The organism is Legionella bononiensis (assembly GCF_016786215.1).
Classification (GTDB): Bacteria; Pseudomonadota; Gammaproteobacteria; order Legionellales; family Legionellaceae; genus Legionella; species Legionella bononiensis.
Genome location: NZ_JADOBG010000003.1, coordinates 115,343 through 156,033, shown reverse-complemented (window position 1 = coordinate 156,033; position 40,691 = coordinate 115,343). Strand labels below are relative to the sequence as shown.

The following is a 40,691-nucleotide window of genomic DNA, read 5'->3' as shown; positions in this document are numbered from 1 at the left end:
GAGCACCTTAGTGTGGTACGGTGCCAGCATTAGGAGATCCTTCACTGCGTTCAGGATGACGTCATAACCCAGTGAAACGTCATCCCGAATGTAATGAGGAAGCTCCTTAGTGTGGTATGGTGCCAGCATTAGGAGATCCTTCACTGCGTTCAGGATGACGTCATAACCCAGTGAAACGTTATCCCGAATGTAATGAGGGAGCTCTTTAGTGTGGTACGGTGCCAGCATTAGGAGATCCTTCACTGCGTTCAGGATGACGTCATAACCCAGTGAAACGTCATCCCGAATGTAATGAGGAAGCTTCTTAGTGTGGTACGGTGCCAGCATTAGGAGATCCTTCACTGCGTTCAGGATGACAACATAACCCAGTGAAACGTCATCCCGAATGTAATGAGGGATCTCCTGAGCGTGGTACGGTGCCAGCATTTGGAGCGCTTTCAGCGCGTTCAGGATGACGAGCGTTCCAAAGGAAACGTCATCCCGAATGCAATGAGGGATCTCCTGAAGGTGGTACAGTACCCCAGATTGTCTTCAGGATGTTGTAATTCTCAGTAGTGTTGAGTAGTTGTACTGATAAGAGGGAATTGGTAAAAGGATTATTTAAGATCAGATGTTGTCTGGGAGGAGAATGGCATGAGAATACTAAAGGAATTTAAAGAATTTGCCATGCGTGGCAATGTAGTTGATTTAGCAGTTGCGGTTGTTATTGGTGCTGCTTTTGGCAAAATTATAACATCCCTGGTTGATGGAATTATCATGCCATTGATTGGCTTGATCATTGGTGGTGTCAATATTGCGGGCAAATCCCTGACTGTTGGGGACGCTGTAGTTAAATGGGGTGCGTTTCTACAAACCATCATAGATTTTACCCTCATCGCATTGTCTATTTTCGTTGTTATTAAATTTATTAATTTATTAAGGAAAAAAGAAGAAGAACAAGAGCCAAAGTTGACCCCGGTTGAGGTATTGCTGACTGAAATCAGGGATTTAATGAGCGAAAGAAAATTGGATGAGTGAACTGATCAGGTTATTGGATTGACCTCCTGAATTCGCAATTGATCAAAATTTAATCGGCCTCATTTTTTTGTGCTATAATTTTGTTAGTTATTTAAATAATAAGGATATTTATGAACGATCTCATGAATTTAATCGCACTCATTATTGTTTTTGGTGTCGGTCTCTGGCTAATTAATGCGTTTATTCCAATGCCAGGAGCTATAAAAAGTCTTCTGAACGTCCTGGTTTTAATTATTCTGATCATTTATATTCTTCAGTTTTTTGGAATAATAAAAACAATATTACCGATGATTAGAATATTAAAATAGCTGCGTTTTAATGGCTGTTTAGGTGACGTGTTGAACTTTCCTGCGAACAGATAACTTCTAGATAGCGTGCAAGTATGTTATGCCGAATTTAATGAGGGATCTCCTGAGTGCAGTATCTGCATTTGGGGATCCTTCATTGCATTTGCGATAATAAAATACCTGTAATTATATCGATTCATTTAATTACTCAATTTCTAGCCAACAATGGATGAACATTTTTTCTCTTGACTTGGGCGGCTTGATTTGATGTGCTTGGATTAGCTCTCTGTGTTGTATTGGATCTTTTTTGAGAGTGATTTAAATAGGATGTTATTTATACCAATGTATTAATATAAAGGGAGTTGTATTATGCCAAAGGTACAAAATGTTGATAAAAATGCATTTGAGGTAGTGTGTAAAAAATTGGAAGGCATCAAGGATGAACTGAAACATTCACACAGTCTTGATATATTGAAATCCATTATTACCCGCTATGATGAAGTTAATTTAAAATCAGAGTCCATAATTCGTCATACCCAAGCGGATCAAAAGGCTAATAAAAAGTTTAACAGACTTACCTGCCGTATTGATGAATTAATTTTTAATTCCATGTGTAAAGCACTGGAAGGTATGAAACATGAACTGAAACACTGTAACAGTTCGGATAATTTAAATACCTTGATTCAGCACCGTTCCCAAATTAATACCAATACCGATGCAGTATTAAGACACATTACAAAGAATCCAGCCGCACAAGATAAAATTATCAAATTAGAGATAGGGATTGCCGAACATCTGAAAAGAAAAAAACAGGAAATTACTTTATCAGAACAAAAAAATAATGAGAAGACAGATGAGAACAGCATCACTGAACGCGTCAATTATTCGGAGAAGAGTGGATTACACACGGAGCATCAATTGGAGTTATCGACCACAGATAAAACTCAATCTGATAAAAAGGCCTCAGAAACCAATGACTCCGCCATGAAGCACATTGTATCCAAAATATTAACCAGGAATAAACAAAGTAAAACTCCAAAAGTAACGTTTAATACGGAATCTATCATAATCAATGAAAGCGACTCATCGGATCACATGAACAGTACAGAGCATAGAGATCAAACACATTCTGAGGATAACTCAGTTAATGAACCGGGTTTAAATTTCCAACAAATGAAGGCTAGGGAATTGCAATTGTCTCAGTTTGATAAATTGGTAAAACAATTAATGATCAAGCGAGATGAGTTTCATAAACGATATCCTCTGGAACTTGATGATGATGTGAAAAAGCCATATGGAGCAGCGTGTCAGTTAGTTCATAAGCTAACGAGTTATTCTCAATCGTATAAAGATGGAATGATCGATCTTAAGGGATTTAAAGATCAGGCAACCAAAGAACTTCGTGAGCAACGTAAAGGCGTTTTAAGTGAACACAGGGGGTGTAAAGAGTTAATGGCTAATATATTATTAGCTCTAGGTACGCTTGGAGTAGGTTATGTTTTAGCTGCTTTATTTACACAAAGTTTCACGCCGATCAAGCTAAATACCAGTACGGTAAATCAATTGGATGAGACCCTAAAAGCAGTTGAACAATCCGAGCGAACTTTTGAAGCCAGGATCCGCTGATAATGTACTTGTACAGATGCACTCAAACGCCTACGTACCGCGGCCTGTCCGCGGTATCCAACGTTTTTATGGATGAAGCAAACAAACTCTGATAACGAAACACTACAAAACCACCAGTCAGTTGGAGCTTTAATGCAGGAATTAACACTTAGAAATTATAAATTTGATAATGCGAAGTTTGTTCTGATATTCTTTGTGGTGTTACTGCATTTTATCTCACCTCATCGAAGTGGCATATTGACGCAACGATTTGTTTTTACTTCTAATGTGTATGTTTGTCTGCAGTTGTTGGCTATGCCTTGTTTTACAGTTATTTCGGGAGTGTTCAGCCAAGGTAAGTTAACAGACAGTTCCATGGCTAAAATTCTCAGTAAATTAATTGCGCCCTATATTATCTTTGAATTGATTTATTCCTATGTTGCTCGTGATTACAATACCAAGTTATTGATAATAGAACCATTTTATATACTCTGGTATTTATTATCCCTGGCAATTTGGAGAACAGTACTTCCTTTTTTCCTACAGATAAAATTCCCGTTAACTACTGCAATTATTGTAGCATTGCTCATTGGCTTTTGTGGCAAAATGGGTGATGTATTTGCTTTGGGAACCACTTTTTTATATTTCCCATTTTTTATTTTGGGATTTAAGTTAAATCAATATAGAGAGCGAGACTGGAATATAATCTACAAAGGAAGTGCTTTTATTGTGCTCTGTTTTATTGTGTACCTGGTATTCCAGATATCACCTAATAATGTAAAACAGTTTGAACCTATTTATCCTTATTATTTTATTTATCATTCCGCCTGGAGCAAAGCGCTATTTTTACGTTGTTTTTGGATGATGATTTCGGTATTTTTTAGTTTGGGTTTTCTTATCCTGATGCCATCGCAGCGCACGTTTTGGTCAGATTGGGGACGCCGAAGTATTTATCCCTATTTGTTGCATGTGTTTGTATTACTGGGCCTAATTGATTCAGGTTTGTATCAGCAAGAGAGTTGGTATTATGTGTGGTTTTTAATTGCTATTGCATTGCTGACCACTATAGCGTGTTCCATGAAATGGGTTACCCAATTAACTCATTTATTGATAGAGCCTGATTTAAAATGGCTTTTAAAGTTAAAAAGAGAATAAAAATCCAGCGTTAAACAGAACCCATTCGTTTATAAATAAAAAACGGTATACGAGTAATGACTGCCATGATTGCGCGCCAGAAATTGGGGAAATAAATCAATCGTTTATTTTTGTTTACCGCAATCCAACATGCTTTGGCACAATCCTTGGGTTGAGCTGCATGGAAAATGCCTGGTAGACCGAAGGTTTGTCTGGTATCAATAAAACCCAGACGCGCAATAGAAATGTGTTGGCTTTTTGTTGCAGATTGCTGTAAACCTTGAAGATATACTTCGATTGCAGCTTTGCTGCCGCCATATAAACTGTTTTTAGCTCGACCTCTACAAGCCGCGACAGAACTTAAAAAGAGTAGGTGATGCATTGATTGACACCTATCTAAATAGGCTTGAATGAGTAAGGTTGTTGCCAGAATATTGACCTGTACCAGTTGTGTAATGGATTCAACTGTGAGGTGATTATTTCCAGTAAAATCACTGTGCGCTATAAATAAATCCAATTCCTGCTTGTCTGGTTTTAAAACAGTCAATAAAGTACTGGCCGGTTGTGTCATATCCATTATCGCAATATCACAAGGTACTTGATATCTGAGCTCTATATCTCTGGCGATAAGATTCAGTTGTTCCTGATCACGCCCAACCAAGCGTAGTGCGTTCCCTTCCTTGGCGGCGCAATGAGCGAACTCTTCGGCGATAATTGATGTTGCACCTATGATAACCCAGGTTCGTACAGTCATTCAGTTATCCTTAGTCTTTTGGCAAGATCCGAACGCATAGGAGATTGATACTGTTTGAGAATCTCCGATAGTTGAGCATGATGTTCATACTGGCTGCGAAACTGCTCTGGTGTAAGTAATAAATCCTTGGCCAGGTAAATACGGCCGTTCAGTTCAGTAATGAGTTGATTCATTGCCATGATGGCTTTTTGAGCTTGCGGATTATTAATAAAATCAATGGCGAGTGTAAAACCAGGTTTGCAGAATGATAGCAACCCTTCACCTGGTTGAATAAATAATTTCAGTACAGCAAGGGTAGGAATAGCCTTATGGCTTCTAATAATCTGAATTAACTGTTCTATAGTGTGGTGTGCGTTTTCCTGATTGAATACTGCCTGAAACTGAATGAGTCCTTTAGGTCCATAAAGTCTGTTCCAGTGCTTTATTTTATCCAGCGGATTATTAAATTCCAGCAGCGATAATTGTTCTACAGGTTTTTTACTGTTGAAATAGAATTTATTGAATAATTTCATATTCCATTGTTTGATTAAACCAAAGGGGAATTTACTGACGCTGTGCGATTTCTCCTCTTTGTAAGGAATGGGTTCACAGTGATTTGCCACCGAAAGAAGCGAGCGTGGCTCTGAGTTTAATAGATCCAGCCATGCTACTTGATACTGGTACTTAAGACCGTAAGTCGACATGGTTTCAGTGAGTGATTTTATCGATTCTATTTGCTTATGCTCTACTTGCACACAACGAGTGGCTTTTTTTAGTTTGATTCCAATACGGGTGATAACGCCTGTTAAACCTGCGCCACCAATGGTCGCTATAAATAAATCTTTATGTTCTTCGCGGCTGCAGTGATATTTTTTATTTCTTAAAATTAAATCAAACCAGAGTATGTGGTGTCCGAAGCTGCCTTCGTAAGGGTTATTTTTGCCATGAACATCATGGGCAATTCCCCCTGCAAGTGTAGCGTGTACTGTTCCAGGTATTACGTAGGGAATGTATTCTGGATGGAGTAAAAATAAATCTTTAATAGACACGCCACTTTGGCACACCGCATTACCGGTATTGGCATCAAAACTGATTAGATGGTTCAGTCTTGAACTGTCAATTATAAAGCCATTCTGGTTGAAGCAACTGTCGCTATAACTTAATCCAGCACCTCTGACCAGCATGGGGAGAGCCTGTTCATTGGAACAATATTCTTCAAGTTGTTTCTCATTATCTGGCCGTAAAGAGAGCGACTCGCTGTATTTTGCCCGGCTAAAGTTAGTCAATATCGTTTTTTTGCTGCGCATTGAGAGTTCATCAGATAATCATTTTGATTCCTGAGTTTCTCATGATTTATTTATTAATGAAACCCGATCAATGGATAATTTTTTGGCTATAATTTATTTAGAAACCTACAGTTAAGGATAAATTATGAATGATTTAAGCTCCTGGTTGATTGCAGTATTTCTTGTTCTTTTTTCATTAATGGTGAGTGCTGCAGATATCCCATCTGAAGTGGAAGGAACTCAGGATCTGGATCAACTGAGCTGTGTTGATGAGGCCACCCAAAATTGCATTGATAATGCGTGCTTAACTTCTGACGATATCAATTGTGAAGATAATTGTGGAAAATTGGCACAACAGAAATGTCAGGACGCAAACAATGAGTAAATATAACGACTTGGCTCAAAAAACGTCTTTGCAAAATATCAGTAAATTATCCTGAAATATTCTATCATTTGCTACGTTCTTTGGTAGTATTGGATGCATATTATTCTTTTATAATCAAGAACCGGTCTTACGAACAACGCTGAATATTCGTTAAAAATTCCTTTCGTGAGTTTTGTAATGTCTAAAAATATTAAATTGTTTAAGTAAAATAAAAAGAGGTGATTTCGATGTCAACAGATAAACCAGTTTTTAATAAATCCAATTTAAATAAAAAGAAAATTTTTCCCTCTGAACAGAATGAACCCAGAAAAAGAAAATCAATGGATCTTGATGCTGAAGGTACCTCCAATGATAAAAATAACGAAGATCCTATGATGGTTCTTATGGGCAAATTGCAGCAAAGTGTTGAGCGTATTGACCATTCAATCGAACAGCTTAGTGGTATCAATGCAGTCAAAAAGATGAGCGAGCGTCTTGCTGAACAGGCTGTTTCCGCTCTTGGATCCATCGTCTTCGATAAGCAAAATGATCCCGGTTTAACCTCGGAGCCAGTGAAACAAAACCTTAAAGAATCAAGACCTTTTAATTTATCACCCATGGCAGATTCTTTTAATGAGGACTCCTTTTTAAAGAGCCTGGATATAAATCATCAGGTTAAATCTTCCGGTACTGCTGATAGTGCATCACCTGAACTGGAATCCTCAATAGAACTCACTTTGAAGTGACGTGTTTTGAACAGCTTCAGGATGCTGTGAGTGGGGCTGATATTATCTGCACTGCTACGTCAAGTACTGAGCCATTACTCACATGGTCTCATTTAAAGAAACAGGTTCATATTAATGCCGTTGGTTCACATACACCTGCAATACGTGAAATTGTCAATGATGTGCTCGCTAATTCCATCGTAATTGTCGATCAACTGGACGCAGCGCTTAAAGAGGCTGGCGAAGTGGTTTCTGCATTACAGGAAGAATGGATACAACGGAACGATATAGTGGAACTGGGATCTTTAGTGAGCAGCAAAGAACATCAAGTGAATTCTCGTACAACGGTATTTAAATCTGTAGGACTTGCGATACAGGATGTCAGTATCGCGCACGCCGTTTATGTTAACGCATTGGCGAAGGGATTAGGAACTCACGTTAATTTAATGTAATTGTTTTTATATGCTGGGGATGGTGCGGTGGTCTCCATTGGAATTCAGCGTTATTGCAATTGAATTGAGCAATGATTTGACGATTATCAGGCTCCGTATCCCCAGACCACACTCTAATCCATTTTAAATTTACGTCAATTCATTGACAGAGTAGATTTTGTTATGCCAAATTAGATGTTCATTACGTAACTCCTTAATAATACTAGAAAATGTCATCCTGAGTGAATCGAGGCATTTCCTGACAGTGGCGCGGTACCAGCAGTTGGGGAACGTTCACTGCGTTCAGGATGATGACATTTCGGGGTTATTGTCAAAGTACTTCTTAATTATGTAGGATATTGATTTTAAATCATAATTTAGGATGGCATGTACTTTGCATAGATAAAGTTTGAACTACTTAAATCGTACTTGAGTTAAAAGTACTGATACTACTGTCGAATTCGAATGGATTGATTATGGCTGAGAAAGATGTTTTATCACAGGAAGAGATAGATGCTCTGCTTGAGTCAGTTGATGACAGCGCTGAAGAAGCATCTCAGGAGCCTGAAGCTGAAAATTCGGCGGTAAAACCCTCATCCAAAAAAACATCTGGTAATACCGATGAACACTCTGTTCAATCAGAAGAGCTTAAAGAAACTCCAAATGACGAAGGAGTGAAAACATTAAATTTTACTGGACAGGAGCGTATAGCTAAGGGCCAATTACCTGTATTGGATAAAATTTATGACAGAGCGGTACGTATGTTTGCTACAGATATATATCAACTGACCGCTAAGGATTTTGAAATAAAACAGGAGCCACTCTTAATCGTAAAACATCGGGAATTCATGGGAGGATTACCCAATCCCAGTTTAATGAGCATCTATAAATTTAAACCCTTGCGCGGTAAGGGGATTATCTTGTTTGACAGTACCTTTGTGTACGATTTGGTGGATTATTATTTTGGTGGCAGCTCCCAATTCTACGCACAAAAAGACAAAACCGATTTTACTGCTACGGAATTGCGGGTTATGGAAGTGGTTACTAAAAAGTTGATTTCAAATTTGGTTCATGCCTGGGAACCCATAATTCAACTGGATATTATGAAGTTTAATGATGAAACCAACCCACAGTTGGTTAATATAGCCGAACCTGATGAAATGCTGCTGGTTGCGCGGTTTATTTTAAATTTCGGTAAGGAAACCGGTACATTCTATTTTATTTTACCTTATTCAATGGTTGAGCCTATTAAACAGCAATTGGAGTTGGGGGCTTCTCGGCCTGATGATGAAATCGATCCTGATTGGATTAAATCGTTAAGAGAAGAATTGATGGATGTTGAGTTAACAGTCAGTGCTGCAATGGCTGAGACCGTTAGTACTCTGGGTAAGGTTATGTCATGGCAAGTCGGTGATTTTGTCCCTTTGGAGATGAACGAAATTGTTACTCTGGACATAGAAGGTACACCAAGTTTCACTGCGACATTAGGAAGCACTAATGACAAACGCGCATTAAAAATAATAAAAAATATTAGTTATTAGGGGATACGAATGACTCAAGCTAAAGTAACAGCAAATGATCAAGCACAACAAGCTACTAATGTGTCTCAGGATGCAGATAATGAAAAAATGGAGTTGATACTGGATATACCGGTATCGGTGACTGTTGAAATTGGTCGGACTAAAATGACTATTCGTAATTTACTCCAGTTAAACCAGGGGGGTATTGTTGCTCTCGATCGACTGGCAGGTGATCCACTGGATGTATTAGTGAATGGAACTTTAGTCGCTCATGGTGAAGTGGTCGTAGTCAATGATAAGTTTGGGGTTAGATTAACTGACATAGTCAGCAAGGCAGAACGGATTAAACGTCTCAAATGATAAAAAAAGCATACTCTCTTTTAATTGTAACGTTCTGTCTGATTTCTTCTATGGCTTATGCAGTTCCGACAGAGACTTCCAATATGATTTCGCAAAGCGAATTGACGCGAGTGATATCAGGATTATTGCTGGTATTATTAGTGATAGTCCTGCTTTCCTGGATGGTAAGGCGTTTGCAAGGAGCGAATTTCTCTTCTTCAAAAGGTTTTCAATCTGTGGCGAGTCTGACTCTTGGGCCAAAAGAGCGAGTGATATTACTTAAGGTTGGAGTACGGTATCTATTAATGGGGGTGGGCTCCAGCTCGGTAACTCTGTTATATGATTTTGGGGAGCAGTTACCTTCAGGATTTGATCCGGATAATAAAACAACATTTGCCGATCTTCTTAAATCAGCTGTCGGAAAATCAAAATGAAAAAACACTACTCTATTTTTATTGCCTTGTTTTTTTGTCTGGTTCCGATGGTCGTCTGCGCTGATCCTCTTTCATTACCTGCTGTAACAGTAAATTCGGGGGTGAATGGGGCGCAATCGTACAGTGTGAATCTGCAAATTCTTATTTTTATGACGGTACTGAGTGTCTTGCCAGGACTCTTAATGGCAATGACCGCTTTTACACGAATTATCATTGTTTTGTCTATTTTAAGGCAAGCTATCGGTATGGCGCAGACGCCAACCAATCAAATATTGATAGGCATTGCTTTATTTATGACGTATTTTGTTATGTCTCCAGTATTTAATACAATTAATGAACAGGCAATACAGCCTTATATGGCTGAAAAAATGTCATTTCCTGACGCTTTGGCTAATGGTCAAAAACCTCTTCGCGAATTCATGCTCAATCAAACAAGAAAAAATGATTTGTCATTATTCGAAAAATTTGCGGGTAACAATCCTGCTACCCTTGAGGAAATACCGATGAGCGTTGTCATTCCCGCCTTTATCACCAGTGAGCTGAAAACTGCTTTTCAAATCGGTTTTATCTTGTTTTTACCTTTTTTAATCATCGATTTGGTTGTTTCGAGTTTATTAATGGCTATGGGTATGATGATGCTATCCCCTTTAATCATTTCATTACCGTTTAAAATCATGTTGTTTGTGATGGTGGATGGCTGGACTTTGGTATTGGGCTCACTTGCTTCAAGTTTTGCCATGACCTAGGAGATGGTATGACACCGGAAACTGTTGTTTCGCTTATGAGCGATAGCGTTTATGTCATTTTGTTATTGTTAAGTGTTCTGGTATTGCCCGGGTTAGCTGTTGGATTGGTGGTGGCTATGTTTCAGGCGGCAACCCAAATCAATGAATCCAGTTTAAGTTTTATTCCGAAATTATTTGTTACGTTCCTGGTATTGGTGTTTGCTGGACCCTGGTTATTAAAGACATTAGTGAATTATACAGATTCTTTAATTACAAATATTCCTTTTTTAATTGGATAAAACTGTTCTGCGCAAATGCAGGGTTAGGTATGCGGCGCAGACGATTACACTATAGAGTTTAAGGGATTAGAAATGAATCTGGATTATCAATCAATGATTCGCCTGTTTAGCCAGGTCATTTGGCCAATGGGGCGTATTGGCGGTTTGATGCTTACTGTTCCCGTATTTTCCTCAGGATTATTGCCTCCGAGAATTAAAATATTTTTACTTTGTGCATTGTGTTGGACTTGTACTGCCTTCGTTCCCGAACAATTATCCTTTCTTCATTTTAATGGCCTTTATTTGGTTTATATCCTGCAAGAGTTATTTTTAGGAATGTTAATGGGATTTGTTCTTCAGCTCGTTTTTCAGGTGTTTGTGCTGGGAGGTCAAATTATTTCGATGCAGGCTGGATTGGGGTTCGCAATAATGGTCGATCCAGCGAGTAAAGCGAGCGTACCATTAATCAGTCAATTTTATCTCATGATGATGACCTTGATATTTTTGTCTTTAAATGGTCATCTGGCGTTACTCGATGCACTGTTGGAAAGTTTCAGAATGATTCCAATAGGGCAGGTTCCCCAGGATAACGCTATGGTATGGAATGTTATCTTGTTTTCTGGTTGGATGTTTAAAGAAGCTGTATTAATTTCGATTCCCGCTATTTTGTCTTTATTAATAGTCAGTTTGTCCTTCGGGATAATGACTCGGGTTGCGCCACAGCTTAATATTTTTTCATTAGGATTTCCCATAACGCTGTTAATGGGCTTTGTGGTGATTAAGATTGGATTATCCACGGTTGGTACGCAAATGAGTGAGAGCATTCAACATGGAATGCACTTTATAACAGGGATGCTGCGCTGATGGCAGAAGAAGAACAGGCTCAGGAAAAAACAGAACAGCCCTCGGCAAAACGCCTGAAAGAATCGAGGGAAAAAGGGCAGGTAGCCCGTTCCAAGGATTTTAATGCAACGGTAATTCTCTTATGTACCGGAGTAGGTTTTCTTATTTTTGGAAAACAATTGTCGTATCAACTGATTGATATGATGCGACAAGCCTTTGAATTTGATGTTCAGATCCTTCTTACTCCGGCAAGTGCATTTGAACGACTCTATGTATTGGCAAAATCCGGACTTTGGTCATTAGTTCCTATTTTAGTTGTTATTTTTCTATTGTCCTTAGGAGCTCCCTTACTAATGGGGGGATGGGTTTTTAGTGCTCAAGCCTTACAACCTAAATTTTCTCGATTAAATGGATTAAAAGGTCTTAAGCGAATGGTTTCACTTAAGGGCTTTGTTGAGATGCTTAAGTCCTTGTTTAAGTTTATTTTAGTAGCCTCATTTGCAATACTGGTGTTAAAAACCCAGATTCCTGCACTTCTGGCCTTAGGCAATGCATCCATTGAGACGGCAATTGGAACCGGGGCTTATATTATTATAAAGTCATTTGTACTGATCTCGGCAAGTTTAATTTTAATTGCTGTTGTAGATGTGCCTTTTCAATTGTATGAACACAGTAAAGCAATGAAAATGACTAAGCAGGAATTAAAGGATGAATATAAGGAAACCGAAGGTAAACCGGAAATAAAGAGCGCAATTAGAAGGGCACAACAGGAAATAGCCAGACGCAGAATGATGAATGAAGTTCCCAAGGCTGATGTGATTTTAACGAACCCAACACATTACGCTGTGGCAATATCGTATAAAAAAAAGGGAAACAAAGCACCCGTTGTTGTTGCTAAAGGAAAGGATTTGATTGCCTTTCAGATTAGCAAGGTAGCTAAGACTCATCGAGTTCCAATAATCGCAGTCCCATCATTGGCAAGAGCCATTTATTTTTCGACCAAATTAAATTCAGAAATTCCACGCGGATTATATGTTGCTGTAGCACAGGTTCTTGCTTATGTGTTTCAGTTAAAAGACAGACAACATTATGATTATAAACCTGAAATCTTGCAAAACGTGCCAATCCCACCTGAGTTGGTGCGTGAAGCAGAGGAGGATATTTAATGAATAAAGCGCTTCATTTCCTGCATTACTGGATGCGTCAAGGACTAGGTACGCCCTTAATGCTCATCATTATGCTCAGCATGATGATGTTACCCTTGCCACCCTTTATATTGGATATCTTTTTTACTTTCAATATTGCTTTATCGCTCGTTGTTTTGTTAGCCGTAATTTACAGCGAACGTCCACTTGATTTCGCGGTTTTTCCTACGGTCATTTTACTGGCTACATTATTAAGGTTGGCATTGAATGTGGCTTCAACGCGGGTGGTATTGCTTAATGGTCATAATGGTACCGATGCTGCAGGTCAGGTGATTCAATCGTTTGGAGAAGTCGTTATAGGGGGAAATTATACAGTTGGTCTGGTGGTTTTCATTATATTGGTCGTAATTAATTTTGTTGTTGTAACGAAAGGCGCGGGAAGAGTGTCTGAAGTCAGCGCTCGTTTTACTTTGGATTCTTTGCCAGGAAAACAGATGGCAATAGATGCGGATCTTAATGCCGGATTAATTAATCAGGAACAGGCTATCAAGCGTAGAACTGATGTTGCTCAGGAAGCCGATTTTTATGGTTCAATGGATGGTGCCAGTAAATTCGTACGCGGTGATGCGGTAGCAGGGATATTGGTTCTGGTTATTAATATAGTGGGTGGTTTGATTATTGGAATAGTTCAACATGGGATGAGTTTTACTGACGCTTTACATAATTATATTTTATTGACTATTGGTGATGGATTGGTCGCTCAGGTCCCTTCTTTGGTTTTATCTACAGCTGCCGCAATCATTGTTACACGAGTATCCAGCGCTCAGAATATGGGACAAGCCGTCCTTTCTCAAGTTTTTGCTAATCCACGCTCGCTTATAATTGCTTCTTCGATTATTGGTTTGATTGGAATTATTCCCGGCATGCCCCATATTGCATTTCTCATTTTAGCGGCAGGATTGGCTGGTATTGCTTATTTATTTATAAATCAGGCCAAAGAACAGAGCAAAGCTCAGGCAGACAGTCAGGTTGATCTGAATCAGGTTAAAGAGGTCGGTATGAACGAGTTATCATGGGATGATGTAAATCCGGTTGATGTCATCAGTCTTGAAGTGGGTTATCGGTTAATTCCTTTGGTAGATAGTGCTCAAGGAGGCGTGTTGCTTTCTCGAATCAAAGGAGTTCGTAAGAAGATTTCGCAAGAGCTAGGCTTCTTAATACCCTCTGTTCATATTCGCGATAATCTTGATTTGAAACCGAATCATTATCGCCTTAGTCTGGCCGGTGTTGTGATGGGAGAGGCTGCCATTCATCCCGATCGATGGATGGCTATAAATCCTGGTCAGGTTTTTGGTGAACTAGAAGGAATACAAGGGCGGGATCCCGCCTTTGGCATGGAAGCAGTATGGATTAATGAAAGTCAAAAAGAGCATGCTCATACCCTGGGTTATACCGTTGTCGATGCTTCTACTGTCGTAGCAACACATTTGAGCCATATCCTGGATTTGAACAGCCAGCAATTACTTGGTTATGAAGAAACCCAGCAACTTTTGGATAAACTGGCAGTAAGTTCCCCTAAACTGGTTAAAGAATTGGTACCTGACGGTCTTTCTTTAGGAATGGTCAGCAAAGTACTTCAAGGTCTCTTATTGGAGCATATTCCATTAACTGATATTCGAACTATAGTCGAAACTTTGGCGGAAAATGCGCCAAAATCAAAAGATACCGAATATTTAATCAGTCAGGTTCGAATAGCGCTTTCCAGATTAATCACTCAGAAAATCAGTGGGTTAAACGAAGAACTGCCGATTATTACCTTAAAACCAGAGTTGGAACAATTATTGCAGAATACAATACAAAATAGTGGAGCTGGTGGAGTGAGTTTTGAGCCTGGAATGGCGGACAGAATACAACAATCCTTGTCTCAGTTTGCGTTACAACAACAAGCGAAACAAGAAAGTTCAGTATTAGTGGTTCAGCCCGGCATCAGGAGTGTGTTGGCACGATTTGTGCGTAACATATCCAATGACTTCCATGTATTATCCTATCAGGAAATTCCTGATAACAAACAAATAAGAATTATAGGTACAGTAGGTTAGACATAGTTAATGTAAGTAGGTTTCAAAAGCAGGAGGCTTTATGAAATTAAAACGCTTTGTCGCAGCGGACACGCGCACTGCGATGCAACAAATCAAGGCAACTTTTGGTCCTGATGCTGTTATTTTGTCCAGTCATCATGTTGAAGGTGGTGTCGAGGTCGTTGCAGCCATGGATTATGATGAATCCATATTAACTCCTAATGCAGCAGTTGCTGCCGCTGAACCTGCGAGTCAAATTGATCGATATGGAGTACACACCCCTCTTGATGACATGAAACAGGAAATTCAAACCTTGAGAGGCATGCTTGAAGCGCAACTGAGAGGTAATGTGGGAGGAGGGGAACCCCTTCACACTGTACTGCTGCAGAAGCTCTTGTATCTGGGGGTGAGTCATACGACTGCGGCTTTGTGGGCGCGATCTGTACGATCTGACCTTAATGAACAACGTGCCTGGCAATCTATATTGGCCCAGGTTACGGAACAAATTCCGATACGTGATACGAACAGAATAGAAGAAGGCGGCGTTTATGCATTTGTTGGACCAACTGGTGTCGGTAAAACAACGACCCTTGCCAAAATTGCGGCACGGTTTAGTTTGCGATTTGGCGCTGATAAACTGGGTCTGGTTACTATGGATACTTATAGAATTGCCGCTCAGGAACAACTGGTCCTTTATGGAAAGATTCTTGGCGTTAAAGTATGCGTCGCACAGGATGAAGTGTCTTTAACCCGAGTATTGCGTCAATTAAGTGATAAAAAATTGATTTTGATCGATACGGCAGGAATGAATCCCGCTGATGAACGAGTTGCACGGCAAATGCATGTCTTGAGTACCTATCTTCAATCCATTTCTAAAGTTCTGGTGCTTCCTGCTACAAGCCATTATCAGGTACTGATAGATGCTATAAAACGTTATCAGGCAAATAAGGTCGATCAATGTATTCTAACAAAATTAGATGAGTCTCTTGCTGTAGGTGGTGCGTTAAGTGCCGTCATAGAGTCGAGGTTAGGTGTAAGCTATTTGACACATGGACAACGCGTTCCAGAAGACATAAAAATGGCTACACGACATCAACTTGTTGAGTTATTTGCTCAACAGGAAATTCAACTGTTCCAGAGCGATAAAGGTTTTAGAGAGGAACGGTCGCGTGTTGGGAGAGAGCATTATGACGAAGCATAGCAAAAGCATCAAGGATCAAGCTTCTGGTCTGAGAAATTTATCTCGAACCAAGCCTGTAACTGTAATTGCGGTCAGTGCTGGAAAAGGTGGTGTCGGTAAAAGTAATGTTTCGGTTAATTTGGCAGTAGCTTTGGCTCAATTGAACAAAAATGTAATGCTGCTTGATGCCGATCTTGGATTGGCCAATGTTGATATCATGCTGGGTTTACATACAAAATATAATTTATCACATGTCATTCAAGGCGTATGTCACCTCAGTGATATTATTCTGCAAGGTCCCAATGGAATCAGTGTCATTCCTTCCGCATCAGGAACCGAATTTATGACACAGCTTACCCAGGCAGAACATGCTGGAATAATCGATTCATTTAATGAATTAACAGATGATCTGGATTATATGATTATTGATACTGCTGCGGGAATATCCGACACAGTATTAAGTTTTACCCGGTCGTCACAAGAACTAATCGTTGTCGTTTGTGATGAACCTACATCCTTAACGGATGCTTATGCTTTAATTAAAGTGATGAGCAAACGTTATGAGTGGACGCATTTTCATATTTTGGCAAATATGGTGAGAAATATGAAAGATGGTCGTGAATTATTTAATAAATTATTTAGAGTTTCCGAGCAATTCCTTGATGTTCATCTAGACTATTTAGGAGCGATACCTTTTGATGAACATATACACAAGGCTGTAAAAATGCAAAAACCGGTTCTCACTGCTTATCCTGATTCAGAAGCTTCTGAAGCATTAAGAGAGTTAGCTGATGCGGTAAGCAATTGGCCGATTAAGCCTGCATTGGGAGGAAATACGAGTTTCTTTTTAGAACGATTGGTAGCAGGTGATTTTTAAATTATTCACTATACTTAAGTTAGTGTTAGTGGTTTTGTTTTAGATTGTCATCGTTTCAATTACCTTGTGCTGTTATTGTAAGGAGAGTGTCGTGGATGCTTTAGCTGCATACAGCAAAGTAAATCAACAAACCCAGGAAACACTGGTAAAAAGTCATGCGATATTGGTGAAACGAATAGCTCATCATTTGCTTGGACGATTACCACATAGTGTGCAACTAGATGATTTAATCCAGGCCGGGATGCTTGGCTTACTTGAGGCTGCAAGACATTATGATTCAACTAAAGGCGCTTCATTCGAAACCTATGCCGGAATTCGAATCAGAGGGCATATGCTTGATGAAGTACGAAGAAATGACTGGGTACCTCGTTCTGTATACCGTAATTCAAGAATGATATCCGAAGCAGTACGAAATCTTGAACACCGGCATGGGCGTGAGGCCAAGGATTCAGAGATAGCAGAAGAATTGGGATTACCCATGAATGAATACCATGACATGTTGCAGGATTCTGCGAGTAGTCATTTATATGGATTTGATGATTTAGGTGTGACGGATGACATTTTGCATAGTGAAGGCGCTGGGGAGTCTACTGAGCCGCATATTAATGTTATGCATAAAGATTTAATGAGTCGTCTGACTCAAGTGATCGATGGACTCCCGCATAAAGAACGGATGGTACTGTCATTGTATTATGAACAGGATCTGAATTTGAAAGAAATTGGAGAAGTTTTAGATGTCAGTGAGTCTCGAGTTTCACAAATTCTAAGTCAGGCAACCCTGCGCATCAAATCGCGGATAACGGAATAAAGAATAACAATGGATGCATTAACTTTAATAGGTTTACTTACTGGTTTTCTGGCGATTATCATCGGGCAAATTCATGAAGGCGGAGACATTCACTCCTTACTTAATTTGTCCGCTTTGTTAATTGTCTTGGGAGGGACTCTTGGTGCTGTCATGGTGCAGACTCCAATGGTTACGTTTAAGAGGGCATTCAGGGTCTTTCCCTGGATATTCAAGCCCCCTAAACTTGATTTTGAAGAATGCAGAGCCTTATTGATTGATATGGCAAGGAAAGCGCGTCAGCTTGGATTGTTATCTCTGGAGGATCATCTTGACGTTGAAACAAATCCCTTGATCAGTAAAGGTCTTGAATTATTGGTTATAGGTGTTGATAAGCAAACGATAAGACAGGTTTTGGAAACTGAGATTGATCGCAACGAACATCAGGATTTACGTGCTGCACATGTATTTGAAAGTATGGGTGGTTATAGTCCTACCATCGGAATACTTGGGGCAGTAATTGGTTTGATCCAGGTCATGAGGAATCTGGCAGATCCTAGTGAGCTCGGTATGGGAATCGCTGTTGCTTTCGTTGCTACAATTTACGGAGTCGGGCTTGCCAATCTTATATTTCTTCCCGTGGCTAATAAATTAAAAAGTTGTATTTCTCATAAAGTGCATTTTGATGAGATGATTTTGGAAGGTTTGGTGGCAATAGCGAGTGGGGAAAGTCCTAATATGTTGGAGTTGAAACTAAACAATTTCGGGCGGCACAAGCAACATGAAATCAAGACGAAATAAAACAGAAGAGCATGTAGATAACCACAGATGGGTGGTTTCTTATGCTGATTTTATTACTTTATTGTTTGCCTTTTTTGTGGTGATGTACGCCATTTCTTCAGTGAATATTTCAAAATATAAATCTTTGTCTGATGGGATGAAATCCGCATTTGATAAAAAAGATAAGAATAAGGCTACTCAATCGACAGATACAATAAATGATGGACCTGAAGAAAAAAAAACAAAAGGCACATATAATGATGGACTTGATGAGCTAAGTAAGTCATTGTCTTTGTTGGAAGACGGAAATTATAAAATTAACAGGCAGGATGGATGGATAGAACTACAGATTAAAGCCGGTTCTTTATTTGACTCCGGTGAAGCAGACTTAAAACCGGAAGCATTAATTAAATTGATGCAATTAGCTGAAAAAATTAAGACTTATCCATATCCTGTTGTGATTGAAGGGTATACTGATAACGTACCGATCGAAACGCCGCAATATCCTTCCAATTGGGAGCTTTCTGCGACCAGAGCAGCTACAGTAGGAAGAATTTTAAATGGTTATGGGATTGATACAGGACGAATCCTGGTTACTGGATATGGAGATCAATACCCTGTAAGTGATAATTTAACTGAAGTGGGTAGGAGTTTAAATCGAAGAGTTAATATAATAATCGCTGCAAATCGAAAAATCGACAGGTTGATAAATCCTGAAATGGGACAAACGCATAATGTCAGTTTTGGAACTCCAATACTGACTGCGCCACTGAAGCAGCAAGATACGGATAAAAAGGAATTGAAATGATCACAGCTATTTTATGTATAAATGTTCTGCTTCTGCTGTTTATTGGGCATTATTTATTGAACCAACGAAAACAACTCGTATCTCTTAAGGAAAAAATTGGAATTTTGGAAAAAACTTCAGAACAGATATCACGAGATCATCCCGTATTGATTAATGCTGATTTATTGTTCTCAAAACAATTAAAAGAGATTAATGAACAGCTGATTAGTATGGATAATCAATTGCAAAATCTGGAAAACATCAGGGATAATGATGGAGGTTATCAGCATGCTTTACGTATATTGGAAATGGGTGGGAACCAGGAAGAAATTGTGAACAGCTGTCATTTATCCAATGCAGAGGCTGAGTTATTAATGAATTTACAGGCTTATCGTGCTGCTATAAGGGCAACCTGATGTTCAATAGTTCCGCGATTCATTTACTTATACATCATTCTTTAAGATAACTTTAAGCTGTTTTGATCATTTATCAAATTATCCCCAATGTGTAGAGACTAAGTCCTGATGGGCAACCCACTTTTTAAAAATGCGTATTGATTCACCTTAATTTGCACTTTCTAAAAGGTTGTCATCCCCGCTTTCGCGAGGATGACGTATCCAATTTTACAAGTCGCGCGACATTGAACTGGAGTTGTCAATAAATCCCACATTTATTCGTTAAATGTATGGTTGTTTCATTATATTTTCGTGCTTGTTTGTACTTGTTTCTATCGCGTAGAGAATCTTATTTTTTTGATTGCTAAAACTGGCTTTAATCCATTATAAACCGTGCTTTTCATGTTGTAATATTTTAAACATTATGTTATTTTGCGATCTCTATGATTAAATAAAACCCAATTGGCACTCGGAATTATCAATGAAAGAAAAAGCAAAAAAATTAGCTAAAGAAGCAGAAAAATTAATAAATATAAAACGTTATAACCAAGCTGACGCTAAACTTAAAGAAGCATTTATACTTTTTCCTGATAGCGATATTGCCTGGTATACCAAGGGTCTTCTTCATTTGGCTAAAAAAGAATATGCGGAAGCAGTGTGTATTTTTGAGAAGGTAGCTGACCAATTTCCTTTATACAAAGCCAGGGCAATGATGAAAATTAGCTCGATTCGCAAAGAAGCACGGAACTTTAGTCCCGAGGAGCTGGAGGCTTTAAAAACGCCTTCTGTTCAAGTGCTCAGGGATGTATATTGTACAGCAGAATATCAAAATGATTTCAATGAGTTACAGAGAACTCATAAAAAAATGAAAGACTTTGATTACAATCAAAAAATTGAATGGATTCTTTCGTTAATGAAATTCAGCTTCAAATATTATACTGTGGATAAAAAACCATTTCCATTTGCAAACGCGACGCTACTTGGAACAACACCTGAGGCAATACAAAAGCGATTAAAATATGTAGGGAACAATGCTGCAAAATTTGTGATAAATACATTCAATCCTCAAAATATATCAGCAGAGATTGCCGATTATGCGTTGGTAGTATTGGACAATCTTGAAGATGATGTGTTTTTGGATGAATCACAAATTATATTTCGTATGATTTTTGAAACCATTCATCAACTACCCAGAGAGAAACGGGGAGCCCTATTGGATTTCTTACCTTGGGGTACTAATTCATGGTATTTCCTGGAGTTTTGCAGTACTTTTTTTCGCGATAGCGAACACGACAGTCCAATACCTTTTATGTATCCGTATCTGAAAGGGGAGAGCGAAGCTTCAATAAAGTTATACAATGAGTTTCAAAAATCACTTCTGATTGATAATTGTCTGGTTAAGGTTGTTATTCCTGATTTGCTTAAAGAAGATTTGCCTCGTCTTTATCGCTTTTTTAGTACTGTTCAAAAGAACTTGATTGACCCACAAAACAGTATCAAACCTTTGGAAGATTTACCTAATTTGAGACCGATACTCTGGTACTTTAAACATACGTATCAATTTGCTCGTTTAACTGCATTACTTCCATCCCCAATGGATCAAAAAACTTATGTACATCATCTCCAGGGTGAGCATCCTTGTGAGATATCCCCATTAGTGCATTTGCTATTGCTCACACCTACAGAAGACAGTTTGGTTGGTAATTTAAAAAGTAAACTGGCCTTGATTCGCCGGATACAAATGATTGGTGAGGTCTTTACTCGAAGAGGTTGGGGGAATCAGTTAGATACTATAGATTTTGTTGATACTGAATTGCTTAATGAAATCAGAAATGGATTATCTCATCTTGAAGATCTGCATTCATTTGATCATATATATGAACTGGAACATAATAACGCGACAATTATTTCTCTTTATAAGGAATTGAACCATTTAAGAGATATAATTTATCAGGTGATAAAGAACAGACAAATGCAGTTTAATACCTTACCTGATGTGACGACTCCATTTAAAGTATGGAAAGACCCCATGACAACATACTGGAATAGAGTAAAACATTATTATAAGCAACCGGTACCTTATAATCCCCAAACCTTCGTTCCGTCTGTTCCATTGCTCGAAGAACAACCTCTTACCAAATTTTTGGACTCGATTAATAAGAACTCGCAATATTATAAAAAAGTATGCAGTATGCTCCGAGGAGAAATACCAATGGAGCAATTGTCATTTGATGAAACAAAAGATCTTTCTACTCCTGCTTTAAGACAGTCAGGAATTAAAAAGGTATTGAAAACGGCCTCTAAAAAATACAACGAACTTAAAAATAAGTTCATAAAACAAAAGTCCGACGAAAGAAAAAAAGAAGAACAGACATTACTTAATACCAAAAAAGCGGTGATGCAAAATGATTATCCCCATCTCCGAGCTTTGGGGTTTACATCCTATGATCAATTACATAAACCGGAAAAGATGTCCGTACGATCGTTGTTGAATAGCCTTCAGTCGAGGTTTGAATTGCTGAGAAAAATTTTGACCGATTCGGGCGCGAATTTTGATGACACTTCTTCTGTCGAGGTGGTTAAGTCACTCATAACATCGGATGTCGAAGTATTATTAAGTTGCTCCTATTTAATTACTCAGATAGTCAGTATCATGAATAAACTTGATGGTCTTGAAGCATTGGAAGTGATTCATCCTCAATTACCAGTACGTTTACCGTGTTTTATCGCTTTAAGAAATGCGCTAGAGCATAATGATCCAGTAATTGATAGCAAAGACAACAGTTTTATACAGATGCAAAGCAATGCTAATATTCTGATGGCTCAAATTGCTTATGAATTAATTGATCAATTTTTTGTGTCAATTATGAAAGCAGATCCGATATTAATGGCTGATCATCCAGATGACTTCATTACCGAACAGGAAACTCCAAGAAGTAAACAGGCTGCAGCGATTGACTGTACGGCATTAGAATATCCTGAGTTACCTGTCAGGATAATACCTGCTTATGGTGTTAGAGCAAGAGACTTGTTTTTTAATCGAGTTACATTTAACTCGGATTCGCCTCTTCCTGAGGTACAAAAAAATACAGTAGATATTTGAATATAGAAATAATATAGTGTGTACAATATGGGCTAAATTGTTCCAAAGCCAGATGAAATGAGTCAGAACTTTTTTCTATTAAAACGTGAACTTGTTGCTTATTTTTTAATTTGATATAGTGCTTCTGTCTCAATTAAATGGATTTGATAATGAAATTAATTCACAGTTTATTGCTATTGATTGCAGTAATGCCGGTGTTTGCCCAGAGCGCCAGTCCAGCCTTGGATGAGCAAGTTGCTGTTGTGCAGGGAAAAAATGGAATAACCAGGCATTACACCAGTTCAGAACAGTTATTATCTGGTGACAGAATAATAAACTACCCTACCCAAATAGTACGGATTGCTGGCACTATTAATACTCTAAATACTACTTGTGACGAAGTATTCAGAGCAATCGATCAACTGTATCTTGATTACCTGTCACATTCCGGGATGTATTATATAAACAGTTACAGCTACTGTGGTTATGATCCTAAAACTGAAATGGCCAATCAATTAATTATTTCCAGTTATTTTGATCCGGTTAGCGATAAAGCCGTCAGTGAGTTAACGGAATGGTTGGAGAGCATGAAAGGCGCTGAAATTTATGGACTCCCATTTACGGTTGAAAGCGCAAAGGAATTGATAGTTTCGTTAAAAATTTCTTCAGGATATAAAGAAGGTCGTGATGATCCTAATTTACTGGTTTACAGAACCGATACAACCAATCTCCTTTTTGCCAGTAATTATCAGATGAAAAAAGAATTGGTAGATGATATCAGACAGCGATTTTACAGTTACGAACCCAAAGTGATTTTACCCTTCCTGGAACAGTGGTTTTTCCCAGGATCGGCCGGCGTGTATCAGCAGGTTTTAGCTTCGTCAAATTATGTTCTGTTGGAGCCTCATCGTATGTTCATTATGGATAATGAACCGCAACTGTTCACCCCCATGTTAAATGTTGATTTTGCACATCAATGTTTTGAATCAAAAACCAAATTCTGTTTATAGTCTGTTTTTTCCTGATTATTGTTTCAGAACAGGGAAAGTCATGATGTTGCATTGTGCAACATCATGATGTTTATATCAGGTTCTGATTTACATCATTTTTAATGAACCCGATTCATCAATATCAATTCTTTATTATACTTACACGTCACTTCCTATAGCGAGAAACTGACTTTCACGGTAAAATCACCTCTTTATTTTTGAGAGACACTTATGTTGGAAGTGAATCAAATCAGCCTTAGTTTGACCGATCTCGATAAGCGTATTGAATCGCTTAGGGGGTACCTTTGACTTTGAAGCTAAAAACGAACGTTTGGAAGAGGTAATACGGGAATTAGAATCTCCAACTGTTTGGAATAATCCGGAACAAGCGCAAGCATTAGGGCGAGAAAAAACACAATTGGAAGCCGTTGTACTTTCATTATCTGAATTGGGTCAATCTGTTATTGATTTAACCGAGTTATTTGAACTTGCCAAAGCAGAGAACGACGAACAAACCATTAATGAAATTGGTGAGGAAGTTAAAGGGATAGAGCAACAGGTTGCCGGTTTAGAGTTCAGAAGAATGTTTTCCGGAAAAATGGATAATTCCAATGCCTATCTTGATATTCAATCCGGTTCTGGAGGAACAGAAGCTCAGGATTGGGCTGAAATGTTATTGAGAATGTTTTTGCGCTGGGGAGAACAACACGGTTTTGTTACCGAGCTGATCGAATGTTCTCCTGGTGAAGTTGCCGGGATAAAAAGTGCTACAATCTATTTTAAGGGTGATTATGCTTTTGGTTGGTTAAGAACGGAAACCGGCGTACACAGACTAGTTCGTAAATCTCCTTTTGATTCTGGAAACAGACGACACACTTCTTTTGCCGCGGTATTTGTTTCTCCAGAAGTTGATGACGATATTGAGATTGAAATCAACCCAGCTGATTTACGTATCGATACTTATCGTGCGTCCGGGGCTGGTGGACAGCACGTCAACCGTACCGATTCCGCGGTTCGTATTACCCATATGCCCTCAGGAATTGTAGTACAATGTCAGAATGACAGAAGTCAGCATAAGAACAAAGATCAAGCATTCAAGCAGTTGCGCGCCAAATTGTATGAGCTGGAAATGCAGAAGAAAAATGCGGAGCAACAGGCTTTGGAAGCGACGAAATCGGATATTGGATGGGGCTCCCAGATTCGCTCCTATGTATTGGATCAATCGCGGGTAAAAGATTTACGTACTGGTGTTGAAACAAGTAATACGCAGGCCGTATTAGATGGCGCACTGGATCAATTTATTGAAGCAAGTTTAAAAGCAGGAGTAGGGTAGCATGACTGATGAGCATTTAGATGAGAGTGAAGTTTATCATATTCGTAAACAAAAATTAGCTGAGTTAAGAACAAGTGGTTTTAATTTTCCAAATCAATTTCGCAGAGAGAATCTCGCCGAGGAATTGAATAGGGAATTTAGTGAGTACGATAAAGAAACTTTGGCTCAAAAACAAATTAAAGCAGTCGTTGCCGGACGAATTGTACTTAGACGTATTATGGGGAAAGCAAGCTTCTTTCATATTCAGGATGTATCTGGTCGTATTCAGATTTACCTCCGAGCTAATGATCTTCCTGAAGTCTATGAGCAATTTAAACATTGGGATCTTGGAGACATAGTTGGTGTCAAGGGCGAGTTATTTATAACCAATACTGGTGAACTCACTTTGAATGCAGAACATGTGGAACTGCTAACTAAATCGTTACGCCCTTTACCTGATAAATTCCATGGTTTAGCGGATCAGGAAGTTAAATATCGTAAACGTTATGTCGATTTAATTGCTAATGAAGACAGTAGAAAGACCTTTTTAATTCGTTCACGATTAATTCAGGCGTTCAGACAATTTATGGATAATAATCAGTATCTGGAAGTTGAAACGCCTATGATGCATCCAATCCCTGGGGGTGCTGTGGCTCGTCCTTTCGTTACACACCATAACAGTCTGGATATGACCATGTATTTGAGAATCGCTCCTGAGTTGTACTTAAAGCGATTGGTTGTTGGTGGTTTCGAACGAGTATATGAGATAAATCGCAATTTTCGTAATGAAGGAATATCAACCCGCCATAATCCTGAATTTACTATGATTGAATTTTATCAGGCTTATGCTGATTATCAGGATCTGATGAATTTTACTGAAGAGTTATTGCATTATTTATGTGATAAGGTATTAGGTACACGTCAGGTTGAGTATCAAGGTCATGTTATTGATTTTAACCAGCCATTTGCTCGTATGTCAGTAAAAGAAGCCATCCTTAAACATCATCCTGATATTAAAGCCGAGCAATTGGAGAGTATTGAGGGGTGCAGAGCAATTCTGGATCGTCTGAGCTTGCCTTATAAGGATGCTGATGGCTTGGGTAAATTGCAAATGATCGTGTTTGAAGAAACCATAGAGCATCAGTTATTTCAGCCTACATTCATTACCGCTTATCCAACTGAAATTTCTCCATTGGCCAGACGTAGTAACGATGATCCTGAAGTCACCGATCGATTTGAATTTTTTATTGCTGGTCGAGAAATTGCCAATGGCTTCTCCGAGTTAAATGATGCAGAAGATCAGGCAGAGCGGTTTAGAAAACAGGTTGAAGAAAAAGATGCCGGCGATCTGGAAGCAATGCATTTTGATAGCGATTATATTGAGGCATTGGAATACGGTTTGCCGCCTACAGCAGGAGAGGGTATAGGGATAGATCGTTTGGTTATGTTGTTTACCAACTCTCAATCCATTCGGGATGTTATTTTATTCCCGCATTTAAGACAGTAATTTTTGGTTGATTTATGATTTTAGGTATCATTCAGAAAGCAATAGCCTACACAAAAGAAGTACAAGAAGTAGGCTTGTTTGGTGTTATGGCTGATTCACGCTTGTTCGCGGCATTTAGTGGGTCTCCTTTTTATTATGTAATGCTTCCATTTATAGGTATTTTGTTGACTCTATCCGCTGCAATTAGCGGATATCAATTAGCAATCGCCGAGAATAAAAATTTCGATAAATGGTTTGGATTCATTGTATCTGGACTTTGTGCGGTTCTTGCCAGTGTTTCTCTTTATGGGGCTGTGATCGCCTCAGCCATGAAGGTTACTTTTGCCGCAGGGCCCTGGTTCTTTTTGAGCAGTGTAGTTTTAGCCGGATTGCATCAGGCAATTATGCTGGGTATTAATGCATACCGGGCATATGAGTCTTTATCTGGATCTGCCCAACGCATGCATTTCATTCAGGCTGCTTTGAATAATGCATTTATTCTGGGATTATTAACTGCAATTTCAGGGGCGATTACTTTTGTCATGCTGACTCCTGTTGCTCCGTTTCTGGGTACTGCCTGTGCTCTAACTGCAGTTCTTCTAACCGGGGTAAATTTAGTTTGGCGAATGATTCCCTATAATTGGAAGCTGTCCATAAAAGAGCTGTTTCATTTAAATAAACCCATTGTAATCAATATTGATCAGCTGGATCTGTCTGCACTTAAAATAGATATTCCTGATCTCAGTGCTACCATCAGCATTTCAAGCCAGCGTTTATTTAGTCAAATTGAGTACAGTAGTGTATTGAAAACAATGGAGTTATCACAAGCTCATGTGTATATAAAGGATATTATTAACAGGAAAATTGAATTACTTAATTCCAGTTCGACACCTAAAAATGACAAGAATATTCAAAAATTAAATTTATTAACACAACTTTCGACTCAACTGAATGACAAACAATTAATATCCAAAGCTGATTTATTAAGCACTTATCCTTTGGCGTTTCAGAGTTTCTGGTCAGAAAAAGGCGACGTTGAACAGATATTCGATGCCGTATTGAGCTTGCAGGATAAGCATGAACCTGGATTGAACGATAAAGAGGAACATCAAACTGAGTTTTTGCAGCCTTGTATTTAATTCATTCGATAGAATAAATATTGTTTTCATAAATCACATGTTAAAGAGCACTTATCTGAGCCTACAGTCGTGTAGCCCGTATTAGCGAAGCGTAATACGGGGAAATAATGGAATGTGTTGCCATTATTTCCCCGTATTACGCTTCGCTAATACGGGCTACAACGACATAACTTAATGGCATTGTTTCTTCTTTTAGAATATGACGTGGAAATCGGAATTATTGATAATTCCAATACTTTTGTTCGAACGAAATTTGTGAAGAGTATCGACTCGGCGTAACGATCTTATTAATTCATTGTTCCGATTTTTTGAATCGTATGCTGTTCTGATTGTTTTATGGGAATAAAACAAGGTTCAAAAAACTTAGTATCCTTGATGTTCTTGTAAAGAACCGGGTAAATGTTGCTCTTTTACCCGGTTCTAAAATAGTTGGATAGTACAGAGTATTAACGATGTCCGTGTACATGTCCGCCAGTAGGACCGTGTCCACCATCATGTCCATGATGATTAGATCCTGAATGATTGCCATGATGTACTGGTCCACCACTGAATATCCCGCCACCATCAAATACGCTGCCACCACCAAATCCACCACCGTGTCTATGATGGTGATGATGGTGCCCATTATCTGTAATAATTAATGGAGGTGTAAAAATTGAACTACCAAAGAATCCACTATTTCTATACCCAGGAGAACCTCCTACAACATAGGTACTTCTGCTTGAAAATAGGAAAGGTAAAACACAAATCGAAGCAATAATCAGGACTGCTATTCCAACAATAGGAATAATTGGTGCAACACTAAAGGCAGTCGCTGTTGCGCCAACTGCCATACCCGCAGCAGCAGTCTTGGCAGATGCAGACAGTGCGATAGCAGTGATAACTCCTGCAGCAATTAACGCTGCGCCTACTCCAGCCATACACTTTAGAAGAAAGCTGTAATTGTTGTCATCGTCAGTTTTATTTTTTATTTTCGGTATAGTATTCATTTTTACCTCAAGTTTTGTATCAAGTTAGTAAAGTCATTGAATGCATGTATTTTTCTATTTTTTTTTCATGTTATTAATGTGCCGAGGGGATTGTACCGGATCAGCGCTAAAAGTCATCACTATTTTATCAAATTTGTGATTTATAGTTTTAATATTGTTCATATTGATGGTCATTAAAATAGAGACTTTATAAGGTTTGTCGAAGACCAATTTGTTTCTACGATAGGCTAATGTTAGAAAAGTGTAAATTTCTGTTAAAAGAACCTGCTATAATAGAGATGTATGGTATCTTCAAAAATATATAAAATATTCAGATTGAACAATTTATTGAGTCAAATAAACAGATATAGGTGCGAATATGTCAAGCAATGAAGATAAGATTAAGAAAAATCTACAGGCTGAGCGACTTAAGCAAGAAGCTTTAGGTCGAGAAATAGAACAAATTCGTCTTGAAGAAGAAAAGCGAAAAAATGCAGCATTGTTAGATGAAGAGTCTTCAAAATCGCAACCTGTTGAAGAAATGACTCGATTCAACCTTCAACCTACAGGAGTAGAAGCTGATGATTGGAAGAAAATCGTTGAAGATTTTAAGAAAAAATATCCGAACGTCCCAATTGAAAATAATGTATTAGTTTTTCCGACTAAAGATGATGCTATTGCATTTTTTACAACTCAAGCTACCCAGGAACCACCTCGTAAATTTCTTGCTTCTGAATTGGATAGTAATGGGAAGCCTACTGGTTTTTATGCCTTTTCATGTGGTAATGGTACACTTTATCAAGGCACTTTGAATGAAATTGAAGAACAATTAAAGTCGGAACAAGAAAACAATCCTGATGACCCCAATTTAAAACAAGGTCTGGCGACTATTTCTCGGCTGTTAAATCCTGCTAAAGGTTATCGAGAAACGTTGATACAGGCTAAAGATCCCGAAAGTACCACGTTAAACGATGGGCATCATGAAGGCAGCACCCCTATATCACCACAAAGATCGAAATCGTGATTTAATGTTAGGGAACAGTGAGTAGTACATTCTATGTTCAGATAGATGAAGAAGTTGAAGATTGATCATCTGTATCCAAGTAAACAATGGTCTATCAAAGCTAAGAGCGCATTAAATTCAAAATCGCTGTACATCGTACAAACTGTGTTTGATTAATCAGAGCATAATATCCTATATGTTTCTCCATTTTATCCCATAATAATGTAACCATAATGATAGAACTACCCTAGAATGTCGTTTTATGGAATTTTTGACATCGTAAAAGAGTATTAATCGTAACAATAACAACCAACCAATAATGTTAATTTGAAGCACGTTGACTATTGTGCTACCATTTGGGGCCTTAATTTACCACGTTCGGTAATTTTGTTTACGAATACAGGAGAATCAACCTCATCATGTCCAAATCGTTACTGACTAAAGCTAAAAAAATCGTCGATATTCTTGAGCGGGAAAGAAACCATTCTTTTGATCCTGAGAAACGCATCAAATTCGATGAAATACCCACGTATCATTACTTTATGGGAAAAAATAAAAAGGATAAGGATGTTTATATCCCTGATGAGGATGAATTAAGAAGTGAACATGAGTTACAAGAACTTTTGGGGTCAGTGCTTTTTGCAGATGAGGATCGTATTGTACAAGGAGATACTTTTGTTTCCAGTGATTATTTTAAAGAAAAACTAACTCAAGCCCATCATTATGTTTCAACAAAATATGCCTCTCAAACTCAAGAATTTCGTAAGCATAAATTGGACGCCATTGAATTTTTGTTGTGCCAAATCATTAGCCTACGAGTATTAAAGGAAATTCGTTACCAAAATCTGCCTTTTCCATATGAGCCCATTACTGAAGAAATGGCTGATAAAGAGTTTAAAGACCTGATTGATAAAGTAGCAAACCACCCATCAACTATGGCATTTACTACGAATATTCCCAAGACTTATCTTGGCTGGTCAGTGTCTGATCGTGTAATGCAATATCAGCGTTATGAAGTAACCAATAGTACTTTTAAAAATAAAGACGGAAGCTATCGTACCCCTGTTTCATCATGGTATGCCGACACGTTGTCATCGGTTATCAATGGCTTTCTGCGCCAAATAGCAATGACCAACCGAAATAGGGAGTATGATTATCATTTTGAGAATAGAAATATGGCCTTAACCGGACATGTCGTGCGAACAAAATTAACACGAAAATTTGGTGCCCAACAACACAAACCTTTTCATATACCCTGTTTGATCAATTTTTTACAGACCAGCTATAAAGACAGTTTCGCCATTGAAAGTTATCTTGATCTCTGTGCAGGTTGGGGAGATCGCTTGGTTGGTGCATTAGCCTCTTCCTCTTTAGGATTAAAGCGCTATGTGGCTACTGACCCCAATACAACCATTCATGCGGGCTATCAAGAAATAACTACCCGTTATAAACCTGCTGGATTTGAAGTCATCATTCATCAGAAACCGATGGAGGAATGCGATAGTACAGAATTATGCCCGGATGGAAAACCCAATCAACTCATGTATACCTCACCACCTTATTTTGGTCTGGAAAAATACCAGGGAGCCAATCAATCCTATCTGCGTTATAATACTTATAATGTCTGGAAAGAACAATTTCTCTATGTATTAGTGCAACAAGCAATCAAAGGACTTATTCCTGGCGGCTATCTGGCAATCGAAATGGGGCGAGATAAGGACATTAATATTCCGGAAGATTTATACTCATATCTTTGTAAATGTAAATTTATAACGGTCTTACATAAATTTCATCCAAAAAATCATGATAATTCCTGTACTTATTTGGCTCGATTTACTGGCGATAACTCATTAGAGAAAACAGTTCTTAGCGTGGATGGACCAAAAGCAGACGATAATGTGAATTCTGCTGTTAATCAAAATAGTGAACCGGTAGAGCAGAATAAGGTTGTTGTTGCCAGTAACTCATATCTGCCATTTAAAAAACGAAAAGGAAATTTATTATTTTTTAACCAAGAGGCGAAACAACACGTCTCTCCATCAGTGAAAAAACCTGTATTAGAAAATAGTTCTGGCGCTGATGCAAACCATTCCTTTTTTGCAATGCAATAGAGAAAATTATCGGCAGAACAAGATTGGCGAATCCATAGTAATGGGTTATAGGATTTATTCTCAAAAATTCGACCCAGTGTTCCTTTCTTATTTTTGAGTTCGGGACATTGAGTGCCATCACCTTTGCTCCCCACCATCTACGTGCCTCAGCTTGACCGCGTCAGCTCTAACATCTCAGATACCGCGGACAAGCCGCGGTACTTGGATGTTTAGGGGGAAATTGACAAGTGGAATATTAATAGAGCCTGGAATCGAATTGGATCTTAATCATCTTCCCAGCTTAAAGTACCTCCAGCTTGATATTCGATGACACGAGTTTCAAAGAAATTTTTCTCTTTTTTCAAGTCCATCATTTCACTCATCCATGGGAAAGGATTTTCAGCCCCAGGGTATTGATCTGCCAAACCAATCTGGTTTAAGCGGCGGTTTGCTATGAAATGCAGGTATTCTTCAAACATCTCGGCATTCATTCCCAGTATGCCATGAGGCATTGTATCTTTAGCATACTGATACTCCATCTCTACGGCTTCTCTGACGAGCTTGATAATTTCATCTTTAAATTCAGGCGTCCATAAATGAGGATTTTCAATTTTAATTTGGTTAATCACATCAATACCAAAATTCATGTGCATGGATTCATCACGTAAAATATATTGGAATTGTTCTGACGTACCCACCATTTTATTACGACGACCCATCGATAAAATCTGAGTAAAACCAACGTAGAAGAATATACCCTCAAAGATAACGTAAAAAGCAATCAGGTCACGTAATAGACGTTGATCATTTTCAAGAGTCCCTGTATGGAAGGACTCATCGCCTAAACTTTGAGTGAAAGGTAAGGCCCAGGCTGCTTTTGTAGCAACTGATGGTATTTCCCGATACATATTAAATACTTCAGCTTCGTCAAGTCCCAGACTTTCAATTACATATTGATAAGCATGTGTATGTAGTGCCTCTTCAAACGCCTGACGTAATAAATATTGACGGCATTCTGGATTGGTAATGTGTTTATAAACAGCAAGAACCAGGTTATTCGCAACTAAAGAATCTGCTGTTGAGAAAAATCCTAAATTACGTTTGATTATTAAACGTTCATCTTCAGTAAGACCATTAGGATCCTTCCAAAGCGCCACATCGGCGCTCATACTGATTTCATTAGGCATCCAATGATTGGCACAGGCAGTAAGGTATTTATCCCAGGCCCATCGGTATTTAAAAGGTACCAATTGATTGAGATCAGCACGGCAATTGATTATTTGTTTATCATCAACATGAATACGTGCGGCGCCCATTTCTAAAGCTTCAAGTCCTGTCGCACCCAGAATCTGAGTTGCGACGCGCTCCTGATTATTATTATATTGCATTAAATTTCTCCTGATTATTGGCACGCTTCACAGTCTGGATCAAGAATAGAACACACTTTCGGTTCTTCATCGATCAGCTTCACTGCGTTAAGCGCACCATCGGTAACTGTTGATTTTTCAGCGTTACTTGCACCTAAACTGCGTAAGTAATAAGTGGTTTTTAAGCCACGTATCCATGCGTGCATATAGAGTTGATCCAGTTTCTTGCCAGATGGCTGAGCCATATAGATATTAAGAGATTGAGCCTGATCTATCCATTTTTGGCGACGGGACGCAGCTTCAACCAACCACATTGGATCAATTTCAAAAGAAGTAGCGTAACGTTTTTTCAATTCTTCAGGGATCCGGCTAATGGGCTGGACGCTGCCATTAAAATACTTCAGATCATTAACCATCACTTCATCCCAAAGATTCAGCGCTTTTAAATCAGCAACCAGATAGGGATTCACTACAGTAAACTCACCTGAAAGATTGGATTTAACATACAGGTTCTGGTATGTAGGTTCAATCGATTGTGATACGCCACAGATGTTGGAAATAGTTGCTGTGGGGGCAATCGCCATCACATTGGAGTTACGCATTCCTTGAGTACGGACTTTAACTCTTAGTGTCTCCCAATCCAATCTTTGTGAGCGATCCTGCTCCAGATACTTGTTGCGTGCCTGTTGTAACAGATTAATTGAATCTATTGGTAAGATCCCTTTGCTCCACAACGATCCCTCATAAGTAGAATAATTGCCGCGTTCCTTGGCCAGATCACATGATGCTTCAATGGCATAGTAACTGATTAATTCCATAGACGAGTCAGCAAACTCGATTGCTTCTTTGGAGGTATAATCAATTTTCAGTTCATATAATGCATCCTGGAAGCCCATGATACCTAGACCAATTGGTCTATGCTTCAAATTGGAATTACGTGCCTGCGGTACTGAATAATAGTTAATATCAATGACGTTATCCAACATACGGATCGCGGTAGTGATGGTTTTTTTCAATTTCTCTTTATTCAGCTTTCCATTTTTAATGTGCGCAGGAATATTAACGCTGCCCAGATTACAAACCGCTATTTCTTCTTCAGAAGTATTTAATGTAATCTCTGTACACAAGTTGGAACTATGAATCACTCCGGCATGTTGTTGTGGCGAGCGAAGATTACATGGGTCTTTGAATGTCATCCATGGATGGCCTGTTTCAAACAGCATGGAAAGCATTTTTCTCCATAATTTCACAGCCGATAGCGTTTTAGCATTTCTAATGATGCCCTGACGCGCTTTTTCTTCACTTTCAATATACAGAGTTTCAAAGGCTTTGCCGTATTGATCGTGTAAATCAGGTACTTCATCTGGAGAAAACAAAGTCCAGTCGCCTTCTTCACGAACTCGTTTCATAAACAGATCAGGAATCCATAAGGCAGTATTCATATCGTGAGTACGGCGTCGGTCATCACCTGTATTTTTTCTTAATTCAAGAAACTCTTCAACGTCTCTATGCCAGCATTCCAGATAAGCACAAACAGCGCCTTTACGTTTACCACCCTGATTTACAGCAACAGCTGTAGCATCAGCAACGTTCAGAAAAGGAACTACGCCTTGTGATTTACCATTGGTTCCTTTGATGTGTGAGCCCATAGCGCGAACTGGCGTCCAGTCATTGCCCAGTCCACCAGCAAATTTTGAAAGCAGGGCATTATCTTTTATTGCACTATAAATACCATCCAGGTGATCGGGAACAGTTGTTAAATAGCAACTGGATAATTGAGGTCTGACTGTACCTGAATTAAATAGAGTAGGGGTAGATGACATGTAGTCAAATGAAGAAAGCAATTGATAGAATTCAATGGCTTTGGCTTCCTTATCTTTTTCACGCATAGCAAGACCCATGGCTACTCTCATGAAAAATGCCTGAGGTAATTCATAACGAACACCACGATCATGGATAAAATAGCGATCATACAGGGTTTGCAGACTTAAGTAGGTAAACTGCATGTCACGTTCAGGCAGTAAGGCTTTACTGAGTTTATCCAAATCATAATCTGCCATTTTGGCATCAAGCATACCTTGGGCAATACCGTGCGCTATATAAGCTTTGAAGTACTCGGGATAGAGCTTGCTCATCTCATCAAACGTTGCGTCAGATTTGATGTTTAATTTGGTCAACGCTTCCATACGCAAACTATCCAACAACAGACGAGCACTGACGAAGGTATAGTTAGGTTCTTTTTCAACAAGAGTGCGCGCAGACATAATCAGAGATTTATGAACATCTTCAAATTTTGCCTGATTGTATAGGTTACGCAGCGCGTCTTTAATTACAGGCTCAGCTGTTACATGTTCCAGATCGCGAATTGATTCATTAACAATAGTATTTACCCTGTTCATATCCAATGGCTTTAGCTCTCCATTGGGCATGGTGATCATTAATTGTTTGCTATCACTGGGTTGTTGTTTTATTTCGCTTTGACGTGCCTTGCGATGTTCTTCACGGTAAAGAACATAAGAGCGAGCCACTTTATAATGACCGCTACGCATGAGAGCCAGTTCAACCTGATCCTGAATGTCTTCAATATGAATTGCGCCACCACTAGGAAGACGACGTTTGAATACTTGAGATATTTGCCGGGTCAGCTCTTCAATCTGTTGATGAATTCTATCAGATGTAGGCGCGCTTCCGCCCTCGTCTGCAATAAATGCCTTGGTAATGGCAATTTTAATTTTAGTGTCATCATAGTTCACTACTTTGCCATTACGTTTAATTGTTTTAAGTAAACCTGGGGCATTAGCAGTCAATTCCAGTTGACTCGTTTGCGGCACATCTTTTACCGGATCAATAATTTCGGACATTTTTCCTCCACGAAACATGTATTTGTCAACAGTTGATAAGGCTTAATTTACTGTTAGTTTAATTATAGCAGAAAACCCAACATATAGGGGGTTTTTGGGGTACTGATAACAAGATAGTGTGTTTTTATCTGATGGTCAAGAGAATAATTTGGGTATATTTTGTGGATAACTTGTGGGTTAATTTTTATAAACTGAGGGAATAAGCGAATATGCGTTTATTTTCATGAAGTTTTCATTTTATAGATTTTTATATTTTTTTTACAATAATTGCATCACTTACATTAGAAAATCCATGGACATTTAGTTGGAATGAGTCAATATGCGCATACAATTGACTTGAGCTCCCTCCGTCAAGATTGATGGCATCAATACAGGAAAGGGGCGGAGCTTTTAATAACTGCGCCAGCTCAAATGTAGACATGGCTGCATTTGTTGAAACCAGAATGATTACCTTGCCATCCGTTGTGATTCCCAATGCGGATCGGTCTGCAACACCGGGTTTGAGGCTCGGGATTTTGCCTTTAATTAATAGCCTCGGACCACTTTGAATCGCGAAATCAATATGTTCATCATGATTGAAGTTACTGATATTGGTTATATGAGGTTTGTTGTTTTTCACATAAAAAATGCCCCACCAACTAATTCGTTTTAGAGGGTTTTCCAATTTTTTATTATTTATTCTAAGACCAAGAGGTTTAAATTCATGATCAAAAAATCCACCATTAATACTTAACAGAGCTTTACTGTGCTCGGCAAATTGATCGGTAGAGGCATTTTTGAGGGAAAGCGATTTGGCATTGACTAGCGCCAATTGATTTTTATTTAAATCGATGCGAAAAACATGAACATGCGACCATGGAGTTAATAGTCCGCCCTCAAGATCCTGGTATTCTATTCCCGGTGATAATTCCTGCCATCGATCCGCTGAACAGGAATTGAATGGAAGTGTTAAACAAATAAACAAAAAAAGAATACGTAATAAATAAGTTATGTTTGCAGGATAAACATTGGTTTGCGAAGACATGTTATTGTATCCTTATGTACATCATTCAACACCACGGAATCTCATATGCAAATTAAAACGCAACATAACAATAGTGAAGTATATAAGTCAACTATTGAATTAACTCAATTGATGAATCAAGTATTGGAAATCGCCAAACAAAAGGGTGCTACTGATGCGGCTGTTGCCGTCAATAATGACCGAGGGTTTTCTGTAGATGTCCGTATGGGGGAGGTTGAAACAGTTGCATTCAGTGAAGATAAAGGTGTTGGATTAACTGTATATATAGGTCAAAGAAAAGGTGGAGCAAGCAGTACGGATACATCACCCGCGGCGCTTGAGTCATTGGTACAGGCCGCATGCGATATTGCCAGGGTTAGTGCGGCAGATCCTTGTTTTGGTTTGGCAGACCGGGAGTTGATGACCAAAAACCATCCAGATCTGGATTTATTTCATCCTTGGGATGTGACACCACAGCAGGCAATCGAAATTGCCTTAAAATGTGAACAGTATGCTTTATCTCTTGATAAACGTATCGTCAATTCCGATGGAGTTAGCGTGTCTTCTTATGAGTCGCATCATGCTTATGCAAACACTAATGGTGGGGAAGGTTATATTCATAGTACTCGACACAGCATCAGTTGCTCTGTGATTGCAAAAGAAGGTGAGGAAATGCAAAGAGATTATGATTATACAACGGTGCGAAATGCAGCGGATCTGGTCGATACTGATTTGATTGCGCGAAATGCCGTAGAACGTGCATTGAGTCGCTTGGGATCCAGACAGATTGACACTCAAACGACACCCGTTATCTTTTCATCCAGAGTGTCAAGCGGATTGATTTCCAGTTTTGTTAGCGCTATTAGCGGATCCAATTTGTATCGAAAAAATTCATTTTTGCTTGACTCCATAGGCCAACAAATATTTCCCGAGTACATTCGTATTTATGAACAACCTCATTTACCCGGCGCTTTAGGAAGCTCTCCATTTGATGGGGAAGGGGTTCCAACTCGACCTAATATCCTGGTTGATAAGGGGCGTATAGTACAATACGTTCTTGGAAGTTATTCTGCTCGGAGAATGGGTTTAAAAACAACGGCCAATAGTGACGGCGTGCATAATTTGACTGTAGATCCGACAGCTGGTGGATTGCCTGAATTATTAAAGACAATGAATAGGGGCTTATTGGTAACTGAATTAATGGGGCAGGGTGTTAACGGTATAACCGGTGATTATTCACGAGGCGCAAGCGGATATTGGGTGGAGAATGGTGAAATTCAGTTTCCAGTTGATGAAGTGACCATCGCCGGAAATTTAAAAGAAATGTTTCATATGATACGTGCTGTTGGTAATGATATAAATCCGAATATTCCAACTCGATGCGGCTCAATATTGATAGAAAAAATGATGGTTGCTGGGAAATAAGGAGAGTTTGAGCTTAAGCCTATGAGCCTCCTGAGATAGGGCTTAGTGCTCTCCTTCATAATGGCACACTGTATTCATGATCCAGCCACATTCTGGAGATCCCTCGTTTCACTCGGGATGACGGGTTTTTGTTCGACATCCTGAATTCATACGTCATCCTGAACGCAGTGAAGGATCTTCCTCAAAGTGGCAGTACACTTGATTCACAGCCAGATCAAGGAGATCCCTCGTTTCACTCGGGATGACGGGTTTTTGTTCGACATTCTGAATTGATATGTGATCCTGTATTGATACGTCATCCTGAACGCAGTGAAGGATCTCCCTCATAGTGGCACCGCACTCGATTCACCGCATCATTCAGGAAAGCCTTCGTTTCATTCGGGACGACCGTGTAGTTTATTTGATTGATGTTTGTTGGTTTGTGATCCAGGTGGTATGAAGTTTTAAGATAAAATTGACTCAGTTACACTGATATCGCTAAAGCGTTTCATGTCGCGAACATAGAATAACCTGATGTATTGCCTTTACCTGTAGCGCAGGCTCTACCTACGCCAGATGACTGCAAATCAAGAGATGAATTTCAGATATATGAAATACGATTGACGAATTAAATTAATTTTTATCGCGGAATATAATACGGCCTTTGGATAGATCGTAAGGAGTTAATTCTACCTTAACTTTATCTCCTGTAAGTATTCTAATGTAATTTTTACGCATACGACCTGAAATGTGGGCGGTTACAACGTGGCCATTTTCTAATTCTACACGAAACATAGTGTTGGGTAAGGTATCGATAACGGTGCCAGCCATTTCAATATGATCTTCTTTTGCCATAAGTCTCTCAATGATGTTACAAGTTCATAAAGGTGAAATAGTGCACTAATTTCAGAAAAATGGCAATCCAAGCGTGTGATTCATTTAAATTATTAGCGTTTTTTTCTGGTTTTTAAATGGACTTATACCTCAAAATATACTTTTATGAAAAAAAGACGCGATATTTCTATTCCAGTATGGATTAGGTATTTAATTTTTTTATGACCTAATGCACTATACAATTTAACTGGTGCTAACAGGTCACAGTTTATTCTTATGATGGCACAGTAGTCCTGAAATAGAGTGGGCATAAGTTTAAAATGGTGTCATATTGTGTTATCATATGCCAATCTTGATGGTTATGTGAATAGTCTTTAAATAACAATGCATAAACATTGAAATAGAAATTAATTAAGAAGATATTATGATTGTTAAATTACCGCAAAAATTAAACCTGTTTGTCTTTTTAATGGTGTTGTGTACCAATTTATCAGTGTTTTTGATTCCTTTATTAACCAATAACTATGTCATTATTTGTGGAGTATTGTTCTTTGATCTTGTATTACTGAGATTAACTAATATGCACTGGCATATTATCCACGAAGGGATACACAATATTTTACATTCGAATTTAAAGATAAATGATCTCATGGGACGAATATTAGCAGTATTCTTATTTACTTCATTTAATATGGTTCGTTTTGGCCATCTGTTCCACCATCGAGTCAATCGTCAAACCGACGAAATCGATGTGTGCCTTGATGAACAATCAAAAACATGGAAAGGTACTTTAAATTATTTCTTTACTATTCTTGGTGGGCATTATCTTATATACATTTTTGCAATGACCTTTATGTTTTTTCTGCCCCGTAAAAAAATCATCCAGATAGGAAATAAAACCTTTGGTAATCAATTTAATCATAACGATAAATTACAGCATTTTTCCAATAATCATCTTAAGAAGCATATAGAAGGTTCGAATCTGGTGAAATTACGCATGGATTTTATACTATCGCTCTGCATACTTGTCTCGATGTTTTTCATTTATCACCAGTTTATGATTTTGTTTATATCCTATCTGTTGATAAGAGCCTTATTGTTTTCATACTTTGATAATATGCCTCATTATGCTACCGAACTTCATGGCGATATTAATGCTGCTCGTAACTCTTATTTACCAAAGCCCCTGGCGTTGTTATTTATGAATTTTAATTATCATAAGTTGCATCATGAGTTACCCGTGCTGTCCTGGTACTATTTGCCAAAAGAGTTTAGGAAAGCGAACCATGATTATGATGATCATTTAATCCGTGATTTTTTTGATCAGTTTAAGGGGAGGGTAATGCGTGATCAATTACTTCCCCTGAATAGCTCGGCTATCTCTGATTTGACTAACAGTTAATATA

Annotated in this window: 38 protein-coding genes; 30 read left to right on the top strand and 8 right to left on the bottom strand. The window is 38.6% G+C overall.

Translation table 11 applies throughout. The features are described from left to right. A partial coding sequence (locus IZU94_RS03625; protein WP_203108100.1) for a hypothetical protein occupies positions 1-228 on the bottom strand: 228 nt, incomplete at its 3' end. A gap of 405 nt (positions 229-633) precedes the next feature. Between IZU94_RS03625 and mscL the strand changes: the two genes are divergently transcribed. The 4 genes from mscL to IZU94_RS03605 all read left to right on the top strand — a co-directional run bounded on the left by mscL (position 634) and on the right by IZU94_RS03605 (position 4,064). Beyond that, positions 634-1,017, top strand: a complete 384-nt coding sequence (gene mscL / locus IZU94_RS03620; RefSeq protein WP_203108098.1) for a large-conductance mechanosensitive channel protein MscL — start codon at positions 634-636, stop codon at positions 1,015-1,017. 110 nt (positions 1,018-1,127) lie between these two features. Then, on the top strand, positions 1,128-1,325 hold the full coding sequence (locus IZU94_RS03615; protein ID WP_203108096.1) for a Thivi_2564 family membrane protein: 198 nt from the start codon (positions 1,128-1,130) through the stop codon (positions 1,323-1,325). Between the two features lie 348 nt (positions 1,326-1,673). Next, positions 1,674-2,930, top strand: coding sequence for a hypothetical protein (locus IZU94_RS03610; RefSeq protein WP_203108094.1), 1,257 nt, complete (start codon positions 1,674-1,676; stop codon positions 2,928-2,930). A gap of 72 nt (positions 2,931-3,002) precedes the next feature. Then, complete coding sequence (locus IZU94_RS03605) at positions 3,003-4,064, top strand: acyltransferase family protein (protein WP_203108092.1); 1,062 nt, start codon at positions 3,003-3,005, stop codon at positions 4,062-4,064. Between the two features lie 10 nt (positions 4,065-4,074). Here the strand turns inward: IZU94_RS03605 and IZU94_RS03600 are convergent, their stop codons facing one another. Continuing rightward, the gene (locus IZU94_RS03600; protein ID WP_203108091.1) at positions 4,075-4,797 is read right to left on the bottom strand and encodes an SDR family NAD(P)-dependent oxidoreductase; all 723 of its coding nucleotides are present in this window, start codon (positions 4,795-4,797) and stop codon (positions 4,075-4,077) included. Continuing rightward, positions 4,794-6,083, bottom strand: a complete 1,290-nt coding sequence (locus tag IZU94_RS03595; RefSeq protein WP_203108089.1) for an FAD-binding oxidoreductase — start codon at positions 6,081-6,083, stop codon at positions 4,794-4,796. The genes IZU94_RS03600 and IZU94_RS03595 overlap by 4 nt, the downstream gene beginning before the upstream one ends. Before the next feature lie 124 nt (positions 6,084-6,207). On the opposite strand from IZU94_RS03595, the gene IZU94_RS03590 reads away from it, so the two are divergent. From IZU94_RS03590 to IZU94_RS03485, 22 genes are all read left to right on the top strand, one after another. Next, positions 6,208-6,447 carry a hypothetical protein gene (locus tag IZU94_RS03590; protein WP_203108087.1) on the top strand — a complete coding sequence of 80 codons (240 nt, stop codon included), beginning with the start codon at positions 6,208-6,210 and terminating at the stop codon, positions 6,445-6,447. A 227-nt stretch (positions 6,448-6,674) separates the two neighbouring features. Continuing rightward, entirely contained in the window at positions 6,675-7,172 is a 498-nt protein-coding gene (locus tag IZU94_RS03585; protein ID WP_203108085.1) for a hypothetical protein, read from the top strand. Then, positions 7,169-7,603 (top strand): hypothetical protein, encoded by a 435-nt coding sequence (locus IZU94_RS03580; RefSeq protein WP_203108083.1) that lies wholly within the window; start codon positions 7,169-7,171, stop codon positions 7,601-7,603. Before IZU94_RS03585 ends, IZU94_RS03580 begins: the two co-directional genes overlap by 4 nt. Positions 7,604-8,058: 455 nt before the next feature. Beyond that, positions 8,059-9,123: a flagellar motor switch protein FliM gene (gene fliM / locus IZU94_RS03575; protein ID WP_203108081.1), complete on the top strand. Its 1,065-nt coding sequence runs from the start codon at positions 8,059-8,061 to the stop codon at positions 9,121-9,123. 9 nt (positions 9,124-9,132) lie between these two features. Beyond that, complete coding sequence (gene fliN / locus IZU94_RS03570; RefSeq protein WP_203108079.1) at positions 9,133-9,462, top strand: flagellar motor switch protein FliN; 330 nt, start codon at positions 9,133-9,135, stop codon at positions 9,460-9,462. Next, on the top strand, positions 9,459-9,875 hold the full coding sequence (gene fliO / locus IZU94_RS03565) for a flagellar biosynthetic protein FliO (RefSeq protein WP_203108077.1): 417 nt from the start codon (positions 9,459-9,461) through the stop codon (positions 9,873-9,875). The genes fliN and fliO overlap by 4 nt, the downstream gene beginning before the upstream one ends. A 47-nt stretch (positions 9,876-9,922) precedes the next feature. Continuing rightward, complete coding sequence (fliP, locus tag IZU94_RS03560; RefSeq protein WP_304600570.1) at positions 9,923-10,621, top strand: flagellar type III secretion system pore protein FliP; 699 nt, start codon at positions 9,923-9,925, stop codon at positions 10,619-10,621. Between the two features lie 8 nt (positions 10,622-10,629). Beyond that, complete coding sequence (gene fliQ / locus IZU94_RS03555; RefSeq protein WP_203108073.1) at positions 10,630-10,899, top strand: flagellar biosynthesis protein FliQ; 270 nt, start codon at positions 10,630-10,632, stop codon at positions 10,897-10,899. Positions 10,900-10,971: 72 nt separating this feature from the next. Further along, entirely contained in the window at positions 10,972-11,742 is a 771-nt protein-coding gene (gene fliR, locus IZU94_RS03550) for a flagellar biosynthetic protein FliR (protein WP_203108071.1), read from the top strand. After that, positions 11,742-12,887, top strand: a complete 1,146-nt coding sequence (flhB, locus tag IZU94_RS03545; RefSeq protein WP_203108069.1) for a flagellar biosynthesis protein FlhB — start codon at positions 11,742-11,744, stop codon at positions 12,885-12,887. Before fliR ends, flhB begins: the two co-directional genes overlap by 1 nt. Then, on the top strand, positions 12,887-14,965 hold the full coding sequence (gene flhA / locus IZU94_RS03540) for a flagellar biosynthesis protein FlhA (protein WP_203108068.1): 2,079 nt from the start codon (positions 12,887-12,889) through the stop codon (positions 14,963-14,965). The genes flhB and flhA overlap by 1 nt, the downstream gene beginning before the upstream one ends. A gap of 40 nt (positions 14,966-15,005) precedes the next feature. Continuing rightward, positions 15,006-16,145 carry a flagellar biosynthesis GTPase FlhF gene (flhF, locus tag IZU94_RS03535; RefSeq protein WP_203108066.1) on the top strand — a complete coding sequence of 380 codons (1,140 nt, stop codon included), beginning with the start codon at positions 15,006-15,008 and terminating at the stop codon, positions 16,143-16,145. After that, the gene (locus IZU94_RS03530; RefSeq protein WP_203108064.1) at positions 16,132-17,001 is read left to right on the top strand and encodes a MinD/ParA family protein; all 870 of its coding nucleotides are present in this window, start codon (positions 16,132-16,134) and stop codon (positions 16,999-17,001) included. The genes flhF and IZU94_RS03530 overlap by 14 nt, the downstream gene beginning before the upstream one ends. Positions 17,002-17,092: 91 nt before the next feature. Next, complete coding sequence (locus IZU94_RS03525; RefSeq protein ID WP_203108062.1) at positions 17,093-17,809, top strand: RNA polymerase sigma factor FliA; 717 nt, start codon at positions 17,093-17,095, stop codon at positions 17,807-17,809. A 9-nt stretch (positions 17,810-17,818) separates the two neighbouring features. Continuing rightward, on the top strand, positions 17,819-18,586 hold the full coding sequence (locus tag IZU94_RS03520; RefSeq protein WP_203108060.1) for a flagellar motor protein: 768 nt from the start codon (positions 17,819-17,821) through the stop codon (positions 18,584-18,586). Beyond that, positions 18,567-19,373 carry a flagellar motor protein MotB gene (locus IZU94_RS03515; RefSeq protein WP_203108058.1) on the top strand — a complete coding sequence of 269 codons (807 nt, stop codon included), beginning with the start codon at positions 18,567-18,569 and terminating at the stop codon, positions 19,371-19,373. The genes IZU94_RS03520 and IZU94_RS03515 overlap by 20 nt, the downstream gene beginning before the upstream one ends. Further along, positions 19,370-19,768, top strand: coding sequence for a DUF2802 domain-containing protein (locus tag IZU94_RS03510; RefSeq protein ID WP_203108056.1), 399 nt, complete (start codon positions 19,370-19,372; stop codon positions 19,766-19,768). The genes IZU94_RS03515 and IZU94_RS03510 overlap by 4 nt, the downstream gene beginning before the upstream one ends. Before the next feature lie 460 nt (positions 19,769-20,228). Continuing rightward, positions 20,229-22,850 carry a tetratricopeptide repeat protein gene (locus IZU94_RS03505; RefSeq protein WP_203108054.1) on the top strand — a complete coding sequence of 874 codons (2,622 nt, stop codon included), beginning with the start codon at positions 20,229-20,231 and terminating at the stop codon, positions 22,848-22,850. 149 nt (positions 22,851-22,999) lie between these two features. Further along, complete coding sequence (locus tag IZU94_RS03500) at positions 23,000-23,839, top strand: Lpg0189 family type II secretion system effector (RefSeq protein ID WP_203108052.1); 840 nt, start codon at positions 23,000-23,002, stop codon at positions 23,837-23,839. A gap of 210 nt (positions 23,840-24,049) precedes the next feature. After that, positions 24,050-25,151 (top strand): peptide chain release factor 2 gene (gene prfB / locus IZU94_RS03495; protein ID WP_203108050.1). Its coding sequence is split into 2 segments (ribosomal slippage): positions 24,050-24,124 and positions 24,126-25,151, totalling 1,101 coding nucleotides; the frame shifts between segments, so codons are not numbered across the junction. Between the two features lies 1 nt (position 25,152). Further along, positions 25,153-26,637: a lysine--tRNA ligase gene (lysS, locus tag IZU94_RS03490; protein ID WP_203108048.1), complete on the top strand. Its 1,485-nt coding sequence runs from the start codon at positions 25,153-25,155 to the stop codon at positions 26,635-26,637. A gap of 14 nt (positions 26,638-26,651) precedes the next feature. Next, entirely contained in the window at positions 26,652-27,755 is a 1,104-nt protein-coding gene (locus IZU94_RS03485; protein ID WP_203108046.1) for a hypothetical protein, read from the top strand. A 446-nt stretch (positions 27,756-28,201) separates the two neighbouring features. Here the strand turns inward: IZU94_RS03485 and IZU94_RS03480 are convergent, their stop codons facing one another. Then, positions 28,202-28,744, bottom strand: a complete 543-nt coding sequence (locus IZU94_RS03480; RefSeq protein WP_203108044.1) for a hypothetical protein — start codon at positions 28,742-28,744, stop codon at positions 28,202-28,204. A gap of 358 nt (positions 28,745-29,102) precedes the next feature. On the opposite strand from IZU94_RS03480, the gene IZU94_RS03475 reads away from it, so the two are divergent. Both IZU94_RS03475 and IZU94_RS03470 read left to right on the top strand, forming a co-directional pair. Next, on the top strand, positions 29,103-29,747 hold the full coding sequence (locus IZU94_RS03475; RefSeq protein WP_203108042.1) for a hypothetical protein: 645 nt from the start codon (positions 29,103-29,105) through the stop codon (positions 29,745-29,747). A 398-nt stretch (positions 29,748-30,145) separates the two neighbouring features. Continuing rightward, positions 30,146-31,837: a hypothetical protein gene (locus IZU94_RS03470; RefSeq protein WP_203108040.1), complete on the top strand. Its 1,692-nt coding sequence runs from the start codon at positions 30,146-30,148 to the stop codon at positions 31,835-31,837. 263 nt (positions 31,838-32,100) lie between these two features. On the opposite strand, the gene IZU94_RS03465 is transcribed toward IZU94_RS03470, so the two are convergent. From IZU94_RS03465 to IZU94_RS03455, 3 genes are all read right to left on the bottom strand, one after another. Further along, positions 32,101-33,204, bottom strand: coding sequence for a ribonucleotide-diphosphate reductase subunit beta (locus tag IZU94_RS03465; RefSeq protein ID WP_203108038.1), 1,104 nt, complete (start codon positions 33,202-33,204; stop codon positions 32,101-32,103). A 14-nt stretch (positions 33,205-33,218) separates the two neighbouring features. Beyond that, the gene (locus IZU94_RS03460; RefSeq protein WP_203108036.1) at positions 33,219-36,044 is read right to left on the bottom strand and encodes a ribonucleoside-diphosphate reductase subunit alpha; all 2,826 of its coding nucleotides are present in this window, start codon (positions 36,042-36,044) and stop codon (positions 33,219-33,221) included. 247 nt (positions 36,045-36,291) lie between these two features. After that, positions 36,292-37,068, bottom strand: coding sequence for a phosphodiester glycosidase family protein (locus IZU94_RS03455; RefSeq protein WP_203108034.1), 777 nt, complete (start codon positions 37,066-37,068; stop codon positions 36,292-36,294). Between the two features lie 45 nt (positions 37,069-37,113). Between IZU94_RS03455 and pmbA the strand changes: the two genes are divergently transcribed. Then, positions 37,114-38,472, top strand: a complete 1,359-nt coding sequence (gene pmbA / locus IZU94_RS03450; protein WP_203108032.1) for a metalloprotease PmbA — start codon at positions 37,114-37,116, stop codon at positions 38,470-38,472. Positions 38,473-39,084: 612 nt separating this feature from the next. Here pmbA and infA read toward each other — a convergent pair. After that, positions 39,085-39,306: a translation initiation factor IF-1 gene (infA, locus tag IZU94_RS03445; protein ID WP_006872751.1), complete on the bottom strand. Its 222-nt coding sequence runs from the start codon at positions 39,304-39,306 to the stop codon at positions 39,085-39,087. A gap of 403 nt (positions 39,307-39,709) precedes the next feature. Between infA and IZU94_RS03440 the strand changes: the two genes are divergently transcribed. Beyond that, the gene (locus IZU94_RS03440) at positions 39,710-40,687 is read left to right on the top strand and encodes a fatty acid desaturase (RefSeq protein ID WP_203108030.1); all 978 of its coding nucleotides are present in this window, start codon (positions 39,710-39,712) and stop codon (positions 40,685-40,687) included. Positions 40,688-40,691 lie beyond the last annotated feature (4 nt).

Excerpts from the sequence above, each read along its gene's own strand:
- IZU94_RS03460 (WP_203108036.1), bottom strand. The coding sequence starts at position 36,044 with ATGTCCGAAATTATTGATCCGGTAAAAGATGTGCCGCAAACGAGTCAA.
- IZU94_RS03520 (WP_203108060.1), top strand. The coding sequence starts at position 17,819 with ATGGATGCATTAACTTTAATAGGTTTACTTACTGGTTTTCTGGCGATT.
- IZU94_RS03610 (WP_203108094.1), top strand. The coding sequence starts at position 1,674 with ATGCCAAAGGTACAAAATGTTGATAAAAATGCATTTGAGGTAGTGTGT.
- IZU94_RS03440 (WP_203108030.1), top strand. The coding sequence starts at position 39,710 with ATGATTGTTAAATTACCGCAAAAATTAAACCTGTTTGTCTTTTTAATG.
- IZU94_RS03455 (WP_203108034.1), bottom strand. The coding sequence starts at position 37,068 with ATGTCTTCGCAAACCAATGTTTATCCTGCAAACATAACTTATTTATTA.
- fliR (WP_203108071.1), top strand. The coding sequence starts at position 10,972 with ATGAATCTGGATTATCAATCAATGATTCGCCTGTTTAGCCAGGTCATT.
- fliQ (WP_203108073.1), top strand. The coding sequence starts at position 10,630 with ATGACACCGGAAACTGTTGTTTCGCTTATGAGCGATAGCGTTTATGTC.
- IZU94_RS03590 (WP_203108087.1), top strand. The coding sequence starts at position 6,208 with ATGAATGATTTAAGCTCCTGGTTGATTGCAGTATTTCTTGTTCTTTTT.
- IZU94_RS03530 (WP_203108064.1), top strand. The coding sequence starts at position 16,132 with ATGACGAAGCATAGCAAAAGCATCAAGGATCAAGCTTCTGGTCTGAGA.
- lysS (WP_203108048.1), top strand. The coding sequence starts at position 25,153 with ATGACTGATGAGCATTTAGATGAGAGTGAAGTTTATCATATTCGTAAA.
- IZU94_RS03595 (WP_203108089.1), bottom strand. The coding sequence starts at position 6,083 with ATGCGCAGCAAAAAAACGATATTGACTAACTTTAGCCGGGCAAAATAC.
- IZU94_RS03485 (WP_203108046.1), top strand. The coding sequence starts at position 26,652 with ATGATTTTAGGTATCATTCAGAAAGCAATAGCCTACACAAAAGAAGTA.
- IZU94_RS03615 (WP_203108096.1), top strand. The coding sequence starts at position 1,128 with ATGAACGATCTCATGAATTTAATCGCACTCATTATTGTTTTTGGTGTC.
- fliO (WP_203108077.1), top strand. The coding sequence starts at position 9,459 with ATGATAAAAAAAGCATACTCTCTTTTAATTGTAACGTTCTGTCTGATT.
- mscL (WP_203108098.1), top strand. The coding sequence starts at position 634 with ATGAGAATACTAAAGGAATTTAAAGAATTTGCCATGCGTGGCAATGTA.
- fliN (WP_203108079.1), top strand. The coding sequence starts at position 9,133 with ATGACTCAAGCTAAAGTAACAGCAAATGATCAAGCACAACAAGCTACT.
- fliM (WP_203108081.1), top strand. The coding sequence starts at position 8,059 with ATGGCTGAGAAAGATGTTTTATCACAGGAAGAGATAGATGCTCTGCTT.
- IZU94_RS03465 (WP_203108038.1), bottom strand. The coding sequence starts at position 33,204 with ATGCAATATAATAATAATCAGGAGCGCGTCGCAACTCAGATTCTGGGT.
- infA (WP_006872751.1), bottom strand. The coding sequence starts at position 39,306 with ATGGCAAAAGAAGATCATATTGAAATGGCTGGCACCGTTATCGATACC.
- IZU94_RS03600 (WP_203108091.1), bottom strand. The coding sequence starts at position 4,797 with ATGACTGTACGAACCTGGGTTATCATAGGTGCAACATCAATTATCGCC.
- IZU94_RS03480 (WP_203108044.1), bottom strand. The coding sequence starts at position 28,744 with ATGAATACTATACCGAAAATAAAAAATAAAACTGACGATGACAACAAT.
- IZU94_RS03515 (WP_203108058.1), top strand. The coding sequence starts at position 18,567 with ATGAAATCAAGACGAAATAAAACAGAAGAGCATGTAGATAACCACAGA.
- IZU94_RS03585 (WP_203108085.1), top strand. The coding sequence starts at position 6,675 with ATGTCAACAGATAAACCAGTTTTTAATAAATCCAATTTAAATAAAAAG.
- IZU94_RS03475 (WP_203108042.1), top strand. The coding sequence starts at position 29,103 with ATGTCAAGCAATGAAGATAAGATTAAGAAAAATCTACAGGCTGAGCGA.
- flhF (WP_203108066.1), top strand. The coding sequence starts at position 15,006 with ATGAAATTAAAACGCTTTGTCGCAGCGGACACGCGCACTGCGATGCAA.
- flhB (WP_203108069.1), top strand. The coding sequence starts at position 11,742 with ATGGCAGAAGAAGAACAGGCTCAGGAAAAAACAGAACAGCCCTCGGCA.
- flhA (WP_203108068.1), top strand. The coding sequence starts at position 12,887 with ATGAATAAAGCGCTTCATTTCCTGCATTACTGGATGCGTCAAGGACTA.
- IZU94_RS03510 (WP_203108056.1), top strand. The coding sequence starts at position 19,370 with ATGATCACAGCTATTTTATGTATAAATGTTCTGCTTCTGCTGTTTATT.
- IZU94_RS03605 (WP_203108092.1), top strand. The coding sequence starts at position 3,003 with ATGAAGCAAACAAACTCTGATAACGAAACACTACAAAACCACCAGTCA.
- fliP (WP_304600570.1), top strand. The coding sequence starts at position 9,923 with ATGGTCGTCTGCGCTGATCCTCTTTCATTACCTGCTGTAACAGTAAAT.
- IZU94_RS03500 (WP_203108052.1), top strand. The coding sequence starts at position 23,000 with ATGAAATTAATTCACAGTTTATTGCTATTGATTGCAGTAATGCCGGTG.
- IZU94_RS03470 (WP_203108040.1), top strand. The coding sequence starts at position 30,146 with ATGTCCAAATCGTTACTGACTAAAGCTAAAAAAATCGTCGATATTCTT.
- IZU94_RS03505 (WP_203108054.1), top strand. The coding sequence starts at position 20,229 with ATGAAAGAAAAAGCAAAAAAATTAGCTAAAGAAGCAGAAAAATTAATA.
- pmbA (WP_203108032.1), top strand. The coding sequence starts at position 37,114 with ATGCAAATTAAAACGCAACATAACAATAGTGAAGTATATAAGTCAACT.